Raw genomic sequence first — 57117 nt, forward strand, 5'->3', positions numbered from 1 at the left:
GTGCCTAGGATTCCCCGCGGACCAGCGGGAACAGGATGGTCTCCCGGATACCGAGTCCGGTCAGCGTCATCAGCAGCCGGTCGACGCCCATCCCGAGTCCGCCGGTCGGCGGCATCCCGTATTCCATGGCGCGCAAGAAGTCCTCGTCCAGCTGCATCGCCTCGGGATCGCCCGCCGCGGCCTTGAGCGACTGCGCCTGGAGCCGCTCCCGCTGCTCCACCGGGTCGACCAGCTCGGAGTACGCGGTCGCGAGCTCGACCCCGAACACGATCAGGTCCCAGGACTCCGACAATCGCGGGTCGTCCCGGTGCGCGCGGGTCAGCGGCCGCACCTCGACCGGGAAGTCGCGCACGAACGTCGGCTCGACGAGGGTGTGCTCGACGAGCTTCTCGAACAACTCCAGGACGATCTGTGCGGCCGTCGGATAATCGGTCACGTCGACGTCGTGCTCGGCCGCGATCCGCTGCAGATCCGACAGTTCCGTGTCCGGGCTCACAGCGCGTCCGACGGCATCGGAGACGGCACCGTAGAGCGTGATCGAACGCCACTCACCGCCGAGATCGTGTTCGGTGCCGTCGTGGTGCCGGACGGTCGTCGAGCCGAACAGCGCCCGCGCCGAGGACTGGATCAGCTCGCGCGTCAGCACGGCCATGTCGTCGTAGGTCGCGTATGCCTGGTACGCCTCGAGCATCGCGAACTCCGGCGAATGCGTCGAGTCGATCCCCTCGTTACGGAACACCCGGTTCAGCTCGAAGACCCGCTCGATACCGCCGACCACGCAGCGCTTCAGGAACAGCTCCGGCGCAATCCGCAGGTACAGATCGGAGCCGAGCGCGTTCGCGTGCGTCACGAACGGGCGCGCGGTCGCGCCGCCGTGCAGCAGCTGCAGCATCGGCGTCTCGACCTCGATGAAGTCGCGGCCGGTGAGCGCCTCGCGGACGGTCCGCAGCACGGTGGAGCGGGCCCGCACGGTCTCCCGCGCCTGCGGGCGGACGATCAGGTCGACGTAGCGCTGCCGGACCCGGTTCTCCTCGGAGAGCTCCTTGTGCGCGGTCGGCAGCGGGCGGACCGACTTCGAGACCATCGACCACTCGTCGGCCTGCACCGACAGCTCCCCCCGCCGGGAGGTGATCACCTCGCCGCGGACCAGCACGAAGTCGCCCAGATCGACCACCGACTTCCAGCGGGTCAGCTCGTCGGCGCCGACCCGGTCCAGCGACAGCATCGCCTGCAGCTCGGTGCCGTCGCCCTCGCGCAGCGTCGCGAAGCACAGCTTGCCGGTGTTCCGCACGAAGATCACCCGGCCGGCGACGGCGACCTTCTCCCCGGTCGCGGTGTCCGCGGGCAGATCGGGATGGGCGTCGCGGACCTGGCGCAGGGTGTGCGTGCGGGGCACCTGCACCGGATACGCCTCGGTGCCCGCGGCCAGCAGATCCGCGCGCTTCGCCCGGCGCACCCGCAGCTGCTCGGGCAGGTCCGCCTCGGATCCGGGGTCGCTCGGGGTGCCGGGAGTGTTCACGACCGGTCAGGCTATCGGCGCCGCCCGGGCCGCCCGGGCGTCACCCCCCGACGACGACCGGGCGCGCGCCCACCGCGTCGGAGGTCCCACGGGCCCGGGCGTCCCGGGTGGCGGGCACCGCCGGGAGCGGCTGCCGACCGGCGCCGTACCGCGAGACCTCTAGGGTCGGGCCGTGACCGATCCGTCCCGGGCTCGCAGCTTCGGACCCGCCGCTGCCGCGTACGACCGGTACCGGCCCGGCTACCCGGCGGCCGCCGTCGCCCACGCGCTGGCCGGTGCCGGGCCGCGGGTGCTCGATCTCGGCGCCGGCACCGGGAAGCTGACCGCGGCACTGGCCGCCGGGCGGCCCGGCGTCGTCGCCGTCGAACCGGATCCGGACATGCTCGCCGTGCTGCGCGCCCGGCTGCCGGAGGTGGACGCCCGGGCCGGCTCCGCCGAGGAGATCCCGCTCCCGGACGGCACCGTCGACGCGGTGCTCGTCGGGCAGGCGCTGCACTGGTTCGAGCCCGGCCGGGCGGCCGCCGAGATCGCCCGGGTGCTGGGTCCGGGCGGGGTGCTCGCGGCGCTGTGGAACGGGATGGACGGCGACGTCGGCTGGATCGCCCGGTTCGACGAGGTCCGCACCGGGAGCCCCCGCCCTGCGGACAACCCGGCAGGCGGCGGCGAGGGGATCATGCTGCCCGGGCGGCCGTGGTTCGGGCCGGCGGAGCAGACCGTCGTGCCCTGGTCCCGGCCGCACACCACCGAGGATCTGCTGGCCGAGCAGCGCACCCACTCCTGGGCGCTGACCGCCGATCCGGCCGACCGGGAGGCCGTGCTGGACCGGCTCCGCGGGTTCCTGGCGTCCTGCCCGGAGACCGCGGCCGGGCGGTTCGACCTGCCGATGCGCACGATCGTGCAGCGGGCCCGGCGCCGCTGAGCACTCAGCGGGCCGGGCGGTGGTGGCGCAGGTGGGTCAGTCGCAGGCCGTGCAGGGTGAGGTCCGGGACGTGCACGGTGACCGTGTCCGCCCGGCCGTACACCAGCTCGGCCAGCCCGCCGGTGACGGCCACGGTCACCGGCTGCGCGTCCGGGCCGAGCTCGGCCAGGATCCGGCGGACCAGGCCGTCGACCTGCCCGGCGGCGCCGTAGAGCACGCCGGCCTGGACGGCCTCGACCGTGGTCCGGCCGATCACCGAGCGGGGCTCGAGCAGGTCGACCGGGCGCAGCGAGGAGGCGCGCTCGGCGAGCGCCTGCATCGCGATGTCGATCCCGGGCGCCAGCGCGCCGCCGAGGAACTCGCCGCGCGCCGAGACGACGTCGATGTTCGTGCAGGTCCCGAGATCGACGCAGACGCAGGTGGTGCCGAACAGGTGGTGCGCGGCGAGGCTGTTCACCACCCGGTCGGCGCCGACCTCGCGCGGATGGTCGACCAGCAGCGGGACACCGGTGCGCACCCCCGGGCCGACGACCAGCGTCCGCATCCGGTCCGACCAGCGCGCCAGCAGGGTGCGCAGCTCGCGGGACGGGCCGGGGACGGTGGACAGCGCGGCGACCGCCGTCACCGCGGCGAACCGCGGCCCGAGCATCCCGGTGATCGTCAGGTCGAGCTCGTCGGCGGTGGCCCGGGTGTCGGTGCGCATCCGCCAGCGGTGCTCCGGCTCCGGGGTGAGCGAGGACGGGTCGGTCCCCGGCCCGGGCTCCGGGTAGAGCCCGAGCGAGACGTGGGTGTTCCCGACGTCGATGCAGAGCAGCACCGGCTACCGCGCCGCGGAGGACAGGAGCCCCGAGCCGGCCGGGGCGTGGCCGGGATCGGTGCCCAGCTCGGCGATCCGGTTGTCGGCGTCGACGAACACCACCCGGGACCGGTAGCCGCGCAGCTCCGCCTCGTCGTAGGCGCCGTAGGAGATCAGGATGACCAGGTCGCCGGGGTGCACCAGGTGCGCGGCGGCGCCGTTGATCCCGATCACCCCGGAGCCGGGCTCGCCGGTGATCACGTAGGTCTCCAGGCGGGCGCCGTTGGTGATGTCGACGATCGAGACCTGCTCGCCCTCCAGCAGGTCCGCCGCGGCCATCAGGTCGGCGTCGACGGTGACCGAGCCGACGTAGTGCAGGTCGGCCTGGGTGACGGTCGCGCGGTGGATCTTGGACTTCATCATCGTGCGGTACACGGGATCTCCTCGGATCAGAGCGCGACGGGGACGTTGTCGATCAGGCGGGTGCGGCCGAACCGGGCGGCGACCAGCAGCCGGGCGGCACCGGTGCCGGGCGGCGGGCCGAGGTCCGTCCCGCGCAGCGTCAGGTAGTCGAGCTCGATCCCGGGCACGCCGTCGAGCGCGGCCCGGGCGGCCGCCAGGACCGCGTCGTGGCCGCGGGCGGACACCCCGGCGCCCGCGGCGAGCGCCCGGGACAGCACCCCGGCGCGGACGCGCTGCTCGGGATCGAGGTAGACGTTGCGCGAGGACAGGGCCAGGCCGTCGTCCTCCCGGACGGTCGGCACGCCGACGATGTCCAGGCCGAAGTCCAGGTCGCGCACCATCCGGCGGATCAGGGTGAGCTGCTGGTAGTCCTTCTCGCCGAACACCGCCGCGTCCGGGGCGACGATGTGGAACAGCTTCGCGACGACGGTGAGCACGCCGTCGAAGTGGCCCGGCCGGACCGCGCCCTCCAGCTCCGCGCCGAGCGGTCCGGCCGAGACCCGGATCTCCGATCCGGGCGGGTACATGTGCTCGACGCCGGGGGTGAGGACCAGTTCGACGCCCTCCTCCCGGCAGGCGTCGAGATCGGCCTCCAGCGGGCGCGGGTAGCGGTCCAGGTCCTCCCCGGCACCGAACTGCAGCGGGTTCACGAAGATCGACACGACCGGGACGACGGCGCCCGGCATCCGCCGGGCGTGCCGGATCAGCTCGCGATGGCCCTCGTGCAGGGCGCCCATCGTCGGGATCAGCACGACCTTGCGGCCGGCGCCGCGCAGCGCCCGGGTCACCGGGGCCAGCTTCGCCGGATCGGCGTGCACGGTCAGCCGGCCGGTCGCGTAGCCGTTGCGGGTGGCGGTCACCGGTCCTCCTCCAGGGCCTTCTCGACGTCGTCCAGGGCGGCCCGGTCCAGCAGCCCGGCGGCCGCGGCCCGCCGGGCGGTCCGCCCGGCCAGCGCGCGGTAGCCCGCGGCCAGGTCGGGGTCCGCGGCCGTGATGCGTTCCAGATGGGTCCGGACGGTGCCCGAGTCACCCCGGGCGACCGGCCCGGTGAGCGCCCGGTCACCGTGCCGCAGCGCGTTGTCCAGGGCCGCCGACAGCAGCGGGGCGACCAGCCGGTCGGCGGGCCGCACGCCCGCCGACTCCAGCAGCTGCACGCAGTCCCCGACCAGCGTCATCAGGTGGTTGGCGCCGTGCGCCAGCGCCGCGTGGTAGAGCGGGCGGACCGCCTCGGGGATCCGCACCGGCTCGGCCGACATCTCCAGGACGAGCGCCTCGGCGACACTCCAGCCGACGGCGTCCCGGGGATCAGCCGCCCCGCTGTCGGCGTCGCCCGGTGCGGTCACCCCGACGCAGCAGGAGGCGAGCCGCTCGACGTCCTCGGGGCGGCCGGTGAAGGTCATCGCCGGGTGCAGGGCCAGCGGCAGCACCCCGTGCGCCGCGGCGGGCTCCAGCACGGCGACGCCGTGCGAGCCCGCGGTGTGCACCACGATCTGGCCGGGGCGGAAGCAGTCCGCGGCGGCGAGGCCGCGGACCAGGCCGGGCAGCACGTCGTCGGGGACGGCGAGGAGCACCAGGTCGGAACGGGTGCAGACCTCGTCCGGCGGCAGCAGGGGGACGTCCGGGAGCAGCTCGGCGGCCCGGCGCAGCGAGGCTCGGGACACCCCCGAGGCGGCGACGACGTGATGGCCCGCGTTGGCGAGGGCGGCCCCCAGCACCGAACCGACACGGCCGGCGGAGACCACGCCCACGGCGAGCCGCGCAGGGCGGCCGGCATCGTTCACTTCTCAGTCCGTTTCCTCCCGCTCCGGTCCGTGTCGGTACCGGTCGGGCAATCCGCGGTGCACGCGACCTCCGGTGGCCGCGCCAGCCGCGAGGGTAGACGCGCCCGGGAACCCCCGAGCACCCGCTATGACGGGATTCACCTGATCACGGCCTGCGCATCGGGCGGGTCGGACCGGGGTCGCCGGGATCGTCGTGGTGGCGGCCGCGGGGCTCGGGTCCGGCGGGGCGCTCGACCGGCCGGGTGGCGCCCTCGCCCGGGTCCGGCCCGGGGCGTGCCGGATCGGGTTCGGCGGCGCGGCGCGGATCGGGGGCCGGCGTCGGCCCGGCGCCCGGGTAGGGGCCGGGGCCCGGGTTGTGGCCGGGGCCCGGGCCGGGTCCCGGGCCGGGTCCCGGTGCCCCCGCCCACGGCGCTCCGCCCCTCGGGCGGGGCGGCGCCCAGCCCCGGGGCGGGCCGTCGCCCCCCGGCGGCACGTCGTCGAAGGTCGGGATCCGGTGCGCCCCGGAGAAGCTGCCGTCCGGGGCGGCGGGGGGCGGCGGCTCCCAGCCCGAGGGCCGCTGCCGGGCCCAGGCCGCGACCAGCGCCTCCGGCACCCCCACCGCGATCGCCCGGGTCCGCAGCACGGCGGCCAGCTTCTCGTCGTGCAGGGCGCGCGCCGACTCCCGCACCGCACCGCGGGCGATCCGGTTCCGCATGAACGCCAGCTCGGTGACCGCGGCCTGGTAGTCGGCGACCGCCTTGGCCGTGGCCCGGCCGGAGCGCTTCCGGACCAGCGCCCGCCAGCCCTTCCGCCGGGAGAGCCGGGCCAGCAGCGGCACCTCGCTGGGCGCGATCCAGCCGGCCGCGGCGAACCCGGGGAGCTGGGCGGCGACGATCCGCGCCTCGCGGCGGCGGGCGTAGACCACCAGCATGACCAGGCCGGCGAAGATCGGGACCATCACGAAGGCGTAGATCTGGAAGAAGCCGCCGGGCGTCGCGGCCAGCACGGATGCGCCGTTCCACAGCGCGTGCAGCACCACCGCGGCGACGTAGCCGGCGGCGAGCGCCAGCACCCGGAGGCCGACGCTGCGACTGGCCACCGCCACCCCGGCCGCGATGCCGATCATGCAGGTGAACAGCGGGTGCGCGAACGGCGAGGCGACGCCGCGCATGAACAGCGTCGCGAGCACGCCCGCCGCCGCCGGGTCGGAGACCGCCCGGCCGAGATAGAGGATGTTCTCGCTGAACGCGAAGCCGGCGCCGACGATCCCGGCGTAGACGATGCCGTCGATGATGCCGTCGAACTCGCGGCGCCGGAACAGCAGCAGGCCGACCAGGAACAGCCCCTTGGCGAACTCCTCCACGATCGGCGCGACGACGACCGGGCCGAACAGGTCGCCGGCGCCGCGCCCGGCCGCGGCGTCGAGCACCACCGAGGCGCTGGTGTTGATCAGCAGCGAGACGAGCGCCGCGAAGCCGGCGCCCCAGAGGAACGCGCCCATCAGCATCCGCGGCGGTTCCGGCTCCCACCGGTCGACCCACAGGAACGCGGCGACCACCGGGACGACCGGGAGCAGCGCGGCGAGGGTGCCGACGACGACGCCGGCCGTCCCGACCGCCCGCTGCAGGATCCCGATCGTGATGACGGTCAGCAGCGCGAGGACGACGAGCCCGACGACCGGGAGCAGGACCCCGCGCCGCTTCGCCGAGGGGGCCGGCACCGGGGCGTAGGTGCGTCCGGACACGGCGGGAGATCCCATGGTCCGGAAGCCTAGAGAACTCGCCGCCGGTGCACCCGTCGCACGCGCCGCCGGTCCGGGTCACACCGGCGCCGGATCAGGAGCGCGCGGCGCCGTCCGAGTCGTCGGGGTCCTCGGGCGCCCGGCAGCAGTACTCCAGCCAGAGCGCGCCGCCGACCAGCAGCAACGCGCAGACCAGCCCGATCCCGGCGGTCACGCTGTCCCGGAACGCGGCGACCACGACGTCGGCCCGCGGCACCGTGTGCACCAGCAGGCCCGCCCACAGCCCGGCGATCACCGCGCCGGCCACCGAGGACGCCTTCGCCAGGAGCACCGCCCGCGCGGCCACCAGCGGGGGCACCGGCGCGGCGCCGCCGCGGCGCTCGATCCGGCGGCGCAGCACGATCCCGACGCCGAACTCGGCGACGGCGAGCACCCCGATCGTGACCCCGGCCGCGACCGGCAGCGGCGGGATGGTCGAGTACGTCAGCTGGACGAGAATGTTGCCGAGCAGGGTCGCGACCACCGCGATCGCGATCAGGTCGCGGTACCGGGTCGGCGTCACCGTGGGCCGCGGGTCCTCGCCGGAGCCCGGGCGGTACCGGCCGGGTCCGGGGCCGGTCATCGCGGGCCGTCCGGGCGCAGCGGCAGGTCGTCGCGCCGGTGGACACCGGCGCAGCCGTCCGGGCCGAGCCGGTCCAGCAGGTCGGCGACCGGTCCGTGGCCGTGCAGGACGGCGCCGGGATCGGCGAGCAGCCACGGCAGCAGCACGGTCGCCCGCGCGGGCGTCCCGGGATGGGGCAGCAGCAGCTCGGGATCATCGGAGAGCACCGGCCCGTCCGGCCCGTCCACCTGCACGACGTCGACGTCGAGCGTCCGCGGGCCCCACCGCTGCTCGCGGACCCGGCCGGCGGCGTCCTCGAGTGCCTGGCCACGGCGCAGCCAGCCCCACGCGTCCCGCGCGGGATCGTCGGCGACGACCACCGCGTTCAGGAAGTCCGGCTGGTCGGTGACCCCCCACGGTGCGGTCTCGAACACCGGCGAGACGGCGACGAGGGCAGGCCCCAGGTCCGCGACGACGGCCCGCAGGTGGCCGATCCGGTCGCCCAGGTTGGAGCCGAGGGAGAGCACGGCGCGGGTCACGCCCGGCTCCGGCGCAGCACGACCGCGACGTCGTCGAAGGTCAGCGGGATCGGCGCGGACGGCTTGTGCAGGGTCACCTCGACCTCGCGGATGCGCCCGTCGGAGCCGAGGACCGCGTCGGCGACGGAGCCGGCGACCGACTCGATCAGGTTCCGGGGCGGCCCGCCCACGACGGTCGCGGCGAGCTGGGCGAGCGCGCCGTAGTCGAGGGTGTCGGCCAGCTCGTCGGACGCCGCCGCGGCGGTCAGGTCGGCGTGCACGACCAGGTCGACGACGAACTCCTGGCCGTCGCGGCGCTCGTGGGCGAAGACCCCGTGCGTGCCGCGGACCCGCAGCCCGCGCAGCTCGATGCGGTCACTCACCGCCCGGCCCCCGGGACGATCCGGGCGTGGACCGGGCCCGGGTCGCACCCAGCCGGCAGGCTGCGCTCACCGCGACGGCGTCCATCGTGGACTCGACGTCGTGCACCCGGACGCCCCAGGCGCCGGCGTTCGCGGCGATCGCGCTGATCGCGGCGGTGGCGATCTCGCGCCCGGCGGGCGGGCGCGGGGTGCCGTCCTCGGCGGCCAGCAGCTCACCGAGGAAGCGCTTGCGCGACGCACCGACCAGCACCGGGAAGCCCAGCCCGACGAGCACGTCGAGGCGGCGCAGCAGTGCCCAGTTGTGCGCGGCCGTCTTCGCGAAGCCGAGGCCGGGATCGAGCACGATCCGGCCCGGATCGACCCCGGCCATCACCGCGTGGTCCACCCGGGCGACGAGCTCCTGGCGCACCTCGCCGATGACGTCCTCGTAGCCGGCCAGCTGCTGCATCGTGGAGCTGTGGCCGCGCCAGTGCATGAGCACCCAGGGCACCCGGGTCTCGGCGACGACGGCCGCCATCCGCGGATCGGCCAGGCCGCCAGAGACGTCGTTCACCATCGCGGCGCCCGCCTCGACGCAGGAGGCGGCGACCTCGGAGCGGGTGGTGTCGACGCTGACCCGGACGCCGGCGTCGACCAGCTCGCGGACCACCGGCAGCACCCGGTCCCGCTCGGTCGCCGCGTCCACCCGCTGCGCGCCCGGCCTGGTGGACTCGCCGCCGACGTCGACGAGATCGGCGCCTGCGTCGCGCATCGCGATCCCGTGCGCGACGGCGTGCGAGCGGTCCAGGTAGCGGCCGCCGTCGGAGAACGAGTCCGGGGTGACGTTGAGGATCCCCATCACCGCGCAGCGGCCCAGGTCGGGGAGGGTGCCGTCGGGGGCGACCACGTCAGGCCCCCCTGATCAATGACAGAGCCTCCGCGCGCGAGGAGGCGGAGCTCTTGAACAGGCCACGGACCGCCGAGGTGGTGGTGCGCGAGCCCGGCTTGCGGATGCCGCGCATGGCCATGCACAGGTGCTCGGCCTCCATCACGACGATCACCGCGCGCGGGTTCAGCTTGCGCACCAGCGCGTCGGCGACCTGGGCGGTGAGCCGCTCCTGCACCTGCGGGCGCTTGGCGTAGAGATCGACCACCCGGGCGATCTTGGACAGGCCGGTGACCTGGCCGTCGACCGCCGGGATGTAGCCGACGTGCGCCACCCCGTGGAAGGGCACCAGGTGGTGCTCGCAGGTCGAGAACATCGGGATGTCCCTGACCAGCACGAGCTCGCCGTGGCCCTCGTCGAAGGTCTTCTCCAGCACCGTGTCCGGATCGACGAACAGCCCGGCGAAGATCTCGCCGTAGGCGCGGGCGACCCGGGCCGGGGTCTCCCGCAGGCCCTGGCGGTCCGGGTCCTCGCCGATCGCGATCAGCAGCTCGCGGACGGCGTTCTCGGCGCGGGCGAGGTCCACGCCCGCCGGCACGGCGTCGGTGATCCCGGCCGCGACGGCGGCCGGGTGCACGGTGCCCGGCTGGCCGTCCGTGGTCGACGTGCTCAGTGTCCTGCCTCCGGGTCGCTGCCCCGCCGGTTCTCGCCGGGCTCGGTCGTGCTGCCGCCGTCGGCGCCGGATCCGGTCCACGGGCCGTTGCGGGACGGGCCGCCCTGCTGCTGGTCCTCACCCTGGCCGGGTGCGGGCCGGCCGGGCTGCTGTGCCTGCTGGCCGCTCCAGTTCGGCGGCGGCCAGGTCTGGCCGCGCGGCGTCGTCGCCGGCCGCCAGTCCGGCGGGGCGCCGTAGTTCGGGGCGACGGCGGGCGGGGGCTGCGGGTAGCCGCCCTGGTAGCCGGTCCGGGCGGGACCGGCCGGGGCGCCGCCCCAGCCGTTGCCGCCCTGGGCGCCGTTGCCGTACGGCGCGCCGCCGTTCGGGGCACCGCCGTGGGGGGACCCGCCATGGGGGGCGCCACCATAGGAGGCTCCGCCGTTCGGGGACCCGCCGTTCGCGGCACCACCGTTCGGGGCGCCACCGTTCGGGGCGCCACCGTTCGGGGCACCACCGTTCGGGGCACCACCGGAGGGCGCGCTGCCCTGCGGTGCACTGCCCTGCGGTGCGCTGCCGTGCGGGGCGCCGTTGCCGTTCCCCGCGCCGTAGCCGCCGTCGTTCGGCGCGTCCGGCCGGGCCTGGGTCGATCCGCCGGCCGGGAACGGGGAGGCGCCGGGCATGCCCGGGGCGTCGCCGTATCCGTTGACGCCCGCACCCACCTGCGCCGGGGTCCGCTCCTGCTCGTCGGGCAGGACCTCGCCGCGCTCGTGCGCCAGCTCGCGCGGTGTCTTGATCGGGGGCTTCTCCGACGGCGTGCGCTCACCGAAGTCGTCGAACGCGGTGATCCGCGGCCGCTTCTCCACCGAGCCGAAGATCCGCTCCAGGTCGCGCCGGTTCAGGGTCTCCTTCTCCAGGAGCTCCAGCACCAGGTCGTCGAGCACGTCGCGGTAGGTGTTGAGGATCTCCCACGCCTCGGTGTGCGCCGCCTCGATCAGCTTGCGCACCTCCTCGTCGATCTCGTGGGCGATCTCCAGCGAGTAGTCCGCCTGGTTGCCCATCGACCGGCCGAGGAACGGATCGCCCTGCTCGCGGCCGTAGCGCACGGCGCCCAGCTTGGCGCTCATGCCGTACTCGGTGACCATCGCGCGGGCGATCTTGGTGGCCTGGTCGATGTCCGACGAGGCGCCCGTGGTCGGCTCGTGGAACACCAGCTCCTCGGCCGACCGGCCGCCCATCGCGAACACCAGGCGGGCGATCATCTCGGCCCGGGTCATCAGGCCCTTGTCGTCCTCCGGGACGACGAGCGCGTGCCCGCCGGTCCGGCCGCGCGGCAGGATCGTGAGCTTGTAGACCGGCTCCAGGTCCGGCATCGCCCACGCGGCCAGCGCGTGCCCGCCCTCGTGGTAGGCGGTGATCTTCTTCTCCCGCTCGGAGACGATCTTCGACTTGCGCTTCGGGCCGCCGACCACGCGATCGACCGACTCCTCCAGCGCCGCGCCGTTGATCAGCGTGCCGTGCTCGCGGGCGGTCAGCAGGGCCGCCTCGTTGATCACGTTGGCGAGATCGGCGCCGGACATGCCGACGGTGCGCTTGGCGAGCGACTCGAAGTCGACGTCGTCGGCGAAGGGCTTGCCCTTGCTGTGCACGTTCAGGATCGCCCGGCGGCCGGCCAGGTCGGGGGCGCCGACCGGGATCTGCCGGTCGAACCGGCCCGGGCGCAGCAGCGCCGGGTCCAGGATGTCCGGCCGGTTGGTGGCGGCGATCAGGATGATGCCGCCGCGCGCGTCGAAGCCGTCCATCTCGACCAGCAGCTGGTTCAGCGTCTGCTCGCGCTCGTCGTGCCCGCCGCCGAGGCCCGCGCCGCGCTGCCGGCCGACCGCGTCGATCTCGTCGACGAAGATGATGCACGGCGCGTTCTGCTTGGCCTGCTCGAACAGGTCCCGCACCCGGGAGGCACCGACACCGACGAACATCTCGACGAAGTCGGAGCCGGAGATCGTGTAGAACGGCACGCCCGCCTCGCCGGCGACCGCGCGGGCCAGCAGCGTCTTGCCGGTGCCGGGCGGGCCGTAGAGCAGCACGCCCTTCGGGATCTTCGCGCCCAGCGCCTGGTAGCGGGCCGGGTTCTGCAGGAAGTCCTTGATCTCGTGGAGCTCCTCGACCGCCTCGTCGGAGCCCGCCACGTCCGCGAACGTGTTCTTCGGCATGTCCTTGTTCAGCTGCTTGGCCTTGGACTTGCCGAAGCTCATCACGCGGTTCCCGCCGCCCTGGGCGTTGTTCAGGAACCAGAACAGGATGATCAGCACCAGCGCCAGCGGGATCATCATGATCAGCAGCGAGGACAGGAACGAGTCCTGGCGCACCACGGTGTCGTACTCGCCGATGCCCGGGACCCCGCGCAGCGAGTCGAAGATCTGCCCGGACAGCTGGGCCGGGTACTGGGTGATGAGCTGGGTCTCGCCGTCGACCGGCGTGTTCAGGGTCAGCCGGAGCTGCTGCTCGCGGTCCTCGACGAGGGCGTCACGGACGTTGCCCTCCTGGATCTGCGCGAGCGCCACCGAGGTCGGGACCTCCGTGTAGCCCCGGGTGTCGTCGAACATGAAGCTGAACCCGAGATAGATCAGGAGCGCGACGAGGATCCAGATCAACGGGTTGCGGAGCAGGCGCTTGCGATCCATGCAACGTCGGCCTGGGTGGCCTTCACCTTCCCGAGAGTGGTTCACGGCAGCGGCGGCGGAGAGTGCGACCGCCCCGCCGGACGGCCCTGACCCGCCAGGATAGCCGCACGCCGGAGCGAGCGCGCCGGGCGGATCCGGCTGTCGACGACCGTTCCCGGCCGTCCACCCGATCAACGCCCGGCCGACCTGCCCGGTTCCCCCACAGGGGTGTCCCGCCGCACACCTGCCGCGCGGGGTGTGGGACAACTGTGCGGCACGCTCGGTGCCGGACCGGCGGCACACCGCGCTCGGGTCCTGCTCCGTCCGGCCGAACCGGGCTGGTCTGCGGGTCGGGAGGGGCGGATCGGATGACATGGCGCGCTGGCGGCGGTGCCCGCCGGACGGTGCCGGCGCTGGCGGTCGGTCTGGCCGTCTCGGCCGCGCTGACCCTGGCCGTCGCGCCGTCGGTCCCGCCGGCCGCGGAGCCGGCCCCGCCGGGGACCCGGCCGGCCGGGACCGTGACCACCGCCCGCGCCGAGCCGGTGCCCGCCCGCCCGGCGGTCCTGCCGGGCCCGGCGCCGGTCGGGCCGGGTGTGGTGACCGAGACCGCGGGCGCCGGGCTGTGCACCGCCGGGTTCGTGTTCACCTCCGGCGACCGGACCTTCCTCGCGCAGGCCGCGCACTGCGGCGGGACCGGCGACGAGACCGAGACCGACGGCTGCACCTCCGACGCGGTGCCGCTGGGCACCCCGGTGACCGTCCGGGGCACCGACCGCACGGTGACCGGGACCCTGGCGTGGAGCTCGTGGAACACGATGCAGGCCCGCGGCGAGCGCGACAGCGACACCTGCGCCTACAACGACCTGGCGCTGGTCGAGCTGCCCCGGGACGCCCGTTCCGCGGTGGGCGCCGCGGTGCCGTTCTTCGGCGGCCCGGACCGGGTCCGCACCGCAGCGCCGGCCGTCGGCACGCCGGTGTTCGGCCTGGCCAACCCGCCGGACGCGGCCGGGGTGCGCACCGTCGGGGCGCGGGCCGGGGCGATCGCCGGCGAGGTCGGCGGCGGCTGGGGGCACTCGGTGTACTCGCTGACGCCGGGCGTGGCCGGGGAGTCCGGCAGCCCGCTGCTGGACGGCGAGGGCCGCGCCGTCGGCGTCCTGTCCAGCCTGTCGACGACGGCGGACCGGCCCAGCATCGAGTACACCGACCTGGCCCGCGCGCTGGCCTACGCCGAGCGCACCGACGGCCCGCCGGGGCTGACGCTGGCCGCGGGCGCGCCGTTCACCGCGACCCCGCCCGGGGTGGACCCGCGGGCGCTGGCGCTGCCGGCCGGGCCCGGGCTCGGCCGCTGAGCCGCCGGCCGGGCACCGCTCAGGCGTAGACCTTCGGGTCCAGGGTGCCGATGTAGGGCAGGTCCCGGTAGCGCTCGGCGTAGTCCAGGCCGTACCCGACGACGAACTCGTTCGGGATGTCGAAGCCGACGTAGCGGACCGGCACGTCGACCTTCACCGCGTCCGGCTTGCGGAGCAGGGTGACCACCTCAAGCGAGGCGGGCGAGCGGGTCTGCAGGTTGCCGCGCAGCCAGTTCAGGGTCAGCCCGGAGTCGATGATGTCCTCGACGATCAGCACGTGCCTGCCCGCGATGTCGCGGTCGAGGTCCTTGAGGATGCGCACCACGCCGGACGACGAGGTGGACGAGCCGTAGGAGCTCACCGCCATGAACTCGAGCTGGGTCGGCAGCGGCAGCGCCCTGGCGAAGTCGGTCATGAACATGACCGCGCCCTTGAGCACGCCGATCAGCACCAGGTCGTGCTCCCGGCCGCCCTGCACGACGTCGGCGTAGTCCTCGGCGACCTGTCGGGCCAGCTCGGCGGTCTTGTCCCGCACCTGCTCCTCGGTGACCAGCACCGACGAGATGTCACCGTCGTACACGCGCTCACGTCTCCCTCGTGCCCGGCACCCACCGGTCCCGGCCGGCTCTCCGCCACCGGGCGGTCTCGGTCACGCCCGGTCACGCCCCCAGCGACGGCGGCGCAGCACGAGCCTGCCACGCGTGCGGACCAGCTCCAAGCCGCCGCCGAGGGCGGGTCCGCCCTGCCCGCGCCACCGGCCGACGAGATCGTCGGCGCGCCGCAGCTGCTCGTCGGTGAGGGCCAGTACGCCGTGCCCGGTGAGCCATTCACGCAGCACCCGGCGGCGCACGGCGGCCGCAGCGGTGACCAGGACCGCGGTGTCGAGAGCGGGCGCGATCGGGTCGCCGGGGCCGGCGGCGGGCGGTCCGGCGGGCCCCGGCGGGCCGGGCGCGGGGCTGTCGCTGTCGCTCAGATCACCCGCCGGCGCGGGTGCCGGCGGGTCCGGCGGACCGGTGCGGGAGGCGAGCTCCCGCAGCCGCACCGCCGCCTCGGTGAGGGCGGCGTCGTCGTCGGCCAGCTGGGCGGCGGTGCGGGCGAGCGCCGGGGCGACGCCGCCGCCCAGGACCTCCTCCAGCAGCGGCAGCACCTCCCGGCGCAGCCGCACCCGGGTGAACCGCGGATCGGCGTTGTGCGGGTCGTCCCAGACCGGCAGCCCGAGCTCGGCGCAGGCGGCGACGGTGTCCGCCCGGCGCAGGCCCAGCAGCGGGCGCAGCCAGGGCGCCGACCAGGGCCGCATGCCGGCGAGCGAGCGCGCCCCGGATCCGCGGGCCAGCCCGAGCAGCACCGTCTCGGCCTGGTCGTCGAGGGTGTGCCCGAGCAGCACCGGCGACGACGGGCCGGGGCGGGCGGCCAGCAGCGCCGCCCGGCGGGCCCGGCGGGCGGCGGCCTCGGTGCCGCCCGGGCCGGTCACCCGGACCGCCTGCACCGCGGCGTCCACCCCGGCGCGGCGCAGCGCGGCGGCGAGCTCCGCGGAGCGTTCCGCGGAACCGTCCTGCAGGCCGTGGTCGACGACGAGCGCGTGCACCGGACCGTCGACGACCTCGCGGACGGCGTGCACCAGGGCCGTGGAGTCGGCGCCGCCCGAGCAGCCGACCAGCGGCGCCGCGCGACCGGGCCGGTCGGGGTCGCCGAGCAGGCCGAACGCCTCGCGCACCGCCGCCAGCACCCGCCGCGCGGCCGGAGGGGTCACCTCAGCCGGCGCGGCGCAGCCACGCCTGCGGCTCGGCGAGCTCGGCCCGGGTCGGCAGGGTCTGCGGCGACTCCCAGACCCGGTTGAGGCCGTCCATCCCGACGGCGGCCTCGATCTCCCGGCAGAACGCCGCGCCGACCGCGTACTGCCGCATCTTCGCCTCCACGCCCAGCAGCGTCCGCAGCAGCCGGTCGACCAGCCCGCCGCCGCGGCGGCGCTCGGTGAACCGGCGGCGGATCACCGCGACGTCCGGCACGACGTCCGGGCCGACCGCGTCCATCACGTGATCGGCGTGCCCCTCCAGCAGGGTGGACAGCGCGAGCAGCCGGTCGAGCACGGCCCGCTGCTCGGGGCCCTGCAGCAGCTCGACGAGCGCGAGCACGTCGCCCTTCTCGCCGTTCTCCCCGCGCATCGAGCGGATCGCCTCGGGCAGCCGGGTGAGCTTCGCGGTGTCCGGCTCCTGCAGCGACAGCAGCTCGGTGACCAGGCCGGCGAAGTGGTCGCGCAGCCACGGCACCGCGGTGAACTGCAGCCGGTGGGTGGCCTCGTGCAGGCAGACCCAGAGCCCGAACTGCTCGCCGTCGACGCCGAGGGTGCCGGTCGCGGCGTGCACGTTCGGGGCGACGACGATCAGCCGCCCGGCGCCGTCCGGGCCGCCGAACGGGTCGTACTGGCCGAGCACCCGGGCGCCGAGGTAGGCGAGCAGCGCACCGAGCTGGACGCCGGAGCCGGCCGCGGTGACGCTGCGCAGCGGCCACGGCGAGGCGGGCAGCTCGGCGCCGGAGGTCAGCGCGTTCATGCCCTCGGTGGCGGCCCGCGCCCAGGCCGGGCGGTCCAGGACGTCGGCGGGCAGCAGCGGCAGGCCCGCGCCGAGGCCGGTGACCTCGCGGACGTGCCCCTCGGCGCGCGCCGAGTCGGTGCGCAGCCGCTCGACCAGCTCGCGCGCGGCCGCCGGGGTGGTGCGCGGGCCGGCCGGCATCAGCCGGGTCGCGGTGCTCGCCGCCAGCGACCAGTTGACGGGCAGGCCCCGCGCGGCGCGCCGGTCGGACGCGGGTGCGGGATCGGTCACGGTGGCCGGGCCGGTCGCGTCGGGCTGCATGGCCGCCACGCTACCCGCGACCGCGCCGCGGGCCGGTCCGCCGAGGGGGCCGGTCAGTCCCGGCAGCCGCAGCGGCTCAGGGTGGCGGCGATCCGGTCCAGCGCCGGGCGGGCGTCGGCCGGCGAGGTGCCGTTGGACAGCAGCGCGAAGACCAGCAGCCTGCCGTCGACGTCGGTGACCACGCCGGCCAGGCTGGACGCCCCGCTGAGGGTGCCGGTCTTGGCCCGGACCACGCCCCGGCCGGCGATCGACGGCCCGTCGGTGAACCGCTCGGTCAGCGTGCCGGCGCCGCCGGCGACCGGCAGCCCGGTGAGGATCGGCCGGAGGAACTGGACGTCGGCGGGGCTGTCCGACTGGGCGGCGGCCGAGGCCAGCACCGCGCCGAGCAGCCGGGCCGGGACCCGGTTCTCCCGGGACAGCCCGCTGCCGTCCGCGGCGACCAGGCCGCTGACGTCGTACCCGGCCTGCACCAGGGCCTCGGTGACCGCGCGGGAGCCGCCGTCGAACGACGCCTCGGTGTCCCGGACGATCGCGACCTGGCGGGCCAGCGCCTCGGCCGTGACGTTGTCCGACGCGGTGAGCATGTACTCGACGAGTGCGGCGATCGGCGGGGAGGCGACGCTGCCCAGCACCGGCGCGTTCGGGGCGGCGGTGCCCTCCCGGACCTCGGTGGCGCCGAGCGCGGCGGCCAGCGCCTGCCCGGCGGCCCGGGCCGGGTCGGACGAGCGGGGCCCGTCCTGCTGCTGCGGGTCGGTGCGGCCGCCGTCGAGCATCAGCGGCGACATCGGCGCGACGTAGCCGTCGGCGACGTCGCTGGGGCCCCAGCCGGGCGAGAGCGCGGGCCCGGTCCACTGCGAGGTGTCGACGTAGACGGTGCGCACCGGCTGGTCGACCGCCTCCCGCACCTCGGCGGCGAGATCGTCGATCCGGGACGGATCGGGATAGAGCCCGGTCTCGCCGGCCGGCAGCGCGGTCAGCGTGGGGTCGCCGCTGCCGACGAGCACCACCGAGCCCGGGTCCGGGCCGGGCACCACCCGGGTGGCGAGCCGGTCGGTCGGGTTCATCGACAGCAGCGCGGCGGCCGCGGTGAGCAGCTTGGTGGTGGAGCCGGGGACCATCGCCCGCCCGCCGTCGCGCTCCCACAGCGGCTCCACGCCGCGCGGCGCCGAGGAGTCGATGACGACGCCGGTCACGTCGCCCAGCGCCGGCGACTCCAGCTGGTCGGCCAGCGCCTGGGTGATGCCGGCCGCGGTCGGGACCGGGGCGGTCGGGGTCAGCGGGCGCAGCGCGGGCATCGGGACCGGCGGGTACTGGGCCGCCGTCTCACCGAGCCCGAGCCGGTCGCGGGTCTCCGGGCCGGCCAGCGCGACCGCGCCGAACAGCGAGGCGAGTGCCATCACCGCGACCGCGATGACGGCGATCCGCCGGGTGCTGCGGTCCGGCCGGCGATGCCTGCGTCCCACTCCGCCTCCTGCTCGTGACGTCCGGTCCCGGGCTCCGGGACCGGCCGACCTGCCCGGCCGATGGTGCGACACCCGCCACATCAGCACCGGTTCGGGGTCACCGGCCTGCCACCGTCGGCCCCCGGTCCCTCACACTAGGGGGCAGCACAGACACCGCCGGAGTGGGCGGGCCACCCGGCTCCGCCCGGCCCCGGCGCGACCGTGACCCTCTTCAAGGAGCAACGAATCGTGGACTTCGACGTCACCATCGAAATCCCCAAGGGTGGCCGCAACAAGTACGAGGTCGATCACGAGACCGGCCGGATCCGGCTGGACCGGACCCTCTTCACCGCCACCCAGTACCCGGCCGACTACGGGTTCATCGACGACACCCTCGGCGAGGACGGCGACCCGCTGGACGCGCTGGTGCTCGTCCAGGAGCCGACCTTCCCCGGCTGCGTGATCCGCGCCCGGACGATCGGCATGTTCCGGATGAAAGACGAGGCCGGCGGCGACGACAAGGTCCTGTGCGTGCCGGCCAGCGACCCGCGCCAGGAGCACCTGCGCGACATCCACCACCTGGCGGAGTTCGACCGCGCGGAGATCCAGCACTTCTTCGAGATCTACAAGACGCTCGAGCCGGGCAAGAGCGTCGAGGGCGCCACCTGGGTCGGCCGCGCCGACGCCGAGCGCGAGATCAAGGCGTCCTACGAGCGGGCCAAGCAGGCGGGTCACTGATCCGCGGCCCCGGGGCGGCCCGGCCGGCCGCCCCGGGGCCGGGGTTCAGACCTTCTCGAACACGGCGGCCAGGCCCTGCCCGCCGCCGATGCACATCGTCTCCAGCCCGTACCGGGCGTCCCGGCGGTGCATCTCCCGGGCCAGCGTGGCCAGGATCCGGCCACCGGTCGCACCGACCGGGTGGCCCAGCGAGATCCCGGAGCCGTTCACGTTGGTCCGCTCGAAGTCGGCCTCGGTGAACTTCCACTCCCGGGTGCAGGCCAGCACCTGAGCCGCGAACGCCTCGTTCAGCTCGATCAGGTCGATGTCGGCCAGGCCGAGCCCGGCCGCGCCGAGCGCCTTCGCCGTCGCCGGGACCGGCCCGATCCCCATCGTCGCGGGCGGCACCCCGCCCAGTCCCCAGGACACCAGCCGGACCAGCGGCCGCAGCCCCAGCTCGGCGGCGGTCTCCGGGCTGGTCACCACGCAGATCGACGCGCCGTCGTTCTGCCCGGAGGCGTTGCCCGCGGTGACCGTCGCGTCCGGGTCGTCGCGGCCCAGCACCGGGCGCAGCGTCGCCAGCTTCTCGACCGAGGAGTCCGGCCGGATGTGCTCGTCGGCGTCGACCACGGTGTCGCCCTTGCGGCCCGGCACCGTCACCGGAACGATCTCGTCGGCGAACCGGCCCGCGGCCTGCGCCGCCGCCGCGCGCCGGTGCGACCGGACCGCGAACTCGTCCTGCTCCTCGCGCGGGATCGCGTACTCGCGGCGCAGGTTCTCCGCGGTCTCCAGCATCCCGCCGGGCACCGGATGGTTCCGCCCGCCCGCGGTCACCCGGCCGCGGGCCAGCGAGTCGTTCAGCAGCACCCCGGCGCCGCCCTTGACCCCCCACCGCATCCCGGTGGAGTAGAACGACGCCCCGGACATCGACTCGGCGCCGCCGGCCAGCAGCACCTCGGCCGCGCCGGTCTGCACCTGCATCGCGGCGTAGAGCACCGCCTGCAGCCCGGAGCCGCAGCGGCGGTCGATCTGGATCCCGCCCGCGGTCACCGGCAGGCCGGCGTCCAGCGCCGCGACCCGGCCGATCGCCGGCGCGTCCATCGTCGGGTAGCAGTGGCCCAGCACCACGTCGTCGACGGCGGACGGGTCCAGCCCGGTCCGCTCCATCAGCGCCCCGATCACCGTCGAGGCCAGGGTGTGCGCCGGCACGTCGCGCAGCGACCCGCCGAATCCGCCCACCGGGGTCCGCAGCGGCTCGCAGATCACCGCATCACGCATGAACTCGCTCCTTCGACGTTCCACTCAGACGTACTGGCGGGTGAGCCACTCGGCGACCAGCGCGGGCTTCTCGGAGCCCTCGATCTCGACCGTCACCCCGATGGTGAGCTGCACCCCGCCGGTGACGTCGGTGACGTCGACCAGCTCGACCCGCGCCCGGACCCGGCTGTCGACCGGGACGGGGCTGGTGAACCGGACCTTGTTGAGGCCGTAGTTGACGCCCATCCGCACGCCGTCGATCCGGTAGACGTCCGGTACCAGCCTCGACAGCAGCGACAGGGTCAGGAAGCCGTGCGCGATGGTGGTGCCGAACGGGCCGTCGGCGGCCTTCGCGGCGTCGACGTGGATCCACTGGTGGTCCTCCGTCGCGTCGGCGAACCCGTCGATCCGCTCCTGGGCGACGGTGAACCACTCCGAGACACCGACCTCGGTCCCCTTCGCCGCCCGCAGCTCGTCGACCCCGTTGAAGACGCGCATCCGTCACTCCCCTCGCTCCGGCACACCCACCGGTGCCGATCACCGTGTCTCTACCCCACCACGGGTACCCGGAGTCGGTGAAGTCACCAAACCCACACGCCCCGTCCCGCGCGATCGGCGCTCCTTGGCTATGGTCGGAGCGCGTAGGACGGCCTGCAGCCCGCCGGGCCGACTCCGACGTGGAGCGCCGACGCCGATGAACACGACCCACCGCCAGTGCCGATGAGCTCGCCCCCCACGACGCAGGATCCGCCGCCCGGGCTCGTGCACCGGGCCGTGCCCTACCGCACCCCGGAGCACCAGGCCCAGGTGCTGACCGGGCCGGTCACCGGGGCGCTGGAACGCGGCCGCCGGGCGATCGTCGTCGTCGAGCCGCGGTGCCGCGCCGAGCTGGAGCGGGCGCTCGGTGACGAGGCCGGGGTGCGCTACGTCCGGCCGGAGGAGCTGCACTCGGCGCCGCCGTTCACCGTCGCGGGCCGGTGGAGCCGCACCGTGCGGGACGCGATCGCCGAGGGTGCGTCCGGCGTCTGCGCGGTCGCCCAGCCGGTCGCCCTGCCCGGGGCCGATCCGTCGTACTGGACCCGGCTGGATCTCGCGATCGGGTACGCGATGCGGGCGCTGCCGGTGGAGATGCTGTGCTGCTTCGCCGACCAGGACGGCGCCCGCGAGCAGGCCGGCGCGCTGCACGACGAGTTCCTCGTCGACGGCGCGGCCGTGCCCAGCACGCACCGCCGCGACGACCACGAGCTGCTGCAGGAGAACCCGCAGCGGCCGCCCGCCGATCTCGGGGAGCCGCTGCTCGTCGAACCGGTCGAGCTGCACCGGCTGTCCGGGATGCGGCACACCGTGCGCCGCGAGGGACAGCTGTCCGGGCTCGGCCCGGCCCGCGTCGAGGACCTGGTGCTCGCGGTGAACGAGCTGGTCAGCAACGGGATCGAGCACGGATCGGGGTGCCCGGTGCTGCGCATGTGGCGGACCCCCGCCGGCCTGGTCGCCGAGATGACCGACACGGTGCCCGGCCGGCTGGCCTTCCCCGGCCTGGCCGCCCCGCCGCCGTCCGGCGAGCGGGGCCGCGGCCTGTGGCTGGCCTCCGAGCTGGCCGACGTGCTGCAGGTGTGGACCGCCGACGACGATCCCGGTCAGGTCCAGGGCACCGTCGTCCGGGTCGTGATGAACCCGCCGTGACGGATGTGACGCGGCCGGAGGTGCCGGGGAAGTGACAGAGTGACGAGGTGACGCAGCCCGATCGCGCCGCCGACCCGGTGTCCCGCTTCCTCCGGATGGTGACCGGCCCGGAGCCCTCGCTCGACGAGGGCGCCCTCGCCATCGCCGCCGGAGCCGCCGCCGACCCGGCGCGGGCCGCCGCCGACGCGGTCCGCGCCCGCACCCGCCTCGACGAGCTGGCCGACGGCGTCAGCGGGCCGGAGTCGCTGCTGCACCGGCTGTTCACCGAGGCCGGGTTCACCGGCGACAGCGCGAACTACCGCGACCCGCGCAACTCGTTCCTGCCCGACGTGCTGGAGCGCCGCACCGGCATCCCGATCACGCTGTCGGTGGTGGCGATCGAGGTCGGGCGCCGGGCCGGGGTGGCGCTGGAGGGTGTCGGGATGCCAGGGCACTTCCTGGTCCGGCTGCCCGGCACCCAGCGCTACCTGGACATGTTCGACCAGGGGCGGCGGCTGGACCTGGCGGGCTGCGAGGCGCTGTACCGGGCCACCACCGGGGCCGGGCCGGAGGTGCCGTTCGGGCCCGGCCTGCTCCCCCGCACCTCGACCCGGCAGATCCTGGCCCGGATGCTGGACAACCTGCGCGCCAACTACGCCCGCACGAAGGACCACGTGAACCTGGAGTGGGTGCTGCGGATGCGGCTGGGCCTGCGGCACCAGGGCCCCGACCTGATCCGCCAGCTCGGCGAGGTGCTGGCCGCGCAGGCCCGGTGGGACGAGGCCGCCCGGCTGATGGAGTCCTGGGCGGACGGCCCGGGCCGGGGATCGCGGTCCGGCGCCGAGGTGCTCGACGAGGTGCGCGTCGAGGCCCGCAGGCACCGGGCGCACCTGAACTGAGCGCCGGGCCGGACCGTCAGGAGTGCGGCGCCCTGGTCGGCGCGCCGGAGTCCTCGCCGAACCGCCACGGCTGCCCGGTCGACTCCAGCACCGCCATCCACAGGTCGCCGTGCGGGTCGACCTGGTTGCGCCGGCTCACCGCCAGAGTCATCGGGATGTGCACGAACCGGCGCCGGACCCGGCCGACCACCATCGACGTCCGCCCGGACATCGCCGCGTGCACCGCGGCCTGCGACAGCCGGACGGTGTAGACGCTGTCGTAGGGGTTCGCCGGGACGCTGCGGATGATGTAGCTCGGGTCGACGTAGCGGACCGTGGTCTCCATGCCGGCCTCGGCGAACGAGTCGCCGATCCGTTCCTTGAGCCACGGGCCGATGTCGGCGAGCTTGGCGTTGCCCGAGGCGTCGGTCCGCCCGACCGGCGGCAGCAGCTCCTGCCCCGCCCCCTCGGCGACCACGACGACCGCGTGCCCGCGCTGGGACACCCGCCGGCGCAGGTGGTGCAGCAGGCCGGTCTCGCCGTCCAGCTCGAACGGGACCTCCGGGATCAGCACCGCGTCGGCGTCGGACCGGACCAGCGAGGCGTAGCAGGCGATGAAACCGGAGTGCCGGCCCATCAGCTTCACCAGGCCGACCCCGCCCGGGGTGGACTTGGCCTCCACCGTCACCGACCGGATCGCCTCGCTGGCCTGCGAGAACGCCGTCTGGAAGCCGAAGCTCTGGTCGATGAAGGGGATGTCGTTGTCGATCGTCTTCGGGATCCCGACGATGGCGATCCGCAGGCCCCGCTCGGCGACCACCCTGGCGATCTCCATCGCCCCGCGCATGGTGCCGTCGCCGCCGATCACGAACAGCACGTTGAGGTGCATCTGCTCCAGGCAGTCGACGATCTCGCCCGGGTCCTGCGGGCCGCGCGAGGTACCGAGGAAGGTGCCGCCGTCGACCGGGATGTCGCGCACCGACTCCGGGGACAGCTCGACGACGTCGTGCCCGTAGGAGGAGATGAAGCCCCGGTAGCCGTTGCGGAAGCCGACGACCCGCCGGACGCCGTAGTGGTAGGTCAGGGTGCGGACCAGGCCGGCGATGACGTCGTTCAGGCCGGGGCACAGCCCGCCGCAGGTGACGATCCCGGCCCGGGTCTTGGACGGGTCGAAGTAGATCTCGCGGCGCGGGCCGCACGGCTCCAGGCCGGGCAGCTCCTCGACGTCGACGCCGCGCGACTTGAGCCCGGCGGCGGTGTCGTCGAGCAGCACCCGGTCCCCGGCGTCCACGTAGTGCTCGGTGGTGCGGCGGGCGTCCAGCAGCGGGGCCAGCGGCGAGGTGATCCGAGCCGGTCCGAGCGTGTCGATCGCCAGGTCGTCCGGGGTGATGCTGCTGTACTCCCAGGTCGTCACGCTGTCCTCCTCCGGATTCCGGGTGGATCGATGCAGACGGTCCGCGCAGCGATCCGGTGCCCGATCATGCTGCACCACCGGTCCCGGTGTCAGGCCGGGCCGCGCCTAGTGTGACGAGCGTGCCCCTCGCCCTGCTGACCAACGACGACGGCGTGCACGCCCCCGGCCTGCACGCGCTGGCCCGCGCGGCCCGCGACGCCGGCCTGGACGTGATCGTCGCGGCCCCGGCCGGGGACGCCAGCGGCGCCGGCGGTTCGGTGCGCTGCGTGCTGACCGACGGGCACATCGGCGTCACCGAGCACGAGATCCCGGCGCTGGACGGCATCCCGGCGTACGGGGTGGACGCCGATCCGGGGTTCATCGTGCGGGCGGCCGGGCAGGGCTGGTTCGACCGGGAGCCCGATCTCGTGCTGTCCGGGATCAACCCGGGCGCGAACACCGGCGGGCAGGTGCTGCACTCCGGGACCGTCGGCGCGGTGCTGGCCGGCACCCTGAACGGCTGGTCCGGGATCGCGTTCTCGCTGCACTGCGGACTGCGGCTGCCCGAGCGCCCGAACTGGGCGTCGGCGACCGGGCTGCTCGGCGAGCTGCTGGAGCGGCTCGCCGGCCGCCCCGCCGGGACCGCCTGGTCGGTCAACGTCCCGGACGTGCCGCAGCCGGAGCTGCCCGCGCTGCGCGAGGCGCGGCTGTGCGACTCGGGTGCGGTCCGGGTGCGGATGGTGCACCGCGGGCCCGACGGCGAGCGGCCGGGCGGGCTGCGGGCGCTGGTCTCCGAGCACTACGGCGAGGCCGAGCCGGGCACCGACGTGGCGCTGCTCGCCGCCGGGCACCCGACGATCACCGAGCTCGCCCCGATCGGGCACCGGGCCGGCGCCACCGGCTACCCGGGCTGAGCAGGCCGTTCAGTCCCGGTCGTAGCCGTCGCGGGCGGCGAGCACGCCGGAGATGTTGTCGATCGCCCACCGTTCAAGCGCGCCGAGCACCGGGAGCAGGCTCCGGCCGAGCGTGCTGAGCTCGTACTCCACGTGCGGCGGGATGACCGGGTGCACCGTCCGCACGAGCAGCCCGTCCCGCTCCAGCGCGCGCAGCGTCTGGGTCAGCATCTTCTGGCTGACGCCCTCGATCCGGCGGGCCAGCGCGGTGTAGCGCATCGGCCCGCCGGCCAGCGCGCCGACGACCAGCACCGTCCACCGGTCACCGATCCGGTCCAGCAGCCGGCGGGTCGGGCAGGCTTTCGAGTACGGGTCCCACTGCGGCTCTTCCTGCACACTCTCCTCCTGGTGCGTACAGCACTGCGAGGTGCCTTCTTCCCGATCGACATGCGTCGACGCATGCTCTCACGCATGTCGCAGAAGACGGTGCTGGTGACCGGTCGAGCAGGCCGCGGGCTACCCGTACTTCAAGGAGGCCCTCGTCGTCCGGACGACGGTCGCCGCGGCCGGGCTGCGGCCGCACGGGATCCGGGTCAACTGCGTCTCGCCCGGTCCGGTCTTCCGGTTCCTGATGGGCGGGGACAGCGCCTGGATCAACGGCGCCGATCTCGCCACCGACGGCGGCCTGGCCGCCGATCTCACCGTGCACGGCTGACCGGCACACGTCATCACCACGACCACCACCGAGGAGAGAGCATGTCCGCACGACTGTCCGGCAAGTCCGTGATCATCTCGGGGGCCGCCCACGGGATCGGGGCGGCGCAGGCCCGCCTGTTCGCCCGGGAGGGAGCGCGGCTCGCGCTGTTCGACATCGACGGCGAGGGCGTCGCGAAGCTGGCCGCGGAGCTCGTCGCCGACGGCCACCGGGTCGTCCACACCACCGCCGACGTGGTGTCCGAGGACGACTGGATCCGGGTCGTCGCGCTCGCCGAGGACGAGCTCGGCGGCCTGCACGCACTCAGCAACAACGCCGGGATCTTCCGGCCGGAGGGCGTCGAGGAGACCACCGTCGAGCTGTTCAACACGATCACCGCGATCAACCAGCTCGGGGTGATCCTCGGGATGAAGACGGCGATCCCGGCGCTGCGCCGCGCCGGTGGCGGATCGATCGTCAACTTCTCGTCGATCTACGGGCTCACCGGCTCCGGCCTGGCCACCGCCTACCAGGGGACCAAGGGGGCGGTCCGGCTGATCACCAAGACCGCCGCCGTCCAGTACGCGCCGGAGGCGATCCGGGTCAATTCGGTGCACCCCACGATGATCGACACCCCGCTGATCCGGAACGGGGTGCCGGAGAACGAGCTGCGCAGGCTCCTCAAGCTGGTCCCGATGCAGCGCATCGGGCAGGCCGACGAGGTGGCCCACGCAGCCCTGTTCCTGCTCTCCGACGAGGCGTCGCTGATCACCGGGGCCGAGCTCGCCGTGGACGGCGGCTACACCGCGGGCGCCCCGATCCCGGACTGAGCGCGCTCAGCCCTTCGCGGCGGCGAGGCGCTCGGCGGCGTCCGCCCAGTTGACGACATTCCACCAGGCCTTGACGTAGTCCGGCTTCACGTTCTTGTACTGCAGGTAGAACGCGTGCTCCCACATGTCGAGCAGCACGATCGGGGTCTGCCCGGCCGGCAGCTGGGACTGCTGGTCGTAGAGCTGGTGGATCAGCAGCTTCCCGCCGAGCTGGTCGTAGCCGAGGATGGCCCAGCCGGAGCCCTGGATGGTGGTGGCGGCGGCGGTGAAGTGGGCCTGGAAGGCGTCGAAGGAGCCGAAGTCCTGGTCGATCGCCGAGGCGAGGTCACCGGTGGGCTTGTCGCCGCCGTCCGGGGACAGGTTCTTCCAGAACGCGGAGTGGTTGACGTGCCCGCCCAGGTTGAACGCGAGGGTCTTCTCGAGACCGACGATCGCGCCGAAGTCGTTGCGCTCGCGGGCGTCGGCGAGCTTCTCCAGGGTCTGGTTCAGCGCTGTCACGTAGGTGTTGTGGTGCTTGGAGTGGTGCAGCTCCATGATCTCCGGCGCGATGTGCGGCGCCAGGGCGGAGTAGTCGTAGGGAAGGTCGGGAAGCGTGTAGTCGGCCATGCGCACAGCCTCCGACCTGCACCGGACTTCAGGTCAACTGTGACGTGCCCCTCAGTGCTCGTCGCGGCCGGTCAGGGCGTGCTCCAGCTCGTCGGCCAGGTGCACGACCTGCCGGAACGGGAACTCGAAGCCGTCGAGCGCGGCGGGCCGCAGCGGGATGGAGTGCCGGTACACCACGACGCCCTCCTCCGCGGCGAGCCCGCCGACCGGCGACGGGCCGGCCAGTTCGAGGGCCTTCGCGAGATCGACCTCGGCGAGCCGGGCGACCGGCGACTCGATCTGCACCCACTCCTGCTCCGGATCGGCGACGGCGGCGGCCGCCTCGGTCACCTCGACGCCCGGCCGGTCCGCGTCCTCCCGGACCCGCTTGACGACCACGAGCTGGGTCCGGTCGCCGGTCGTCGGGAGCCGGAACCGCAGCTCGTCGGCGCCCTGCCGGACGATCTCGTACCGCACCCGCACATACGCCTGCAGGTCGTCCCAGGTCGCCACGTCGTCTCCCCCTCGATGAGTCCGCCCCGACGCGGGCGACCCTAGCGGTTCCCGGCGGCCGTGGTGATCAGCTGGTCGACCGGGGCCCGGTCGTCGGTGAGCACCGGCGCGTCCCCGGCGAACGCGGCGGTGCGGGCCGGATCGAGCACCGCGCCGGGCTCGCCCCACCCGGTGACGGCGGCGTCCAGCGCGACCGGGTCGATCGGCCGGTCCGCGGCGACGAGCACGACGTTGCCGCCCCCGCCGGGTCCGAACTCGTCGGGCCGGGCGACCACCATGGTGGTGCCGAACCGGGTGTCCATGGTCGCGACCGAGGCGCGGACCAGGTCCAGCGGGTCCCGGTCGATCACGTTGAGCAGGTACAGCCCGCCGGGCCGCAGCACCCGCTGGACGTGGTCGAGGAACTCGGTGGTGGACAGGTGCCAGGGCACCGAGCGGGCGCCGAACGCGTCGCCGATCAGCACGTCGGCCGAGTCGTCGGGCAGCTCGGCCAGGCCGACCCGGGCGTCGCCGGTGCGCACGGTGGTGCCGGGGATGCCGCCCGCCTCCAGCTCGCGGACGGCCAGGTCGATCACGCCGCCGTCCAGCTCCAGCACGGTGGACGTGCCGCCGGGGCGGGTCGCGTCCAGCCAGCGCGGCATGGTGAGCGCCCCGCCGCCGACGTGCACGACGTCCAGCGGCCGGCCGGGGGCGAAGGCGGTGTCGATCGCGGCGGCGAACCGCTGGGTGTAGGCGAACTCCAGGTGCGCCGGGTCGCCGAGGCGCACGTAGGAGTGCCGCAGGTCGTCGAGCACCAGGTAGCGGCCGGCCGGATCGGTGGGATCGGCGGTGACCGAGGCGCAGTAGTAGGTGGTGTCGGCGTCGCAGCGGCCCGGGACGGCGACCAGCGCGACGGCCAGCAGCACCGCCGCCGCGCCGCCCTTCGCGACGTCGGCGCGCCGCCGCCGGGGCGCGACGACCAGCCCGAGCAGCAGGCAGGCGGCGGCGGTCACCAGCAGGATCGCGCTCACCGGCAGCAGCGCGACCAGCACGAAGCCGGTCAGGAAGCTGCCGGCCAGCGACCCGAGCGTGCCGGCGGCGGACAGCCCGCCGACCACCTCGCCGGAGCGGTCCAGCCCGGTCAACCGGGCCTTGGTCACCGCCGGGGTGACGGCGGCCAGCGCGGTCACCGACACCAGGGTGGACGCCGCGACGAGCAGCACCGCGGCGACCGGACCGGCGCCGAGCAGCGGGCCGAGCAGCCGGACGACCGGGCGCACCGCGAGCGTCCCGAGGCCGCCGACCACCAGCATCAGCGCGGCGACGGCGACCGGGTCGTGCCGGTCCGCCCAGCGCCCGCCGAGCGCGGCGCCGGCCGCGATCCCGGCCAGCGCCACCCCGATCACCGCGGTCGTCGACTCCAGGGTGAGCCCGACGTAGGGCGCGACCAGCCGGGTCGCGAGGGTCTCGACCACGAGGATCGCCGCCCCCGAGACGACGACGGCGGTCCGGGCGATCGCGAGGCGCACCCCGCCATCATGGAGGTCCGCGCCGCGGCCCCGGGCCGGTGGGGCCCGATCAGCCGGTCAGCCGGAGCACCAGCTTGCCGGTGTTCTCGCCGCGGAACAGCCGCAGCAGCACGTCCGGGAAGTCGTCCACGGTGCCGTCGACGACGTCCTCCCGGCTGCGGATCCGGCCCTGCGCCAGCCAGCCGGACAGCTCGGCGGCGGCCTCGCCGTAGCGGTCGGCGTAGTCGAACACCACGAAGCCCTCCATCCGGGCCCGGTTGACCAGCAGACTCATGTAGTTCGACGGCCCGGGCGGCGGCTCGGTCGCGTTGTAGGTGGAGATCGACCCGCAGATGACCACCCGGGCGCCGCGCCGCAGCCGGGTCAGCGCGGCGTCCAGGATCTCGCCGCCGACGTTGTCGAAGTACACGTCGATGCCGTCCGGTGCGGCGCTGCGCAGCGCCTTCCGGACGTCCTCGGTGCGGTAGTCGATCGCGGCGTCGAAGCCGAGCTCGTCGACCAGCCAGGCGCACTTCTCCGGGCCGCCCGCGATGCCGACCACCCGGCAGCCCTTGATCTTCGCGAGCTGCCCGACGACGGAACCGACCGCGCCGGCCGCGCCGGACACGACGACGGTCTCGCCCTCGGCGAGCGCGCCGACGTCGAACAGCCCGAAGTACGCGGTCATCCCGGTCATGCCGAGCAGCGCCAGGTAGCGCTCCGGCGGCACGTCGCCGGTGGGGGCGACCTTCTGCAGCCCGGAGCCGTCGCTCTCGGCGTGGGACTGCACGCCGAAGATCCCGGTGACGACGTCGCCGACGGCGAAGTCCGGGTGCTCGGACGCGACGACCTCGCCGAGCCCGAGCGCCCGCATGACCGCGCCGATCTCGACCGGCGGCACGTAGGACCGGCCGGCGTTCATCCAGCCGCGCATCGCCGGGTCCAGCGAGATGTGGCTGACCCGCACGACCAGCCGGCCCGGCCCGGGGACCGGGACCGGCTCGGTCGTGTGCTCCCAGACCTCCGGGCCCGGCGTGCCGGTCGGCCGGGCCGCGAGCCGGACCTGATGGTTGACCGTCGTGTTCCGCTCGGAGTTACCCATGAGTACGTTCTACTCCCCGGGCGGCCGGGAGTCAGAGACCCAGGTGCCGCGCGATCAGCATCTTCTGCACCTCGGAGGTGCCCTCGCCGATCTCCAGGATCTTCGCGTCCCGGTAGAACCGCCCGACCGGGTACTCGTTCATGAAGCCGTAGCCGCCGAAGACCTGGGTGGCGGCGCGCGCGTTGTCCATCGCGGCGTTGGACGCGACCAGCTTCGCGATCGCCGCCTCGTGCTTGAACGGCTTGCCCTCCAGCATCAGCCGGGCGGCGTGCTGCCAGGCCAGCCGCGCGGTGTGCGCGCGCACCTCCATGTCGGCGATCGTGAACTGGATCGCCTGGTAGGAGCCGATGGTGTGGCCGAACGCCTCGCGCTCGCCCGCGTAGCGCAGCGACTCGTCGACGCAGCCCTGGGCCAGCCCGACCGACAGCGCGGCGATCGCGATCCGGCCCTCGTCCAGGATGGACAGGAACTGGGCGTAGCCGCGGCCCCGCTCGCCGAGCAGGTTCGCCTCCGGCACCCGGACGTCGTCGAAGAACAGCTCGCGGGTGTCCGAGCAGTTCCAGCCGACCTTGGAGTACTTCTCGCTCACCGTGAACCCGGGCGTGCCGGCCGGGACCAGGATCGCCGAGATCTCCTTGCGGCCGTCCGGCTTCTCCCCGGTCACCGCGGTGACCGTGACGACCGAGGTGATGTCGGTGCCGGAGTTGGTGATGAAGCACTTCGAGCCGTTGATCACCCACTCGCCGCCGTCGAGGCGGGCGGTGGTGCGGGTGGCGCCGGCGTCCGAGCCGCCGCCCGGCTCGGTCAGCCCGAAGGCGCCGAGCGCGCGGCCGGCGGCCAGGTCGGGCAGCCAGCGGGCCTTCTGCTCGTCGGTGCCGAACCGCATGATCGGCATCGCGCCCAGCCCGACGCCGGCCTCGACGGTGATCGCGACCGACGAGTCGACCCGGGCCAGCTCCTCCAGGGCCAGGCAGAGGGCGTAGTAGTCGCCGCCCTGGCCGCCGTACTCCTCGGTGACGGGCAGGCCGAACAGGCCCATCGCGCCCATCTTGGCGACGATGTCGTACGGGAACTCCTCGCGGATGTAGAGGTCCCCGATCACCGGGGCGACCTCGGAGCGGGCGAACTCCTCGACGGCGGCGCGCAGCGCCTCGTACTCCTCCGCGGAGGTCTGCTCGGTGGTGGTCATGCCTGCTCCCCTTCGTTCTCGGGCTCGACCACGCACAGCACCGCGTCCTTGGCGACGGTGGCTCCGGGGCGCGCCCTCAGCTCGCGCACCGTCCCGTCGACCGGGGCGGTGAGCACGTGTTCCATCTTCATGGCCTCGACGACGACCAGCTTCTGACCGGCGGTGACGGTGTCGCCCTCGGCGACCTCGACGACGGTCACGGTGCCGGGCATCGGTGACACCACCGGCCCGCCCGCGGTGCCGCCCGCGGTGCGCGCGGCCTCCAGCGGCTCCTGCTCGCGCACCCCCCAGGTCCGGCCGTCCCGGGAGATCCAGACGATCCCGCCGGACGCCTGGGCGATCCGGTAGCGGCGGGTGCGGCCGTCCTGGCTGTGCTCGACCACCCCCGGCGCGACGGCGACGGTGCGGCAGGGTGCGACCGGCTCCTCGGGCAGGGCCAGGTCGAAGCCGGACGCCCGGCCGCGGACCCGGACCTCGACGGCGTCCGGGCCGTCGGTGACCAGCCGGCGCACCGTCCAGGCCGGCTCGCCGACCCGCCAGCCGCCGGGGACGTCGAACGGGTCGACGACGGCGCCGTCCGGTTCCAGCCCGAGCAGCGTGTTCCCGGCGACCGCGCCGAGCACGTCGGCGGGCACGCCGGTGTCGGCGAGCGCGGCGCCGCGGCGGGCGATCAGGCCGGTGTCCAGCCGGCCGGCGCGGACGTCGTCGTCGGCGAGCAGCCGGCTAAGGAAGCCGATGTTGCTGTCCAGGCCGAGCAGCGTGGTGCCGCCCAGTGCGGAGTCGAGCCGGCGCAGCGCCTCGTCCCGGTCGGCGCCGTGCGCGATGACCTTGGCCAGCATCGGGTCGTAGTCCGAGCCGACGACGGTGCCGGTCTCGATCCCGGCGTCCACCCGCACGCCGGGCGGCGGGTCCCACTCCAGCACCGGCCCGCCGGACGGCAGGAAGCTGAGCGCGTCCCCGGACACGGCGGTGGCCTCGGCGTACACCCGGGCCTCGATCGCGTGCCCGGTGAGCACGACGTCGTCCTGGGTGATCGGCAGCGGCTCGCCGGCGGCGACCCGCAGCTGCAGCTCGACCAGGTCCAGGCCGGTGACCGCCTCGGTGACCGGGTGCTCGACCTGCAGCCGGGTGTTCATCTCCAGGAAGAAGAACTCGCCCGGGTTGTCGGAGCTGACGATGAACTCGACGGTGCCGGCGCCGGTGTAGCCGACCGCGCGGGCCGCCTCGCAGGCGGCGCGGCCCATCTCGGCGCGCTGCGCGGGGGTGAGCAGCGCCGACGGCGCCTCCTCGATGATCTTCTGGTGCCGCCGCTGCAGCGAGCACTCGCGCTCGCCGAGGTGCACGACGGTGCCGTGCGTGTCGGCCATCACCTGGATCTCGATGTGCCGCGGCGTGGTGACCAGGCGCTCGACGAGCAGCGTGTCGTCGCCGAAGGAGTTGCGGGCCTCGCGCCGGGCCCCGGCGATGGCGTCGGCGAGCCCGGCCTCGGCGTGCACCTCGCGCATGCCCTTGCCGCCGCCACCGGCGGACGGCTTGAGCAGCACCGGATAGCCGACCTCGGCGACCACCGCCCGCAGGTCCTCGTCGGACAGCCCGGCGCCGTCCGAACCGGGCACCACCGGCACGCCGGCCTTGGCGACGGTCTGCTTGGCGCGGATCTTGTCGCCCATCGCGTCGATCGCCGACGACGGCGGCCCGACGAAGGCGATCCCGGCCGCCTCGCAGGCGGCGGCGAACGCGGTGTTCTCGGAGAGGAAGCCGTAGCCGGGATGGATCGCCTGCGCGCCGGTGGCCCGGGCGGCGCCGATCACGGCGTCGATCGACAGGTAGGACTCGGCGGCCGCGGCCGGGCCGATCCGGACGGCCTCGTCGGCGGCCCGGACGTGCGGGGCACCGGCATCGGCGTCGGAGTACACGGCGACGCTGCGCACGCCGAGCGCGCGCAGCGTGCGGATCACCCGGACCGCGATCTCGCCGCGGTTCGCGACGAGCACGGTGTCGAACATGCGGGACATGTCGGGCCTCACATCCGGAAGACGCCGAAGGCCGGATCGGCCAGCGGCGCGTTGGCGGCGACGGACAGGGACAGCCCGAGCACGGTGCGGGTGTCGGCGGGGTCGATCACGCCGTCGTCCCAGATCCGGGCGGTGGAGTAGTACGGGTGCCCCTGGGTCTCGTACTGGGCCCGGATCGCGTCCGGATCGGCGTTGCCGACGGTCGTGAGCACCGTCGCGGCCTGCTCGCCGCCCATCACCGAGATCCGGGCGTTCGGCCACATGAACAGGAAGCGCGGCGAGTAGGCGCGGCCGCACATCGCGTAGTTCCCGGCGCCGAACGAGCCGCCGATGACGACGGTCAGCTTGGGCACCCGGGTGGAGGCCACCGCGGTGACCATCTTCGCGCCGTTGCGCGCGATGCCGCCGGCCTCGTAGTCGCGGCCGACCATGAACCCGGAGATGTTCTGCAGGAACACCAGCGGGATGCCGCGCTGGTCGCACAGCTCGACGAAGTGGGCGCCCTTCACCGCGGACTCGGAGAACAGGATCCCGTTGTTGGCGACGATCCCGACCGGGTGGCCGTGGATCCGGGCGAAGCCGGTGACCAGGGTCGTGCCGTACTCGGCCTTGAACTCGTGGAACCGGGAGCCGTCGACGACCCGGGCGATGACCTCGCGCACGTCGTAGGGGGTCCGGGAGTCGGTCGGGACGGCGCCGTAGAGCCCGGCCGGGTCGACGGCGGGCGGCTCGGTGGGCGCGACGTCCCACGGCCGCGGCGCGCGCGGACCGAGCGTCCCGACGATCGCGCGGACCCGGGCCAGCGCGTCCGCGTCGTCGTCGGCGAGATGGTCGGTGACCCCGGAGATCCGCGAGTGCAGCTCGCCGCCGCCCAGCTCCTCGGCGGTGACGACCTCGCCGGTCGCGGCCTTCACCAGCGGCGGGCCGCCGAGGAAGATCGTGCCCTGGTTCCGGACGATCACCGCCTCGTCGCTCATCGCCGGGACGTAGGCCCCGCCCGCGGTGCACGAGCCGAGCACGGCGGCGATCTGCGGGATGCCCTGGCCGGACATCTGGGCCTGGTTGTAGAAGATCCGCCCGAAGTGCTCGCGGTCCGGGAACACCTGGTCCTGCTCGGGCAGGTAGGCGCCGCCGGAGTCGACCAGGTAGATGCAGGGCAGCCGGTTGTGCAGCGCCACCTCCTGGGCGCGGAGGTGCTTCTTGACGGTCATCGGGTAGTAGGTGCCGCCCTTGACCGTGGCGTCGTTGGCGACGATCACGCACTCCCGGCCGGCCACCCGGCCGACGCCGGTGATCATCCCGGCGCCGGGGGCCTGGCCGTCGTACATGCCGTGCGCGGCCATCGGGGACAGCTCGAGGAACGGCGACGACGGGTCGACCAGCGAGTCCACCCGGTCGCGCGGCAGCAGCTTGCCGCGCTCGACGTGCCGGGCCCGCGACCGCTCCGGCCCGCCGAGCCGGGCGGTCGCCAGCGACGCGTTGAGATCGGCCACCAGGTCGCGGTGCGCCGCGGCGTTCGCGGCGTACTGCTCGCCGGCCGGATCGACCGCGCTCCCCAGCCTCGGTGCCAGTTCCGGGACGACCATGCTCACCTCGCGCTCGAAGTTAACGAACACTAACAGGTTAGCGGTCGTTAACACCGGGCGTCCAGTCCCGGGCGCCCGGGACGGTCTGCTCAGGCCGGTCACAGTCTCGGTCACTACGGTGGGACCCGTGCGCCTGCTACTGGTCGAGGACGAGAAGCCGCTCGCCGAGCTCGTCCGGCGCGGTCTGGCCGCCGAGGGGCACGAGGTGGAGGTCGCGCACGACGGCGACACCGGCCTGCGGTACGCGCTGTCCGGCCGGCACGACGTGATCGTGCTGGACATCATGCTCCCCGGCCTGTCCGGGTACCGGATCCTGCAGCACCTGCGCGACCGCGGCGTGTGGACGCCGGTGCTGATGCTCACCGCGAAGGACGGCGAGTACGACGAGGCCGACGCGTTCGATCTCGGCGCCGACGACTACCTGACCAAGCCGTTCTCGTTCGTCGTGCTGCTGGCCCGGCTGCGCGCGCTGCTGCGCCGCGCCGGGGAGGTCGCGCCGAGCGTGCTGCGGGTCGGCGACCTGTCGCTGGATCCCGGCACCCACCGGGTGCACCGGGGCGACGTCGAGATCTCGCTGACCCCGCGCGAGTTCGGCGTGCTGGAGCACCTGATGGCACACACCGGGCAGGTGGTCACGAAGACCGACATCCTGCGCTCGGTGTGGGACGCGCACTACGACGGCGAGGTCAACGTCGTCGAGGTCTACGTCGGGTACCTGCGCCGCAAGATCGACACCCCGTTCGGGACGCACAGCATCGAGACGCTGCGCGGGGTCGGCTACCGGATGTCCGAGCCGAGCCCGGCGCCGCCGCGCTGAGCCCGCGCCCGGCTGCGGCTCAGCGGGTGCGGTCACCGGCCCGGCGGGGCGGGTCGCCCGGCTCGGCGGCCGGGCCGCCCCGGTACACCGGGATCGGCCGGGTGGCGTTCTCGTCGTAGGGGCTGGCGACGGTGTCCGGGCGGATCGGGACCTGGGTCGGCACGTGCACCGCGGGGGTGCCGTGGGCGCCGTTCACCGGCGGCGGGCCCGGACGGACCCCGTTCCCCGGGCGGCGCTGCGGGCCCGGGTGCGTCCCGTTCACCGCAGGCTGCGGGCCGGTCCGTGCCCCACCGGCCGCAGACCACGGCCCGGACGGCCGGGCGGGCTCGTCCCACCACCCGGCCGGGGCCGGGACGCCGCGCGGCGGCGTCGGGGCGGGCCCGGGCCGCGGTCCCGGATCGGTGATCGCCGGATGCGATCCCGCGGGCACCGGCTCGGCATCGGGCCGCCCCGCGCGGGCGGGCTCGGCGGGCCCGGCCGGGTCGGCAGCGCCCTCGGCGGGATCGGCAGCGCCCTCGGCAGGATCGGCAGCGCCCTCGGCACCCTCGGCAGGATCGGCAGCGCCCTCGGCGGGATCGGCAGCGCCCTCGGCGGGATCGGCGGGATCGGCGGCCGCGGCGTCGGCGACGGCCGGGACCGTCACCCGGAACCGGGCGCCGCCCAGCTCCGGCGAGTCCAGCGCGGCGACGGTGCCGCCGTGCGCGGCGACCAGCTCGGACACGATCGACAGCCCGAGCCCGGAGCCGCCGTCACCGCGCGAGCGGGCCTCGTCCAGCCGCACGAACCGCTCGAACACCCGGCTGCGGTCGGCCTCGGGGACCCCGTTGCCGTCGTCGTCGACGTCGATCACCGCGACCCCGTCGGCGGCCCGCACCGACACCGCCACCGTCGACGCCGCGTGCCGCTTGGCGTTGTCCACCAGGTTCCGGACGATCCGCACCAGCTGGCCGCGGTCGCCGACCACCCGCACCGGCTCGGTCGTCACCCGCACCGCGACGGCGGCGTCGGCGGACGGCCGGACCCGCTCGGCCTCGGCGATCTCGTCCAGGTCGACCTCCTCGCGGCGGGGCGCGATGCCGCGCTCGTCGGCGCGGGCCAGGAACAGCAGGCCCTCGACCAGCCCGGTCAGCCGGGCCGTCTCGCCGCGCAGGGTGTCGACGGTGGCCCGGTCCGCGGAGTCCGCCGGCATCCCGGTGCCGAGCAGCTCCAGCCCGGTCGACACGGTGGCCAGCGGGCTGCGCAGCTCGTGGCTGGCGTCCGCGACGAACCGCCGCTGGGTGGTCTGCGAGGACTCGATCCGGCCGAGCATCTGGTTCATCGTGCGGGCCAGGCGGCCGACCTCGTCCCGGGCCACCGGCTCGGGCACCCGCTGGGAGAGGTCCTTGTCGCCCATCCCGGCCACCCGGGTGCGCATCTGCTCGACCGGGCGCAGCGCCCGGCCGGCGAACAGGTAGGTGAAGTAGCCGGTGACCAGCACCAGGATCGGCACACCGCCGAGGACCAGCCAGCCGACGGTCTCCACCGCCTGGTGCACCGGCCCGAGCTCCTGGGCGGCGTAGACGGTGATCGGCCTGCCCTGGGCGCGGGCGCCGATCCCGACGACCATCATCTCCTGGACCTCGACCTGGTCCCCGCCGGCGGTGTCCGGCCCGACCCGGACCTCGATCGGGACGTCGGTCTCGTAGCGCTTCTCGTCCGGCGCCAGCAGCCAGTCGACGATCTTGGGCTGGCCGTCCAGCGGGTCCGAGGAGCCGATGACCTGGACGTCCTCCTGGTCACCGTTGGACCCGACCATCCAGTCGGGGGCGTTGGTCTCGTCGCTGTAGGCGGTGACCACCTGGACGATGTCGGTGCGCTTGCCGGTCGCGTCGATCGCGTTGCGCTTCGCGTCGCCGGTGGCGGAGAAGTTCGCCTCGATCCGGTTCGCGAGCTGATCGGCGTTCGCCTCCAGCGCGCTGCGGGTGTTGCTCTTCAGCGTCTGGTCCAGCAGCAGGACCAGCGACAATCCCGCGACGACGAGCACCACCGCGACCGCCGCCGCGGCGGCCAGCGCGGACGCCGCGCGCACGCCCGTGCGCTCGCGCAGCCGGCCGAGTGTGCCCATCACACCGACGAGGGTATCGGCGACCACCTGTGCGCCGACTGAGACGAGGCGCGCACCACCCGGCCACGTGGGTGAACGAACGTTAACCGGAGCGCTACGATCGGACGATGGCCGCCCCGGACACCACCCCGACGCGGCGCGAGCAGATCCTCGCGGAGGCCGCGCGGCTGTTCGCCCGGCACGGCTTCCACGGGGTGAGCATCGCCGACCTGGGCGCGGCCGTCGGCGTCAGCGGACCGGCCCTCTACCGGCACTTCCCCGGCAAGGAGGCGCTGCTCGCCGAGATGCTCATCGGCATCAGCGAGCGGCTGCTCGACGGCGGGCGGGCCCGGGTGCACCACGACGACCCGCGGGACTCGCTGGAGGACCTGGTCGACTTCCACATCGGCTTCACCACCCGCGAGCCGGAGCTGATCGTGGTGCAGGACCGGGACCTGGCGAACCTGCCGGAGGACCCGCGGCGGACCGTGCGCCGGCTGCAGCGCACCTACGTCGAGCTGTGGGTGGACACCCTGCGCCGCGTGCACCCCGGCGTCCCGCCGGCCGACGCGCGCACCGTCGCGCACGGCGTGTTCGGGCTGCTCAACTCCACCCCGTACGCGCCGCAGGCGGTCCAGGGCCCGGCCCGCGGGACCGACGCCCGGGTCGCGGTGCTGCGCCGGATGGCACTGGCCTGCCTGGACGCGGCCCCCGGCTGAGCGCCCGCGCGGGCCGGTCCGAATCCGCCATCGGTGCGCGTTTCCGCCCAGTCCGCCGCCGACCGCACCGCGCACCGGGCCGGCCCGGTGACACTGGCCGCGGGCCGGCGTCCGGCCGGTCCGGGAAGGTGGAGCGATGCCCGAGTTCGACGACGGCCGGCCGGCGACGGAGCCGCCGACCGGCGCCACCGTGGAGACCGACGTGCTGGTGGTGGGATCGGGGCCGGCCGGTGCGGCCGCCGCGCTGTTCCTCGCCACCCTCGGCGTCCGCACCATCATGATCACCAAGTACCGCTGGACCGCGAACACCCCGCGGGCGCACATCACCAACCAGCGGACGATGGAGATCTTCCGGGACATGGGCGTCGAGCAGCAGGTGCTCGCCGACGCCACCCCGCACGAGCTGATCGGCGACACCGTGTTCTGCACCTCGCTGGCCGGCGAGGAGATCGGCCGGATCCGGACCTGGGGCACCGGCGCCGACCGGTCGGGCGACTACCGGCGCGCCTCGCCGTGCCTGACCGTCGACATCCCGCAGACCTACCTGGAGCCGGTCCTGGTGCGCAACGCCACCGAGCGCGGCGCCCAGACCCGGTTCTCCACCGAGTACCTCTCGCACGTCCAGGACGCCGACGGCGTCGACGTCGAGGTGCTCGACCGGCTGACCGGGCACCGCTACCGGATCCGCGCCCGCTACCTGATCGGCGCCGACGGCGCCCGCTCCCGGGTCGCCGCCGACATCGGCCTGCCGTTCGAGGGCGCGATGGACATCGCCGGATCGATGAACATCACCTTCCGGGCCGACATCGCCGAGCTGTGCGCGCACCGGCCGTCGGTCCTGTACTGGGTGATCCAGCCGGGCTCGGACGTCGGCGGCATCGGCGCCGGGCTGGTGCGGATGATCCGGCCCTGGGACGAGTGGCTGGTCGTGTGGGGCTACGACATCGCGGGCGAGCCGCCGCAGGTCGACGACGCCACCGCCGCCGGGATCGTCCGCAACCTGCTGGGTCTGCCCGAGCTCGACGTCGAGATCACCGGCAGCTCGCTGTGGGGCAACAACGAGATGTACGCGACCCGGCTGCACACCGGCCGGGTGTTCTGCGTCGGCGACGCCGTGCACCGGCACCCGCCGAGCAACGGCCTCGGCTCCAACACCTCCGTCCAGGACTCCTACAACCTCGCCTGGAAGATCGCCGCCGTGCTGCGCGGCCAGGCCGGCCCCGGGCTGCTGGACACCTACTCCGCCGAGCGGGCGCCGGTCGCGGAACGGATCGTCACCCGGGCCAACCGCTCCAGCCGCGAGTTCGCCGACCTGTTCGTCGCGCTCGGCGTCACCGAGGCCCGCAGCGAGCAGGAGATGATCGAGCGGATCGAGGAGCGCAGGCGCAACACCCCGGCGGGCGCGGCCACCCGGGCCGCCCTGGTGCGGGCGATGGAGCTGAAGAACTACGAGTTCAACGCGCACGGCGTCGAGCTCGGCCAGTTCTACCGCTCGGCGGCGATCGTGCCGGACGGCTCGGAGCCGGAGGAACCCGACGGCGACCCGGACCTGTACCACCGGCCGTCCACCGTGCCCGGATCGCACCTGCCGCACGCCTGGGTGGGCGACAGCACGCGCACCCGGGCGATGCTCGACATCGCGCCCTACGACCGGTTCACCCTGGTCACCGGCATCGCGGGCGAGGCGTGGGAGGCCGTCGCGGCCGGTCTCGCCGAGGAGCTGGCGATCCCGCTGGACACCGTCGTCATCGGCCCCGGCCGGGCGGTCACCGATCTCTACTTCGACTGGGCCCGGCTGCGCGGGACCGGGGAGAGCGGCGCGCTGCTGGTCCGCCCGGACAAGCACGTCGCCTGGCGGGTCGCCGAGCTGCCCGACGATCCCGGGGCCGCGCTGCGGTCCGCGCTGACCGCCGTCCTGGACCGGCGGGACCGGTCGTGACCGGCGCCTTCGCGCACCGCACCCGGGCGCAGTCGGTGCGCTTCGCACCGGGCGACGCGGCCGCCGCGCTGGCCGAGGAGGTCGCCGCGACCGGCGCGCAGCGGGTGCTGGTGATCGCCGGGGCCACCGAGCGCGCGCTCGCCGGACGGCTCACCGCGGGCCTGCCGGTGGCCGGGCTGCACGACGAGGTCGTCATGCACGTCCCGGTCGACGTCGCCGACCGGGCCAGGGCGGTCGCCGCGCGGCTGCGGGCGGACCTGCTGGTGAGCGTCGGCGGCGGGTCCACCACCGGGCTGGCGAAGGCGGTCGCGCTGACCGGCGGGATGCCGATCGTCGCCGTGCCGACCACCTACGCCGGTTCCGAGGCGACCGACGTCTGGGGGCTCACCGAGGGCGCGGTCAAGACGACCGGCGTCGATCCGCGGGTGCTCCCGGTCGCGGTCGTCTACGACGCCGAGCTGACCCGCACGCTGCCCACCGCGGCCGCCGTCGCCTCCGGCCTCAACGCGCTGGCGCACTGCGTGGACTCGATGTGGGCCCCGCACAGCGACCCGATCGACCGGGTGCTCGCCGCCGAGGGCGCCCGCGCGCTCGCCGGTGGGCTGCCCGCCGTCGCCGGTGCGCCGCAGGACCGGGCCGGGCACGAGCAGGTGCTCTACGGCGCGTACCTGGCCGCGGTCGCCTTCGCCTCCGCCGGGTCCGGGCTGCACCACAAGATCTGCCACGTGCTCGGCGGCCGCTACGACCTCCCGCACGCCCCCACGCACGCGGTCGTGCTCCCGCACGTGCTGGCGCTCAACGCGCCCGCCGCCCCGGACGCCGGGCGGCGGCTGGCCGGCGCGCTCGGCCACGGCTCGGCGCTCGCCGGGCTGCTCGAGCTGACCGCCCGGCTGGGCGCCCCGCGCTCGCTGGGCGAGCTCGGGTTCCGGGCCGCGGACGTGCCCGACGCCGCCCGGGCGATCCTGCCCGCCGTCCCGCCGGACAATCCGGCGACCGTCACCGTCGCCGTGCTCGAGCGGCTGCTCGCCGCGGCGCAGGAAGGAGCGCAACCACGATGAGGATCGACCCGGCCCGGCCCGGCGTGGTGGGCGACCGGCAGCGGGCGATCGAGCAGGAGCTCGTCGACCGGGTCGTCGCCTCCTTCGGCGACGCCCCCGACGACCGGCTCCGCGAGGTGCTGACCGCGCTGACCCGGCACCTGCACGCGTTCCTGCGCGAGGTGCGGCCCTCGGAACCGGAGTGGCAGGCCGCGATCGGCTTCCTGACCGCGGCCGGGCACATCACCACCGACCGGCGCCAGGAGTTCATCCTGCTCTCCGACGTGCTCGGCGCGTCGATGCAGACGATCGCGATCAACAACGAGGCGGTCGGCGACGCGACCGAGGCGACCGTGTTCGGGCCGTTCTTCGTCGAGGACGCGCCGCGGATCGAGCTCGGCGGTGACATCGCGGGCGGCGCCCCCGGCCGTCCCTGCTGGGTGGAGGGCACGGTCACCGACACCGCCGGGAACCCGGTCGCGGGCGCCCGGATCGAGGTCTGGGAGGCCGACGAGGACGGCTTCTACGACGTCCAGTACGACGACGGCCGGACCGCCGGGCGCGCCCACCTGTTCACCGGCGACGACGGCGGCTACCGGTTCTGGGGGATCACCCCGGTGCCGTACCCGATCCCGCACGACGGCCCGGTCGGCGCGCTGCTCGACGCGAGCGGCCGCTCGCCGATGCGCGCGGCGCACCTGCACTTCATGGTCACCGCGCCCGGGCTGCGCACCCTGGTGACGCACATCTTCGTGCGCGGCGACGAGCTGCTGGACTCGGACGCGGTGTTCGGGGTGAAGGAGTCGCTGGTGCAGGACTTCGTCGAGCAGCGGCCGGGCACGCCGGCCCCGGACGGACGGGATCTCGGCGACCGCAGCTGGACCAGGGTGCGGTTCGACATCGTGCTGGCGCCCGCCCCGGGGGACGGCTGACCGCCGGGCCCGCGGCGCGCGCCCGGCTCAGCCGGAGCAGACGGTGCGCGCGGCGGCGGCCCGGCGGCGCACCTGGGAGGGGCGCTCGCCGAACCGGGCGGTGAACTCGCGCGCGAAGTGCGCGGTGCCGCGGAACCCGCACCGGCCGGCGATCTCGGCGACCGTCAGGGCGGTGCCCGCGGGGCCGCGCAGCAGCCGGTGCGCCGCCTCCAGCCGGTGGTCGAGCACGAACCGCGGGAAGCTCGTCCCGGCCGCGGCGAACACCCGGGACAGGTGCCGCACGCTGATCCCGGCCGCGGCGGCGACCTGCGGCGCGGACAGGCCCGGATCGGCCAGGTGCCGCTCGACGTAGGACTGCGCGACGGCCCGGTGGGTGGCCGCGGCCGCGCCGCGGCCGGTGGGCCCGAGCGCCGCGACCAGATCGAGCACGGTGGCCTCGTCGACCGGCCGCGGATCGTCGGTGCGCACCGCGGCACCGATCCGCCGGGCCAGCACCTCGGCGACCGGATCGGCGCCCGGGGCGAAGTCGCGCAGGACCGGCTCGCGCGGCGCGTCGATCCCGCTGGTCTCCCGGAACAGCCCGCGCGGGATCCGGACGACGAGCTCCTCCAGGCCGCGCGAGAAGCCGCGCAGGAACGGCCGGTCGGCGTCGCACATCAGCAGCTGGCCCGGCCGGACCGTCCGGACGCCGTCGTCGTGGTAGAAGAACGCCTCGCCGGCCAGGCTGAAGAACAGCCCGACCGAGTCGGTCGGCCGGCGCCGGATCAGCTCCTGGTCACGCTCGACGACGTGCGCCGAGCCGCGCACCCGGGCCAGGTGCAGCCTGCCCAGCCGGCCGTTGATCTCGGAGGCGTCCAGCGCCCGGCCGGTGATGGTGCGGCAGCGCAGGCCGATGAGCGCGTCGGCGTTGTGGTCCTCCCACAGGGCCAGGCGGCGGTGCTCCGGCAGGCCGGCCGTGGAGAACTCGGCCGGCGCCCAAGGTGTGACCTCGGACATGCCGGGAGTGTAGCCGGGAGGCGGCCGGCCGTGACGATCACGAGCGTCCCGCGGCGACCGGCTCGCGGTGCGGTGCCGCCGCCGGGGGTGCACCGTCCCGCCGGGCCCGCCGGTCCGCCCGGCGGGTGCCGATCAGCAGCCGCAGCCCGTTCAGGCAGACCAGCAGGGTGGACAGCTCGTGCCCGGCGACGCCGACCACCAGCGGCAGCGTGCCGATCAGGTCCCAGGCCACCAGGACGACGATCACCGACGCGGCGAACGCCAGGTTCGCCCGGGCGATCCGGCGGGCCCGCCGGGCGAGCTCGACCAGCGGGGCGAGCGAGCCGAGCGGGTCCCGGGTGAGGACGCCGTCGGCCGCCTCCAGCGAGAGCGCCCCGGCACCCAGCGCCTCGTCCCCGGAACCGGAACCGGAGCGGGCCGGGCCGCCGACGACCAGCCCGACGTCGGCGCCGGCCAGCAGCGGGGCGTCGTTGATCCCGTCGCCGACCGCCAGCACCCGGCGGCCGGCCGCCTGCCGCTCCCGCAGCACGGCCACCTTGTCCGCCGGGAGCAGCCCGGCCCGCAGCCGGGTCAGGCCGAGCCGCCCGGCGAGCACCCGGGCCGGGGCGGGCGCGTCGCCGGTCAGCACCTCGGGCTCGCCGACGGTCCGGCGCAGCGCGTCCAGTGCCTCCCCGGCGCCGGGTCGCGGCTCGTCGGACAGTCCGAGCACGCCGGCCGGTTCGCCGTCGGCGAGCACGACGACCGCGGTCCGGCCGTCCCGCTGCAGTTCGCCGACCAGGTCGTCGAGCACCGGATGCGGCCGGCCCGCGAGCTCGGGCCGCCCGACGGCGACCTCGGTCCCGCCGACCGTGGCGCGCACGCCCTCGCCGGGGACGGCGGCGAAATCCGACGCCTCGGGCAGGTCGAGGCCGCGGTCCAGGGCGTGCCGGCGCACGGCGCGGCCGAGCACGTGCTCGCTGCCCGCCTCGGCGGCCGCGGCCAGCGCCAGCACCCCGTCCGCGGTGCGCCCGCCGAGCGGGGTCACCGCCACCACCCGCGGGCGGCCGGAGGTGAGGGTGCCGGTCTTGTCCAGCACCACCGCGTCCACCTCGGCGAGCGCCTCCAGCACCGTGACGTCCTTGACCAGCGTCCCGCGGCGACCGGCGACCGCGATCGCGGCGAGCAGCGGCGGCATCGTGGCGAGCACGATCGCGCACGGCGAGGCGACGATCATGAACACGATCGCCCGCAGCAGCGTCTCGGAGAACCCGGCGCCGAGCAGCAGCGGCACCGTCAGCAGCAGCACCGTCGCCGCGACGACGAGCACCGAGTAGCGCTGCTCCACCCGCTCGATGAACAGCTGCCGGTCGGCCTTGGTCTCGGCCGCCCGCTCGACCTGTGCGGCGACCCCGGCGACGACGGTGTCCGCGGCGTCGCGCAGCACCCGGACCCGCAGCACGCCGGTCCCGTTGACGGTCCCGGCGAGCACGTCGTCGCCGGGGGTGGTGCGGACCGGCACCGGCTCGCCGGTCAGGCCGGCGGCGTCCACCTCGGACACGCCGTCGAGCACCCGGCCGTCGCCCGGGATCCGCTCGCCGGGCCGGACGACGACGGTCGCCCCGGCGACCAGCTCGGCCGCCGGGACCTGCCGCTCGGTGCCGTCCCGATCGACCAGGGTGGCCGTCTCCGGCGCGAGATCGAGCAGCGCCGCGATCCCGGCCCGGGTGCGGGCGGTCATCACCGACTCCAGGGCACCGGAGGTCGCGAAGATGACGATCAGCAGGCCGCCGTCGAACCAGTGCCCGATCGACGCCGCCGCGACCGCCGCGACGACCATCAGCAGGTCCACGTCGAGCCGCCGCTCCGACAGCGCCCGGATGCCCTCGACCGCGGGCCCCCAGCCGCCGAGCGTGTAACAGGCGAGGTAGGCCGCGGTCACCAGCTGACCGGGGGCGCCGCCGAGATCGAGCCCGACGGCGAGCAGGAAGGCGACGAGTGCGGCCCCGGCCCAGCGGACCTCCGGGAGCGTGAGCGCGGTTCGCATGACTGGCACCATACCTGCGCATTTACGAAGATACGCAGGCAGCTGAAAAAGTAGCTGCATCGCCGGACCATCCGCGCAGTTCCGCAGGTATCCTCGGACCCGTGCACGAGTCGATCCCGGGCTTCGCGATGCCGGCCGACGGCGAGGTCCGCCGGGCGGCGGACTCGTTGCGGATGCTCGCCGACCCGACCCGGATCAAGATCCTCTGGGCGCTGCTGCAGGGCGAGTCGTCGGTCGCCTGCCTGGCCGACCTGGTCGGCGCCGCGCCGACGGCGGTGAGCCAGCACCTGGCCAAGCTGCGATTGGCCGGGCTGGTGGAGAACCGGCGCGAGGGGACCTACGTCTACTACACGGTCGAGGACCCGACCGTGCGCGCGGTGCTGGAACGTGTCCTGCACCACCAACCCGCCGGGAGCTGAGCCCGGGCGGGAATGCCACGGCGCGCAGCCGGGTAGTACTCCCACGTAATCAGTTGTGCGCAATCGATCAACGGAGGAGTCACCATGCCCCAACTCAGCATCGGTACCGAGAACGGCAGCCCGGTCGAGCTGCACTACACCGACCAGGGCTCCGGCGCCCCGGTCGTCCTGATCCACGGCTGGCCGCTGTCCGGCCGGTCCTGGGAGAAGCAGGTCCCGGCGCTGGTCGAGGCGGGCCATCGGGTCGTCACCTACGACCGGCGCGGGTTCGGCGAGTCCTCCCAGCCGTGGGACGGCTACGACTACGACACCTTCGCCGACGACCTGCACGCGCTGCTGGTGCACCTCGACCTGCGCGACGCCACGCTCGTCGGGTTCTCGATGGGTGGCGGCGAGGTCGTCCGCTTCGTCTCCCGGCACGGCACCGACCGGGTCGCGAAGGCCGTGCTGGCCGGCGCCGTACCGCCCTACCTGTACAAGTCGGACGACAACCCGGACGGCGGGCTCGACGACGCCACCATCGAGCAGTTCCAGGCCGGCGTGACCGGCGACCGGATCGCCTTCCTGGACGGGTTCACCACGAACTTCTTCAGCGCAGGCGGCGAGCTGCTGGTCAGCGAGCCGAACCGGCTCTACCACCGGTCCATCGCCGAGTTCGCCTCGCCGAAGGGCACCCTGGACTGCATCACCGCGTTCGGCCGCACCGATCTCCGCGGCGACGTGGCCGCGGTGTCCGAGGCCGGCATCCCGACCCTGGTCATCCACGGCGACTCGGACGCGATCGTCCCGTTCGAGGTGTCCGGCAAGCGGGCCCACGAGTCGATCGAGGGCTCCCAGCTGGTGCTGGTCGAGGGCGGCCCGCACGGGTTCAACGCCACGCACGCCGACGAGTTCAACGCCGCACTGCTGAAGTTCCTGGCCTGATCCGCACACCGTGGGGGCGGGGCCGGCGGTGCCACCGGTGGCACCGCCCCCACGGACCGGCGCTCAGCCCAGCGCGGCCACCGCGCGCCGCGCCGCGGCCGGATCGGCCGCCGCGCACGCCGCGCGGGCCCGGTCCGCGCACTGCGCCGCGGTCAGCCCGCCCAGCCGGGCACCCACCGCGGCGAGCGCGGCGGGCCCGGCCGACAGGCTCGCCACCCCCAGGCCGACCAGCACCGGGGCCAGCTCCGGATCGGCCGCGGCCTCGCCGCAGACGCCGACCGGGGTACCGGTGCGCGCCGACGCCTCGCCCAGCTGCCCGAGCAGACGCAGCAGCGCGGGCTGCCAGGGATCGTTCAGCGCGGCGACCGGGCCGGACTGGCGGTCCGCCGCGAACAGGTACTGGGCCAGGTCGTTGGTGCCCACCGACACGAAGTCGACCTCGGCCATGATCTCGTCGGCGGTCAGCACCGCCGCCGGGACCTCGATCATCACCCCGGCCGAGCCGATGCCGTGCTCCCGGCAGCGCTGCACGAACCAGCGCGCCTCCTCCGCGGTGGCGACCATCGGCGCCATCACCTTCAGCTCGGCGCCGGTCTCCGCGGCCGCCGCGGCCAGCGCCGTCAGCTGGCGGTCGAGCACCCCCGCACCGACGCCCGGCACCCGGGCGATCCGCAGCCCGCGCACCCCCAGCGCCGGGTTCGGCTCGCCGGCCAGGGACAGGAACGGCAGCGGCTTGTCCGCGCCGGCGTCCAGCGTCCTGGCGGTGACCGGCCTGCCGGCGAACGCGGCCAGCACCGCGGTGTAGACCTCGCGCTGCCGCGCCGCCGACGGCTCCTCGGTCGCGGAGAGGAACGCCAGCTCGGTCCGGAACAGGCCGACGCCCTCGGCGCCGGCCGCCGCCGCGGCGGCCGCGCCCGGCCCGTCCCCGACGTTGGCCAGCAGCGGCACCGCCCGTCCGTCGGCGGTGCGCCCGGTGCCGTCCCAGCCGGCGGCGACCGGCGCCGCCGCCGCGAACGCCGCCGCCTCGTCGAGCGTGCCGACCTCGCGGACCTCGCCGGTGCCGCCGTCCACGGTGATCGCGGCGCCGTCGGCCAGCCCCGGCGCGCCCGCGCACCCGACCACGGCCGGGATGCCCAGCGCCCTGGCCAGGATCGCGGTGTGGCTGGTCGGGCCGCCCTGCTCGGTGACCAGGGCGAGCGCGACGCCCGGCCGCAGGCCCGCGGTGTCGGCCGGGGCGAGGTCGGTGGCGACCAGCACGGCGGGCGCGTCCAGGTCGGCGACGCCCGGCGCGGGGAGCCCGAGCAGCTCGGCGACGATCCGGTCCCGCACGTCGCGGATGTCGGTGGCGCGCTCGGCCAGGTACCCGCCCATCGAGGCGAGCATCTCGGCGAACCCGTTCGCCGCCTCCCACACCGCGCGCGCGGCCGGCCGGCCGCCGCCGGTGACCAGCTCCTGCGCGTTCTCCAGCAGGGCCGGATCGCCGACCATCGTCACGGTCGCCTCCAGCACCTCCCGCGCATCGCCGGAGACGGTCGCGGCGCGCGCGGTCAGCCGCTGCGACACCACCTCGACGGCGGGCCCGATCCGGGCCGCCTCGGCGGCCGGGTCCGCGGGCGCGGGCCCGGCGGCCGGCTCGCCCGGCGGCTCGGCGACGCGCACGACGCGACCGCCGGCGCGCCCCGGGCTCGCGGGGATTCCGTTCAGCGTGCTCAGTACCGGCATGGAGGGCTCCCGTGGGTGACGTCGACGTGACCCGTTGACAAACACAGTAAAACCCACATACTCAGACACAAGCAAGCATCGAAGCGGGAGCGAACAAAGATGTACGCAGCGGAGCGTCAGCAGTGGCTGCTCGACCGGACCCGGGACCGGGGCCGGATCGACGTGGCCGCCACCGCCGAGGAGCTCGATGTCACCCCCGAGACGATCCGCCGCGACCTGGGCGCCCTCGAGCGCCAGGGGCTGGTCCGCCGGGTGCACGGCGGCGCGATCCCGGCCGACCTGCTGAGCTTCGAGCCCGGGGTCACCCAGCGCGACACCCAGGCCGGCGCCGAGAAGGAACGGATCGCCAAGGCCGCGCTCGCCGAGCTGGGCGCCGCCGCCACCGTGCTGCTCGACGCGGGCACCACCACCGCCCGGCTGGCCGGCACGCTCCCGCGCGACCGGGACGTCACCGTCGTCACCAACTCGCTGCCGATCGCGTCCACCCTGGCCGGTCGGCCGAACGTGACGCTGCGGCTGCTCGGCGGCCGGGTCCGCGGCACCACGCTGGCCACCGTCGACGACTGGGCCACCGGCGCGCTCGCCGGGCTCACCGTCGACGTCGCCTTCCTCGGCACCAACGGCTTCTCCACCGGGCGCGGCCTCACCACCCCGGATCCGGACGAGGGCGCCACCAAGCGGGCGATGATCCGCGCCGCCCGCCGCAGCGTCGTCCTGGCCGACGCGAGCAAGTTCGGCGCCGACCAGTTCGTGCGGTTCGGCACCCTCGCCGAGATCGACACGCTGATCACCGACACCGGTCTCGACCCGGCCGACGCCGCCGCCGTCGAGGCCGCCGGACCGAAGGTCGTGCGCGCGTGAGACCCCTGACCCCGCTGTTCGTCACCGTCACCCCGAACCCGAGCCTGGACCGCACCGTCGAGCTGGGGCACCTGCACCGGGGCGGGGTGCACCGGGCCACCGCGGTCCGGGTCGATCCGGGCGGCAAGGGCGTGAACGTCGCCAGGGCGCTGGCCGCCGCCGGGCACCGCGCCGTCGCGCTGCTGCCGACCGGGATGGCCCCCGGCGAGCGGCTGGCCGCGCTGCTGGAACCGACCGACGTCACCACGGTGACCGTGCCGATCGCCGGGGCCACCCGGGTGAACATCACCCTGGCCGAGCCGGACGGCGTCACCACCAAGATCAACGAGCCGGGGCCGGTGCTGAGCCCGGACGAGGCCGAGGCGCTGGCCGCGCGGGCCCGGGCCCTGTGCGCCGAGGCCGGCTGGCTGGTCGGCTGCGGCTCGCTGCCCGGCGGCGTCGCCGACGACTTCCTGGCCCGGCTGGTCCGGCGCTGCCGCCGGCCCGGCCTGCGGATCGCGATCGACACCTCCGGCGCCCCGCTGCAGCACGCGGTGGCCGCCGCACCCGATCTCGTGAAACCCAACCACGCCGAGCTGGCCGAGCTCGTCGGGCGCCCGCTGGGCAGCCTCGGCGACGTGCTCGTGGCCGCCCGCGAGCTGCGCGCCCGCGGGATCGGCGCGGTCCTGGTCAGCCTGGGCGCCGGTGGCGCCCTGCTGGTCGACCGGTCCGGCGAGTACCACGCCCGGACCCCTCCGATCACCGTGCGCAGCACGGTCGGCGCCGGCGACTCCACCCTGGCCGGGTTCCTGGCCGCGGGCGGGGAGGGACCGGACGCCCTGCGGCACGCCGTCGCGCACGGCGCGGCCGCCTGCCGGCTGCCCGGCTCCGCCGCGCCCGGCCCGTCCGACATCCGCATCGACGACGTCGAACTGGCACCCACGCCGGACGTCACCCTCGCCCTCACCGGAGATGCCGCATGAGCACACTGATCACCGCCGATCTGGTCGACCTCGACGTGCCGTCCACCGACCGCACGACCACCGTCGCCGCGCTGGCACAGCGGCTGCGGGACGCCGGCCGGGTGACCGACCTGGACAAGTTCCTCGCCGACATCGAGGCCCGCGAGGCGCAGATGCCGACCGGCCTGGAGGGCGGGATCGGCATCCCGCACTGCCGGTCGGCCGCCGTCACCGAGCCCAGCCTGGCGTTCGGCCGCAGCGCGGGCGGCGTCGACTTCGGCGCCGAGGACGGCCCGGCCACCCTGATCTTCATGATCGCCGCCCCGGAGGGCGGGAGCACCGACCACATGACCGTGCTGGCGGCGCTCGCCCGCCGGCTGGTCCGCGCGTCCTTCAAGAACGAACTGCTCGGCGCCACCGACCCGGCGGCCGTCGCGTCCTTCATCCAGCAGGAGGTGGGAGCATGAGGCTCCTCGCCGTCACCGCGTGCCCGACCGGCATCGCGCACACCTACATGGCCGCCGAGGCCCTCGAGGTCGCCGCCGAGGAGGCCGGCCACGAGATGGTCGTGGAGACCCAGGGCTCCGCGGGCTCCACCCCGTTCACCGCGGAGCAGATCGCCGGGGCCGACGCGATCATCCTGGCCGCCGACGTCGAGGTCCGCGACAAGGACCGCTTCGCGCACCTGCCGACCGTCACCAGCCCGGTGAAGAAGGCCATCGGCGGCGCACCGGCGCTGATCGAGCAGGCGGTGGCCGCGGCCGCCGCGCGGCCCGCGGGCGGATCCGCCCCGGTCGCGGCGGCCGGGGCGGAGATGGACGTCAAGCAGTTCGGCACCGGTTTCGGCGCCCGGCTGCGCGGCTGGCTGATGACCGGCGTCTCCTACGTCATCCCGTTCGTCGCCGCGGGCGGGCTGCTGATCGCGCTGGGCTTCGCGCTCGGCGGGTACCAGATCACCGAGGCCCCGGACATCGTCTCGATCGGCGACGACAACGTCTCCACGCTGAGCTTCGATCCGGGCTCGCTCACCTCGTGGGCCGCGCTGTCGTTCCAGATCGGCGCGCTCGCGTTCGGCTTCCTGGTCCCGGTGCTCGCCGGGTTCATCGCCTACGCGATGGCCGACCGGCCCGCGCTGGTGCCCGGCTTCGTCGGCGGCATGATCGCCGTGCAGACCGCGGCCGGCTTCCTCGGCGGCCTGGTCGCCGGCCTGCTCGCCGGTGCGGTGATCATGGGCCTGAAGCGCTGGCAGCCGCCGCGCGCGCTGGCCGGGATCATGCCGGTGCTGGTGCTCCCGCTGATCGGCACGGCCGTCGTCGGCACGGTGATGTTCCTGGTCGTCGGCCAGCCGCTGGCCGCGGCCACCACCGGCCTGACCAACTGGCTCAACGGCCTGTCCGGCACCAACGCGCTGCTGCTCGGCGCGCTGCTCGGCCTGATGATGGCCTTCGACATGGGCGGGCCGGTCAACAAGGCCGCCTACGCCTTCGCCGTCGCCGGCCTGTCCACCGGCTCGGACACGGCGCTGATGATCATGGCCGCGGTGATGGCAGCCGGGATGGTCCCGCCACTCGCGCTGGCGCTCGCCACGGTCGTCCGCAAGGGCCTGTTCAGCAAGGCCGAGCAGGAGAACGGCCGGGCCGCGTGGCTGCTCGGCGCCTCCTTCATCACCGAGGGCGCGATCCCGTTCGCCGCGGCCGATCCGCTGCGGGTGATCCCGTCGATCATGGCGGGCTCCGCGGTCGCCGGGTCGCTGTCGATGGCCTTCGGCTCGACGCTGCGGGCCCCGCACGGCGGCGTGTTCGTGGTGCCGCTGATCGGCAACCCGTTCGCCTACCTGCTGGCGATCGTCGCGGGCACCCTGGTCTCCGCCGCACTGGTGATCGGCCTGAAGTCCGCCCGCCGCACCCCGTCCGCCGGGACCGCCGCCACCGCGACCGCGTCGCCCGCGGCCGCACCGGTCGCCGGCTGAACCGTCACGACCACGAGAGAGGGAACCGACATGGCCGAGCGCCGCGTGAAGGTCGGATCGTCCGTGGGGCTGCACGCCCGCCCCGCCAACCTGTTCTGCTCCGCCGCGAAGCAGCAGCCCGCGAAGGTCACCATCGGCACCGCCGACGGCGAGCGCGGCCCGGTGGACGCCGCGTCCATCCTGTCCGTGATGGGCCTGGGCGTGCGCTCCGGTGAGGAGGTCGTGCTCACCTCCTCCGACGACGCCGACGGCGAGACCGCCGTCGCGGCGCTGGCCGAGCTGCTGGCCCGGGACCTGGACGCCACCCCGGCCTGAGACCGGCCGGAGTGTTTCCCGGCGGTTAAGACCCGGGTGTCGGGATGGCAGGCCCGTCCGGGGCGGGGGGACGATGCCGGTGATCCTCCGGCACCCGCCGGCCCCGGCCGCCACTCGGCCAGCACCCGCGGCACCCCGCGGAGAACGGAGCACCCCGTGACCCGGACCGTGCCCGACACCGACGACGACACCGTGGGCACCGGGCCCGCACCCGACTCGCTGGCCGCCCACTCCGGCGTGGTCAGCGAGTCGGAGCACCGCGCGTTGCGGGCCGACATCCGGCGGCTGTCCACGATGCTCGGCCGGACCCTGTCCGACGAGGCGGGCCCCGAGGTCCTGGAGCTCGTCGAGAAGGTGCGGCACGGCGCCCGCGGCGCCACCGGCCCGGACACCGTCGCCGCCCTGCTCGACGGCATCGACACCGGCACCGCGGTGCTGCTCGCCCGGGCGTTCTCCCAGTACTTCCAGCTCGCCAACGTGGCCGAGCAGCTGCACCGCTCGCGCGAGCTGCGCGAGCTGCGCCCGCCGGACCAGCGGCCGCTGCGCACCGTGCTGCGCAGGCTCGCCGCCGAGGCCGACCCGGACGAGGTCGCCGACGTGCTGGCCCGCGCCGAGCTGCGCCCGGTGTTCACCGCGCACCCCACCGAGTCCACCCGGCAGTCGGTGCTCGGGATCCTGCGGCGGGTGGTGGACGCGCTGGACCGCGGCGCCGGCGACCACGAGCTCGCCGCGCTGGTCGACCTGCTGTGGCAGACCGACGACATCCGGCCCGGCAAGCCGATGGTGATCGACGAGGCGCGCAACATCGCCTGGTTCGCCGCCCGGCTCGGCGAGCGCACCGTGCCCGACCTGCTCGACGAGTTCTCGCACGAGGCCGCCGACGCCGGCCTGGAGATCCCCGCCGACGCCCGCCCGCTGGTGCTGGGCTCCTGGGTCGGCGGCGACCGGGACGGCAATCCGAACGTCACCCCGGCCGTCACCCGGGAGGTGCTGGAGCTCAACGCCGACCGCGCCCTGCGCATCCACGCCGAGCAGGTCGAGCAGCTCATCCAGGAGCTGTCGGTGTCCACCCGGGTGATGGGGGTCGCCGAGGAGCTGCGCGGCTCGCTGGCCCGCGACCGGCGCGCCCTGCCCGCCGTGCACGACCGGTTCATCCGGCTCAACGCGCACGAGCCGTACCGGCTCAAGCTCTCCTACGTCGCGGCCCGGCTGGAGAACACCCGCCGCCGGATCGCCACCCGGGCCGAGCACCGGCCGGGCATCGACTACCTCGGCTCGGCCGGTTACCTGGAGGACCTGCTCGTCGTCGACCGGTCGCTGCGCGGCCACCACGGCGCCCGGATCGCCGACGGCACCCTGGCCAGGGCGATCCGCTCGGCCCGGGCACTCGGCCTGCACCTGGTGGAGCTCGACGTCCGCGAGCACGCGCAGCGCCACCACGACGCGCTCGGCGCGATCTTCGACGAGCTCGGCGAGCTGGCGAAGCCCTACGCCGAGCTGACCCGCGACGAGCGCCGCGAGCTGCTCTCCCGCGAGCTGCGCAGCAAGCGCCCGCTGTTCCGCAGGCACTACGGCGTCCCGGAGGCCGCCGCCGGGGTGCTCGACCTGTTCGACACGGTGCACGCCCTGCAGCACGAGTTCGGCGACGACGTGGTGCGCACCTACATCGTGTCGATGGCCCAGGACGTCGACGACCTGCTCGCCGTCGCCGTCCTCGCCCGCGAGGCCTACATGGTCGAGGTCGGCGACGATCCGCGGTCGTCGCTGGACCTGGTGCCGCTGTTCGAGACCGTCGAGGAGCTGTCGAAGGCCGGCGAGCTGCTGGAGGGGCTGCTCGCCGATCCCGGCTACCGCCAGCAGGTACGCAACCGCGGTGACCTGCAGGAGATCATGCTGGGCTACTCCGACTCCAACAAGGGAGCCGGGATCACCGCGTCCCAGTGGCAGATCCACCGGGCCCAGCGCCAGCTGCGCGACGTCGCCGCCGAGCACGGCGTGCGGCTGCGGCTGTTCCACGGCCGCGGCGGTTCGGTCGGCCGCGGCGGCGGCCCGGCCGGGGAGGCGATCGCCTCGGCGCCGTTCGGGTCGGTGGACGCCACGATGAAGCTCACCGAGCAGGGCGAGGTCATCTCCGACAAGTACTCGCTGCCCAGCCTCGCGCACGACAACCTGGAGATCCTGCTCGCCGCCATGCTGGACGCCTCGCTGCTGCACCAGGCGTCCCGCTGGCCCGCCGACACGCTGGCCCGCTGGGACGAGGTGATGGACTGCGTCTCCTCCGCGGCCACCGAGACCTACCGCAGGCTGGTCGGCGACGAGGGGCTGCCCGAGTTCTTCACCTCGGCCACCCCGGTCGAGGAGCTGGGCCGGCTCAACGTCGGGTCCCGGCCGGCGAAGCGCCCGGGGAAGGGCGCCCCCACGCTGGACGACCTGCGCGCCATCCCGTGGGTGTTCGGCTGGACGCAGACCCGGATGGTCGTCCCCGGCTGGTTCGGCCTGGGCAGCGGGCTGCGCGCCGCCCGGGAGGCCGGGTACGCCGAGGACCTGGCCGGGATGCGCGAGTGGGCGTTCTTCCGGAACCTGATCGGCAACGTCGAGATGACGCTGGCCAAGACCGACCTGCGGATCGCCTCGAACTACGTCTCCACCCTGGTCGACCCGGCCCGGCAGGGACTGTTCGGACAGATCCGCGACGAGCACGAGCTGACCCGCCGGGAGCTGCTCGCGGTGACCGGCGAGTCGCAGCTGCTGGCCCGGCATCCGGTACTGCGGAACACCCTGTCGGTACGCAACGCCTACCTCGAACCCCTGCACCACCTGCAGGTCGAGCTGCTGGCGCAGCGCCGCGCGGCGGGCGACGAGCCGGACCCGGACCTGGAGCGGGCGCTGCTGCTCACCGTGAACGGGATCGCAGCAGGCATGAAGAACACCGGATGACGGGTAGGAACAGGATGTGCGCGACCACGAGGACATCCAGAACACGCCCGGCCCCGCCCGGCCGGCGACCCGGCAGGTCGTCGCCTGGACGCTGATCCTGGCGCTGCTGCTCGCCGCGCCGCTCAGCTACCTGGCCGGCTCCGCCGGTGGCGGCCGGATGCTGGCCGTGCTGCTGGTGGTGGTGACCCTGGTCGGCGGGCTGGTGCTGCTGCTGCGCCGGCGGTGACCCGGTGCAGTACAGGCATGCCGGTCCCGCCGACCACGGCGCGCTGGACGCGGTGCTGGTCTCCGCTCCCGGACGGCCGACCCTGCCGGTCCGGCTGACCGTCGAGCTGTTCGGCCGGGCCCGGTCGCACCTGGCCCGGCCGGACCGGGTCTGCGTGTGGGACCCGTGCTGCGGGGCAGGCGTCACGCTCACCGTGCTCGGCCTGCTCGCCGGCGGGATCACCGCGCTTACCGGCACCGACGCCGATCCGGCGCCGCTGGAGCTGGCCCGGCGCAACCTGGGGCTGCTCTCGGCGGGGGGCCTGGACGCCCGGGCCGCGGAGCTGGACGCGCTCGCCGCCCGGCACGGCAAGCCGGCCTACGCCGGGGCGGCCGCGCAGGCGCGGGCACTGGTCCCGATCGGGCGGCCCGCCTGGTCGGTCGGGGTGGCGGACGCGCTGGACCGGGAGCGGACCCGGGCGGCGCTGCGCGACCGGGCGCCGGACGTGGTGCTGGCGGACCTGCCCCACGGCAGGCAGACCTCCTGGGCCCCGGCGGACGACGGCGCCCCGACCGGCCCCGGCGCGTTCCTGACCGCGGTGGGATCGGTGCTCGATCCGGGCGCGGTCGTGGTCGCCGTGGACCGAGGCCGCACGGTGCCGGTGCCCCCGGGCGTCCGCCCGCTGGAGCGACTGCGGATCGGGCACCGCGCGGCGGTGCTGCTGCGCGCCGGGCAGCTGCACTGATCGAGGCTCACAGCAGGGCGTAGGCCGCCAGCAGCTGGTCCCGCGCGGTCACCAGGTAGCGGGCCAGCTCGTCGGCGGCCCGCTCGGTCCGGCCCGCGGTCAGCAGCGCGGCGATCTCGCCGTTGCGGGCCAGGTACGGCTCGTGGAACTCGCGCACCTGCGGCATCCGCTGGAAGACCAGCCGCATCTCGGCCAGCAGCCGTCCCATCTCGCGTTCCAG

54 protein-coding genes (1 of these 54 only partly in view) are annotated in these 57117 nt (G+C 75.1%); 22 read left to right on the plus strand and 32 right to left on the minus strand.

Going from position 1 to position 57117, the window contains the following annotated elements; translation table 11 throughout:
* Positions 1 to 4: 4 nt before the first annotated feature.
* A complete protein-coding gene (gene lysS, locus ABD160_RS11605; protein ID WP_344021396.1) occupies positions 5 to 1519 on the minus strand; it encodes a lysine--tRNA ligase in 1515 nt (504 codons plus the stop codon).
* Positions 1520 to 1691: 172 nt separating this feature from the next.
* Here lysS and ABD160_RS11610 point away from each other — a divergent pair, with 172 nt between their 5' ends.
* The gene (locus ABD160_RS11610) at positions 1692 to 2438 is read left to right on the plus strand and encodes a class I SAM-dependent methyltransferase (protein WP_344021398.1); all 747 of its coding nucleotides are present in this window, start codon (positions 1692 to 1694) and stop codon (positions 2436 to 2438) included.
* 4 nt (positions 2439 to 2442) lie between these two features.
* Here ABD160_RS11610 and ABD160_RS11615 read toward each other — a convergent pair whose 3' ends face one another.
* The 11 genes from ABD160_RS11615 to ftsH all read right to left on the minus strand — a co-directional run bounded on the left by ABD160_RS11615 (position 2443) and on the right by ftsH (position 12893).
* Positions 2443 to 3255 carry a type III pantothenate kinase gene (locus ABD160_RS11615; protein WP_344021400.1) on the minus strand — a complete coding sequence of 271 codons (813 nt, stop codon included), beginning with the start codon at positions 3253 to 3255 and terminating at the stop codon, positions 2443 to 2445.
* Between the two features lie 3 nt (positions 3256 to 3258).
* The gene (gene panD, locus ABD160_RS11620) at positions 3259 to 3669 is read right to left on the minus strand and encodes an aspartate 1-decarboxylase (RefSeq protein ID WP_344021402.1); all 411 of its coding nucleotides are present in this window, start codon (positions 3667 to 3669) and stop codon (positions 3259 to 3261) included.
* Between the two features lie 14 nt (positions 3670 to 3683).
* Positions 3684 to 4556 carry a pantoate--beta-alanine ligase gene (gene panC, locus ABD160_RS11625; RefSeq protein ID WP_344021404.1) on the minus strand — a complete coding sequence of 291 codons (873 nt, stop codon included), beginning with the start codon at positions 4554 to 4556 and terminating at the stop codon, positions 3684 to 3686.
* Positions 4553 to 5476, minus strand: coding sequence for a Rossmann-like and DUF2520 domain-containing protein (locus ABD160_RS11630; RefSeq protein ID WP_344021406.1), 924 nt, complete (start codon positions 5474 to 5476; stop codon positions 4553 to 4555). The genes panC and ABD160_RS11630 overlap by 4 nt, the downstream gene beginning before the upstream one ends.
* A gap of 145 nt (positions 5477 to 5621) precedes the next feature.
* Positions 5622 to 7214: a PrsW family intramembrane metalloprotease gene (locus ABD160_RS11635; protein ID WP_344021408.1), complete on the minus strand. Its 1593-nt coding sequence runs from the start codon at positions 7212 to 7214 to the stop codon at positions 5622 to 5624.
* 76 nt (positions 7215 to 7290) lie between these two features.
* On the minus strand, positions 7291 to 7818 hold the full coding sequence (locus tag ABD160_RS11640) for a DUF3180 domain-containing protein (protein WP_344021410.1): 528 nt from the start codon (positions 7816 to 7818) through the stop codon (positions 7291 to 7293).
* The gene (gene folK, locus ABD160_RS11645; RefSeq protein ID WP_344021412.1) at positions 7815 to 8336 is read right to left on the minus strand and encodes a 2-amino-4-hydroxy-6-hydroxymethyldihydropteridine diphosphokinase; all 522 of its coding nucleotides are present in this window, start codon (positions 8334 to 8336) and stop codon (positions 7815 to 7817) included. The genes ABD160_RS11640 and folK overlap by 4 nt, the downstream gene beginning before the upstream one ends.
* A complete protein-coding gene (gene folB, locus ABD160_RS11650) occupies positions 8333 to 8698 on the minus strand; it encodes a dihydroneopterin aldolase (RefSeq protein ID WP_344021414.1) in 366 nt (121 codons plus the stop codon). Before folB ends, folK begins: the two co-directional genes overlap by 4 nt.
* The gene (gene folP, locus ABD160_RS11655; protein ID WP_344021761.1) at positions 8691 to 9536 is read right to left on the minus strand and encodes a dihydropteroate synthase; all 846 of its coding nucleotides are present in this window, start codon (positions 9534 to 9536) and stop codon (positions 8691 to 8693) included. The genes folB and folP overlap by 8 nt, the downstream gene beginning before the upstream one ends.
* Before the next feature lie 49 nt (positions 9537 to 9585).
* Positions 9586 to 10200 carry a GTP cyclohydrolase I FolE gene (gene folE / locus ABD160_RS11660; protein ID WP_425563602.1) on the minus strand — a complete coding sequence of 205 codons (615 nt, stop codon included), beginning with the start codon at positions 10198 to 10200 and terminating at the stop codon, positions 9586 to 9588.
* A 32-nt stretch (positions 10201 to 10232) separates the two neighbouring features.
* The gene (gene ftsH / locus ABD160_RS11665; RefSeq protein WP_344021416.1) at positions 10233 to 12893 is read right to left on the minus strand and encodes an ATP-dependent zinc metalloprotease FtsH; all 2661 of its coding nucleotides are present in this window, start codon (positions 12891 to 12893) and stop codon (positions 10233 to 10235) included.
* Between the two features lie 347 nt (positions 12894 to 13240).
* Between ftsH and ABD160_RS11670 the strand changes: the two genes are divergently transcribed.
* The gene (locus ABD160_RS11670) at positions 13241 to 14221 is read left to right on the plus strand and encodes a S1 family serine peptidase (RefSeq protein WP_344021418.1); all 981 of its coding nucleotides are present in this window, start codon (positions 13241 to 13243) and stop codon (positions 14219 to 14221) included.
* Positions 14222 to 14240: 19 nt separating this feature from the next.
* On the opposite strand, the gene hpt is transcribed toward ABD160_RS11670, so the two are convergent.
* From hpt to dacB, 4 genes are all read right to left on the minus strand, one after another.
* Positions 14241 to 14801, minus strand: coding sequence for a hypoxanthine phosphoribosyltransferase (gene hpt / locus ABD160_RS11675; protein ID WP_344021420.1), 561 nt, complete (start codon positions 14799 to 14801; stop codon positions 14241 to 14243).
* 69 nt (positions 14802 to 14870) lie between these two features.
* Complete coding sequence (tilS, locus tag ABD160_RS11680; RefSeq protein WP_425563603.1) at positions 14871 to 15971, minus strand: tRNA lysidine(34) synthetase TilS; 1101 nt, start codon at positions 15969 to 15971, stop codon at positions 14871 to 14873.
* A 1-nt stretch (position 15972) separates the two neighbouring features.
* A complete protein-coding gene (locus tag ABD160_RS11685) occupies positions 15973 to 17070 on the minus strand; it encodes a zinc-dependent metalloprotease (protein WP_344021422.1) in 1098 nt (365 codons plus the stop codon).
* A 53-nt stretch (positions 17071 to 17123) separates the two neighbouring features.
* The gene (gene dacB / locus ABD160_RS11690; protein WP_344021424.1) at positions 17124 to 18533 is read right to left on the minus strand and encodes a D-alanyl-D-alanine carboxypeptidase/D-alanyl-D-alanine endopeptidase; all 1410 of its coding nucleotides are present in this window, start codon (positions 18531 to 18533) and stop codon (positions 17124 to 17126) included.
* A gap of 228 nt (positions 18534 to 18761) precedes the next feature.
* On the opposite strand from dacB, the gene ABD160_RS11695 reads away from it, so the two are divergent.
* Entirely contained in the window at positions 18762 to 19250 is a 489-nt protein-coding gene (locus ABD160_RS11695; protein WP_085913285.1) for an inorganic diphosphatase, read from the plus strand.
* A gap of 45 nt (positions 19251 to 19295) precedes the next feature.
* On the opposite strand, the gene ABD160_RS11700 is transcribed toward ABD160_RS11695, so the two are convergent.
* Complete coding sequence (locus tag ABD160_RS11700; RefSeq protein ID WP_344021427.1) at positions 19296 to 20507, minus strand: acetyl-CoA C-acetyltransferase; 1212 nt, start codon at positions 20505 to 20507, stop codon at positions 19296 to 19298.
* Between the two features lie 24 nt (positions 20508 to 20531).
* On the minus strand, positions 20532 to 20984 hold the full coding sequence (locus tag ABD160_RS11705) for a MaoC family dehydratase (RefSeq protein ID WP_344021429.1): 453 nt from the start codon (positions 20982 to 20984) through the stop codon (positions 20532 to 20534).
* A 222-nt stretch (positions 20985 to 21206) separates the two neighbouring features.
* Here ABD160_RS11705 and ABD160_RS11710 point away from each other — a divergent pair, with 222 nt between their 5' ends.
* Together ABD160_RS11710 and ABD160_RS11715 are read left to right on the plus strand one after the other, a co-directional pair.
* Positions 21207 to 22169: an ATP-binding protein gene (locus ABD160_RS11710; protein WP_344021431.1), complete on the plus strand. Its 963-nt coding sequence runs from the start codon at positions 21207 to 21209 to the stop codon at positions 22167 to 22169.
* 47 nt (positions 22170 to 22216) lie between these two features.
* The gene (locus tag ABD160_RS11715) at positions 22217 to 23047 is read left to right on the plus strand and encodes a transglutaminase family protein (protein WP_344021433.1); all 831 of its coding nucleotides are present in this window, start codon (positions 22217 to 22219) and stop codon (positions 23045 to 23047) included.
* Positions 23048 to 23063: 16 nt separating this feature from the next.
* Here the strand turns inward: ABD160_RS11715 and ABD160_RS11720 are convergent, their stop codons facing one another.
* Positions 23064 to 24440 (minus strand): ATP-dependent 6-phosphofructokinase, encoded by a 1377-nt coding sequence (locus ABD160_RS11720; protein WP_344021436.1) that lies wholly within the window; start codon positions 24438 to 24440, stop codon positions 23064 to 23066.
* A gap of 119 nt (positions 24441 to 24559) precedes the next feature.
* On the opposite strand from ABD160_RS11720, the gene surE reads away from it, so the two are divergent.
* The gene (surE, locus tag ABD160_RS11725; RefSeq protein WP_344021438.1) at positions 24560 to 25333 is read left to right on the plus strand and encodes a 5'/3'-nucleotidase SurE; all 774 of its coding nucleotides are present in this window, start codon (positions 24560 to 24562) and stop codon (positions 25331 to 25333) included.
* A 9-nt stretch (positions 25334 to 25342) separates the two neighbouring features.
* On the opposite strand, the gene ABD160_RS11730 is transcribed toward surE, so the two are convergent.
* Entirely contained in the window at positions 25343 to 25708 is a 366-nt protein-coding gene (locus ABD160_RS11730; RefSeq protein WP_344021440.1) for a winged helix-turn-helix transcriptional regulator, read from the minus strand.
* A gap of 360 nt (positions 25709 to 26068) precedes the next feature.
* On the opposite strand from ABD160_RS11730, the gene ABD160_RS11735 reads away from it, so the two are divergent.
* Positions 26069 to 26836 carry a glucose 1-dehydrogenase gene (locus tag ABD160_RS11735; protein WP_344021442.1) on the plus strand — a complete coding sequence of 256 codons (768 nt, stop codon included), beginning with the start codon at positions 26069 to 26071 and terminating at the stop codon, positions 26834 to 26836.
* A 6-nt stretch (positions 26837 to 26842) separates the two neighbouring features.
* Here ABD160_RS11735 and ABD160_RS11740 read toward each other — a convergent pair whose 3' ends face one another.
* The 7 genes from ABD160_RS11740 to ABD160_RS11770 are packed head-to-tail and all read right to left on the minus strand — an operon-like array spanning position 26843 to position 35313.
* Positions 26843 to 27442: a superoxide dismutase gene (locus ABD160_RS11740; protein WP_344021444.1), complete on the minus strand. Its 600-nt coding sequence runs from the start codon at positions 27440 to 27442 to the stop codon at positions 26843 to 26845.
* 51 nt (positions 27443 to 27493) lie between these two features.
* Positions 27494 to 27934: a hypothetical protein gene (locus ABD160_RS11745; RefSeq protein WP_344021446.1), complete on the minus strand. Its 441-nt coding sequence runs from the start codon at positions 27932 to 27934 to the stop codon at positions 27494 to 27496.
* Between the two features lie 41 nt (positions 27935 to 27975).
* Positions 27976 to 29442 (minus strand): fused MFS/spermidine synthase, encoded by a 1467-nt coding sequence (locus ABD160_RS11750; RefSeq protein WP_344021448.1) that lies wholly within the window; start codon positions 29440 to 29442, stop codon positions 27976 to 27978.
* A 49-nt stretch (positions 29443 to 29491) separates the two neighbouring features.
* Entirely contained in the window at positions 29492 to 30523 is a 1032-nt protein-coding gene (locus tag ABD160_RS11755) for an NADP-dependent oxidoreductase (protein ID WP_344021450.1), read from the minus strand.
* 31 nt (positions 30524 to 30554) lie between these two features.
* Positions 30555 to 31712, minus strand: coding sequence for an acyl-CoA dehydrogenase family protein (locus ABD160_RS11760; RefSeq protein ID WP_344021452.1), 1158 nt, complete (start codon positions 31710 to 31712; stop codon positions 30555 to 30557).
* A complete protein-coding gene (locus ABD160_RS11765) occupies positions 31709 to 33718 on the minus strand; it encodes an ATP-binding protein (protein ID WP_344021767.1) in 2010 nt (669 codons plus the stop codon). Before ABD160_RS11765 ends, ABD160_RS11760 begins: the two co-directional genes overlap by 4 nt.
* Before the next feature lie 17 nt (positions 33719 to 33735).
* Positions 33736 to 35313 carry a carboxyl transferase domain-containing protein gene (locus ABD160_RS11770; protein WP_344021769.1) on the minus strand — a complete coding sequence of 526 codons (1578 nt, stop codon included), beginning with the start codon at positions 35311 to 35313 and terminating at the stop codon, positions 33736 to 33738.
* Positions 35314 to 35440: 127 nt separating this feature from the next.
* On the opposite strand from ABD160_RS11770, the gene ABD160_RS11775 reads away from it, so the two are divergent.
* Positions 35441 to 36130 carry a response regulator transcription factor gene (locus ABD160_RS11775; RefSeq protein WP_344021454.1) on the plus strand — a complete coding sequence of 230 codons (690 nt, stop codon included), beginning with the start codon at positions 35441 to 35443 and terminating at the stop codon, positions 36128 to 36130.
* A gap of 19 nt (positions 36131 to 36149) precedes the next feature.
* Here the strand turns inward: ABD160_RS11775 and ABD160_RS11780 are convergent, their stop codons facing one another.
* Positions 36150 to 38234: an ATP-binding protein gene (locus ABD160_RS11780; protein ID WP_344021456.1), complete on the minus strand. Its 2085-nt coding sequence runs from the start codon at positions 38232 to 38234 to the stop codon at positions 36150 to 36152.
* Between the two features lie 107 nt (positions 38235 to 38341).
* On the opposite strand from ABD160_RS11780, the gene ABD160_RS11785 reads away from it, so the two are divergent.
* From ABD160_RS11785 to ABD160_RS11800, 4 genes are all read left to right on the plus strand, one after another.
* Complete coding sequence (locus ABD160_RS11785; protein ID WP_344021458.1) at positions 38342 to 38932, plus strand: SACE_7040 family transcriptional regulator; 591 nt, start codon at positions 38342 to 38344, stop codon at positions 38930 to 38932.
* Positions 38933 to 39068: 136 nt separating this feature from the next.
* Positions 39069 to 40871 carry an FAD-dependent oxidoreductase gene (locus ABD160_RS11790; protein ID WP_344021460.1) on the plus strand — a complete coding sequence of 601 codons (1803 nt, stop codon included), beginning with the start codon at positions 39069 to 39071 and terminating at the stop codon, positions 40869 to 40871.
* Positions 40868 to 41929: a maleylacetate reductase gene (locus tag ABD160_RS11795; protein WP_344021462.1), complete on the plus strand. Its 1062-nt coding sequence runs from the start codon at positions 40868 to 40870 to the stop codon at positions 41927 to 41929. Before ABD160_RS11790 ends, ABD160_RS11795 begins: the two co-directional genes overlap by 4 nt.
* Positions 41926 to 42840, plus strand: coding sequence for a dioxygenase family protein (locus ABD160_RS11800; protein ID WP_344021464.1), 915 nt, complete (start codon positions 41926 to 41928; stop codon positions 42838 to 42840). Before ABD160_RS11795 ends, ABD160_RS11800 begins: the two co-directional genes overlap by 4 nt.
* Before the next feature lie 27 nt (positions 42841 to 42867).
* Here ABD160_RS11800 and ABD160_RS11805 read toward each other — a convergent pair whose 3' ends face one another.
* On the minus strand, positions 42868 to 43836 hold the full coding sequence (locus tag ABD160_RS11805; RefSeq protein WP_344021466.1) for an AraC family transcriptional regulator: 969 nt from the start codon (positions 43834 to 43836) through the stop codon (positions 42868 to 42870).
* A gap of 37 nt (positions 43837 to 43873) precedes the next feature.
* The gene (locus ABD160_RS11810) at positions 43874 to 45859 is read right to left on the minus strand and encodes a heavy metal translocating P-type ATPase (protein ID WP_344021468.1); all 1986 of its coding nucleotides are present in this window, start codon (positions 45857 to 45859) and stop codon (positions 43874 to 43876) included.
* Between the two features lie 101 nt (positions 45860 to 45960).
* On the opposite strand from ABD160_RS11810, the gene ABD160_RS11815 reads away from it, so the two are divergent.
* Positions 45961 to 46278 (plus strand): ArsR/SmtB family transcription factor, encoded by a 318-nt coding sequence (locus tag ABD160_RS11815; protein WP_344021470.1) that lies wholly within the window; start codon positions 45961 to 45963, stop codon positions 46276 to 46278.
* 84 nt (positions 46279 to 46362) lie between these two features.
* Positions 46363 to 47202 (plus strand): alpha/beta fold hydrolase, encoded by an 840-nt coding sequence (locus ABD160_RS11820; protein ID WP_344021472.1) that lies wholly within the window; start codon positions 46363 to 46365, stop codon positions 47200 to 47202.
* A 63-nt stretch (positions 47203 to 47265) separates the two neighbouring features.
* Here ABD160_RS11820 and ABD160_RS11825 read toward each other — a convergent pair whose 3' ends face one another.
* On the minus strand, positions 47266 to 48924 hold the full coding sequence (locus ABD160_RS11825) for a putative PEP-binding protein (protein ID WP_344021474.1): 1659 nt from the start codon (positions 48922 to 48924) through the stop codon (positions 47266 to 47268).
* A 99-nt stretch (positions 48925 to 49023) separates the two neighbouring features.
* Between ABD160_RS11825 and ABD160_RS11830 the strand changes: the two genes are divergently transcribed.
* The 8 genes from ABD160_RS11830 to ABD160_RS11865 all read left to right on the plus strand — a co-directional run bounded on the left by ABD160_RS11830 (position 49024) and on the right by ABD160_RS11865 (position 56897).
* Positions 49024 to 49785: a DeoR/GlpR family DNA-binding transcription regulator gene (locus ABD160_RS11830; protein ID WP_344021476.1), complete on the plus strand. Its 762-nt coding sequence runs from the start codon at positions 49024 to 49026 to the stop codon at positions 49783 to 49785.
* Positions 49786 to 49799: 14 nt separating this feature from the next.
* On the plus strand, positions 49800 to 50747 hold the full coding sequence (gene pfkB, locus ABD160_RS11835; protein WP_344021771.1) for a 1-phosphofructokinase: 948 nt from the start codon (positions 49800 to 49802) through the stop codon (positions 50745 to 50747).
* Complete coding sequence (locus ABD160_RS11840; RefSeq protein ID WP_344021478.1) at positions 50744 to 51193, plus strand: PTS sugar transporter subunit IIA; 450 nt, start codon at positions 50744 to 50746, stop codon at positions 51191 to 51193. Before pfkB ends, ABD160_RS11840 begins: the two co-directional genes overlap by 4 nt.
* Positions 51190 to 52695, plus strand: a complete 1506-nt coding sequence (locus tag ABD160_RS11845; RefSeq protein ID WP_344021480.1) for a PTS fructose transporter subunit IIC — start codon at positions 51190 to 51192, stop codon at positions 52693 to 52695. Before ABD160_RS11840 ends, ABD160_RS11845 begins: the two co-directional genes overlap by 4 nt.
* Positions 52696 to 52725: 30 nt before the next feature.
* Positions 52726 to 53010 (plus strand): HPr family phosphocarrier protein, encoded by a 285-nt coding sequence (locus ABD160_RS11850; protein ID WP_344021482.1) that lies wholly within the window; start codon positions 52726 to 52728, stop codon positions 53008 to 53010.
* 156 nt (positions 53011 to 53166) lie between these two features.
* The gene (gene ppc, locus ABD160_RS11855) at positions 53167 to 55947 is read left to right on the plus strand and encodes a phosphoenolpyruvate carboxylase (protein WP_344021484.1); all 2781 of its coding nucleotides are present in this window, start codon (positions 53167 to 53169) and stop codon (positions 55945 to 55947) included.
* Positions 55948 to 55963: 16 nt separating this feature from the next.
* Positions 55964 to 56173: a hypothetical protein gene (locus tag ABD160_RS11860; protein ID WP_344021486.1), complete on the plus strand. Its 210-nt coding sequence runs from the start codon at positions 55964 to 55966 to the stop codon at positions 56171 to 56173.
* A 4-nt stretch (positions 56174 to 56177) separates the two neighbouring features.
* On the plus strand, positions 56178 to 56897 hold the full coding sequence (locus ABD160_RS11865; protein ID WP_344021488.1) for an rRNA methyltransferase: 720 nt from the start codon (positions 56178 to 56180) through the stop codon (positions 56895 to 56897).
* A 7-nt stretch (positions 56898 to 56904) separates the two neighbouring features.
* Here the strand turns inward: ABD160_RS11865 and ABD160_RS11870 are convergent, their stop codons facing one another.
* Positions 56905 to 57117 carry the 3' portion of a GntR family transcriptional regulator gene (locus ABD160_RS11870; RefSeq protein ID WP_344021490.1) on the minus strand. It continues 489 nt past the right edge of the window, so only the last 213 of its 702 coding nucleotides appear in the window; its start codon lies off the right edge, out of view; its stop codon occupies positions 56905 to 56907.

The sequence above is a fragment of the Pseudonocardia kongjuensis genome (genome assembly GCF_039526905.1).
Taxonomy (GTDB): Bacteria; Actinomycetota; Actinomycetes; order Mycobacteriales; family Pseudonocardiaceae; genus Pseudonocardia; species Pseudonocardia kongjuensis.

Coding starts and splice junctions, on each gene's coding strand:
- ABD160_RS11735 (WP_344021442.1), top strand. CDS start 26,069: ATGTCCGCACGACTGTCCGGCAAGTCCGTGATCATCTCGGGGGCCGCC.
- ABD160_RS11810 (WP_344021468.1), bottom strand. CDS start 45,859: ATGCGAACCGCGCTCACGCTCCCGGAGGTCCGCTGGGCCGGGGCCGCA.
- ABD160_RS11785 (WP_344021458.1), top strand. CDS start 38,342: ATGGCCGCCCCGGACACCACCCCGACGCGGCGCGAGCAGATCCTCGCG.
- ABD160_RS11850 (WP_344021482.1), top strand. CDS start 52,726: ATGGCCGAGCGCCGCGTGAAGGTCGGATCGTCCGTGGGGCTGCACGCC.
- ABD160_RS11760 (WP_344021452.1), bottom strand. CDS start 31,712: ATGACCACCACCGAGCAGACCTCCGCGGAGGAGTACGAGGCGCTGCGC.
- ABD160_RS11820 (WP_344021472.1), top strand. CDS start 46,363: ATGCCCCAACTCAGCATCGGTACCGAGAACGGCAGCCCGGTCGAGCTG.
- ABD160_RS11640 (WP_344021410.1), bottom strand. CDS start 7,818: ATGACCGGCCCCGGACCCGGCCGGTACCGCCCGGGCTCCGGCGAGGAC.
- ABD160_RS11845 (WP_344021480.1), top strand. CDS start 51,190: ATGAGGCTCCTCGCCGTCACCGCGTGCCCGACCGGCATCGCGCACACC.
- ABD160_RS11740 (WP_344021444.1), bottom strand. CDS start 27,442: ATGGCCGACTACACGCTTCCCGACCTTCCCTACGACTACTCCGCCCTG.
- ABD160_RS11805 (WP_344021466.1), bottom strand. CDS start 43,836: ATGTCCGAGGTCACACCTTGGGCGCCGGCCGAGTTCTCCACGGCCGGC.
- ABD160_RS11770 (WP_344021769.1), bottom strand. CDS start 35,313: ATGGTCGTCCCGGAACTGGCACCGAGGCTGGGGAGCGCGGTCGATCCG.
- ABD160_RS11700 (WP_344021427.1), bottom strand. CDS start 20,507: ATGCGTGATGCGGTGATCTGCGAGCCGCTGCGGACCCCGGTGGGCGGA.
- ABD160_RS11790 (WP_344021460.1), top strand. CDS start 39,069: ATGCCCGAGTTCGACGACGGCCGGCCGGCGACGGAGCCGCCGACCGGC.
- ABD160_RS11840 (WP_344021478.1), top strand. CDS start 50,744: ATGAGCACACTGATCACCGCCGATCTGGTCGACCTCGACGTGCCGTCC.
- ABD160_RS11670 (WP_344021418.1), top strand. CDS start 13,241: ATGACATGGCGCGCTGGCGGCGGTGCCCGCCGGACGGTGCCGGCGCTG.
- ftsH (WP_344021416.1), bottom strand. CDS start 12,893: ATGGATCGCAAGCGCCTGCTCCGCAACCCGTTGATCTGGATCCTCGTC.
- ABD160_RS11825 (WP_344021474.1), bottom strand. CDS start 48,924: ATGCCGGTACTGAGCACGCTGAACGGAATCCCCGCGAGCCCGGGGCGC.
- folP (WP_344021761.1), bottom strand. CDS start 9,536: ATGGGGATCCTCAACGTCACCCCGGACTCGTTCTCCGACGGCGGCCGC.
- ABD160_RS11705 (WP_344021429.1), bottom strand. CDS start 20,984: ATGCGCGTCTTCAACGGGGTCGACGAGCTGCGGGCGGCGAAGGGGACC.
- ABD160_RS11685 (WP_344021422.1), bottom strand. CDS start 17,070: ATGCAGCCCGACGCGACCGGCCCGGCCACCGTGACCGATCCCGCACCC.
- ABD160_RS11765 (WP_344021767.1), bottom strand. CDS start 33,718: ATGTTCGACACCGTGCTCGTCGCGAACCGCGGCGAGATCGCGGTCCGG.
- ABD160_RS11710 (WP_344021431.1), top strand. CDS start 21,207: ATGAGCTCGCCCCCCACGACGCAGGATCCGCCGCCCGGGCTCGTGCAC.
- ABD160_RS11830 (WP_344021476.1), top strand. CDS start 49,024: ATGTACGCAGCGGAGCGTCAGCAGTGGCTGCTCGACCGGACCCGGGAC.
- ABD160_RS11780 (WP_344021456.1), bottom strand. CDS start 38,234: ATGGGCACACTCGGCCGGCTGCGCGAGCGCACGGGCGTGCGCGCGGCG.
- ABD160_RS11800 (WP_344021464.1), top strand. CDS start 41,926: ATGAGGATCGACCCGGCCCGGCCCGGCGTGGTGGGCGACCGGCAGCGG.
- ABD160_RS11755 (WP_344021450.1), bottom strand. CDS start 30,523: ATGGGTAACTCCGAGCGGAACACGACGGTCAACCATCAGGTCCGGCTC.
- ABD160_RS11635 (WP_344021408.1), bottom strand. CDS start 7,214: ATGGGATCTCCCGCCGTGTCCGGACGCACCTACGCCCCGGTGCCGGCC.